This window comes from Streptomyces sp. NPDC057702 (assembly GCF_042799315.1).
GTDB lineage: Bacteria > Actinomycetota > Actinomycetes > Streptomycetales > Streptomycetaceae > Streptomyces.
Window position 1 is genome coordinate 21,963 of sequence record NZ_JBHVJC010000031.1, and the last position, 54,461, is coordinate 76,423.

The following is a 54,461-nucleotide window of genomic DNA, read 5'->3' on the forward strand; positions in this document are numbered from 1 at the left end:
GGGGGGGGGGGGGCGGGGGGGGGGGGGGGGGGGGGGGGGGGGGGGGGGGGGGGGGGGGGGGGGGGGGGGGGGGGGGGGGGGCGGCCGGCGCGGGGCGGCGGCGCCCAGCGCACGCCCGGGTCAGACCAGTTCGTCGGCGAGCAGGTCCATCAGCAGCGCGTCCTGCCACCGGCCCGTCTGGTGGTCGCGCGCGTACGCCCGCATGATGCCGACCGGCTGGAAGCCGACCTTTCCGTAACTGCGGATCGCGGCGGCGTTGCCCGCGGCCGGGTCGATGGTGAGCCGGTGGTGCCCGCGCTCGGCCACCAGCCACCGGGCCAGCGTGCGCACCACGTCCGTGCCCAGGCCCCGGCCGTGCACCCGGGCGGTCAGGAAGATGTCGATGCCGGCGTGCCGGAACTCCGGGTCGTCCTCCTCCTCGTACTGCACCGCCCCCACCACCTCCCCGTCCACGACCACGGCCAACATGTCCCCGTACTCCTCCGGCGGCGCCCACCACGCCGCGACCTCCGGCTCCCGGACGATCGCGTCGAGCACCGCGCCGTCGGCGTCGGTGGTGGGGCGCAACACGACGTTCTCTCCACGCAGTTCCATGCCGCGCATTGTGCCGAACGCGAGCGCGAGACGGTGGCGCGCCCTCCACACCGGAGCCACCCCCACGCGGCGGGCCGCCCTCCACCCGGGGGCCACCCTCCACGCGGCGGGCCGCTCACCACGTCGGGCGGGCCGAGATCCCCCCGTCGACGACCAGGTCGTGACCGGTGACGAACGAGGCCAGCGGTGAGGCCAGGAACACGCACGCGTCGCCCACGTCCTCGGCCCGCCCCAGGCGGCCCACCGGCACGGCCGCCTCCCACCGGCGTACGCCCTCGGGCCAGGCGTCGGCCAGGCCCGGGCGGCCGATCAGCCCGGGCGAGACGGAGTTGACCCGAATCCCGTACGGCCCCAGCTCCAGCGCGGCCGACCGGGCGTGCATCGCGACGGCGGCCTTGGACGCGGCGTAGTGCGCGTGGCCCGGCGCGGGCTGGCTCGCCTCGATGGAGGCGATGTGCGTGATCGTGCCGCCACCGTTCGCACGCAGGATCGGCGTCGCGGCCTGGGTGCAGGCGAAGGTCGAGCGCAGGTTGGTGTCCGCGACGGCGGACCAGTCGGCGAGCGTCATCCCGTCCAGCGGCTGTACGGGCTGCACGCCCGCGTTGTTGACCAGCGCGGTCAGCCGGCCCCCGCGCCACGCGGCGGCCTCGCGTACCAGCCGGTGGCACTCCGCCTCGTCGGCGAGGTCGGCGCCCAGCGCCAGCGCGTCCCCGCCCGCCTCGGCGATCTCCGCGACCAGCGCGCGGGCGGCGTCGCCGCTGGTCCGGTAGTGCGCGACGACGGCCGCGCCCGCGCGGGCCAGCCGCCGTGCGATGCCCTGCCCGATCCACCCGCCGGCGCCGGTGACCAGTGCCACCTGCCCGGTGAGGTCGGGCAGGCCGGTGGTGTGCGCGCGTGGTCCGCTCACGTCGGATACGCCTCTCGGTTCGCTCACGGGGTGTCCGGCCTCCTCGTCCCGGTCGGCGCCGGGCGGCCCCGCGTCTGGGCCGGCGCCGGGCGGCCCCACGTTTGGGCCGGCGCCGGGAGCCCCGCGCGCCCCGCGTGCGCGGCCCGCGTCACGGCCGGCACAGGGCGCGGACGCGGTCGGCGGCGTGCGGGTAGCGGGCGGCGAGGTCGTCGGCGACGCCGTGCTCGTACGTCGCGTCGGTGAACCCGGGCGCCATCGTGCAGCCCACGAGCGCCCACGCCCCGCCGCCCGCGACGCTCCCACCCATCCAGGTGCCGGCGACCACGGTGAACTGCGCGTACTGCCCGCCCAGCACGTCCGGCCCGAGCACCACCGTGCGGTGCGACCCGTCCGGCGCCAGGAGGAGCAGTTCGAGCGGGTCACCCAGGTAGAAGTGCCAGGTCTCGTCGGAGGCGAGCCGGTGCAGGGCGGAGAACCCGTCGGGCGCGTCCGTCAGCAACGCGACGATGGCCGACCCCTCCGGCCGCCCGTCCGCACGCTCGGCCCCGGCCCAGGTCCGCAGGAACCACCCGCCCTCGCGCGGAATCGGCTCCATCCCGTAGTGCGCGACGAGTTGGGCCGGGGTGGGGCGGGGCCGTTCGGCCCCGGCGGGGCCGGCCTCGCGGGGCGGGGCGGGCGGGGCCCTGTGGCCGACCCCGCGAGGGCCGGCGGGCCCGGTGGCCGGGGGCCCGGGCGGGCTGTCGGGGCTGTGGTCGCTGGTCATGGGGGCGGCCCTCCGCTGAGAGACCGTGTCCGGACCTCCGGAGCCACGGCCCAGTACGTCGGTGTAAGCCGGATCGTAGGCCGCTTCCGGGAGCGCGCGATGGCGGTTCCTCGGCCACGTCGCCCACCGACGGCTCAGGGCTTGTTCACGGGACGCCGGCTCCCTGGGCGCGTACTGCCGAAAACGACAATGGCGGCCGAAGTGGCCCTATCCATATGCTCATCGGGCTCTCTTCGCATCCCCACCTGAATCTGATCCGAGGGGAAGACATGCCCACGACGCGACACACGCTCGCCGCTACTGCCCTTGCCGTCACCATCGGGGGGACCGGCGCCGCAGCCCCCGGGACGGCCCACGTCTCAGGCCGCACCGAACCGGAAGCTGCCGCACGGGCCGCGAAGGACCCGTGCGCCCACGCCGCCGAGTCCAAGATCGTCCGCACCTACGGACGGGGGCCGCAGGTCGGCCCGAAACTCTTCGTCGTCCTGCGCTGCGGCTCCTCCACGTGGGGTTACCGGCACCTCGGGAAGAAGGGCCGCTGGTCCACCGCGTTCGACCGCAAGATAGCGAACACCATCCGCTCCGGGACGGTCACCGTCGACGCGCCAGGGCGGAGAATCTACGACGACATCGTCAGGCAGTGCCCTGTGAAAAGCCGGTTCAAGGTCGTCGAGAACCCCGGCAAGATGAACCGGAAGCCCCACATAAAGCCGCAGGGTATCGTCACCGCCTATACCAACCCCGACAAGATCCGCACGACTCAGAAGAAGTGCTGACACCTCATGGAGACCACGCGCATCACGGACCTCCTCACTCCTTTCCTCATGGGAATGCACGACTTCGGCTCCGAGCTGCTCGACCGGCACGACTGGGTGGAGGTCGTCTGCCTGGAGGCGTTCCCGTACAAGGGCTCGTACGTCCTGGAGGTGGAGCTGTACGAGCACGGGCGCACTCGTGGTGTCACGGACATCGGCCCCCGCGCGCAGCACTGGCGAGTACGCCTGGAGTGCAGGGATCACCTGTCGCACGGCTTCTTCCGTGACCCACCGCTGTGGGAGGACGTCCGAGGCGCGGGCTACGGGCTTACCCGCGACCTCTCCATCTGGTACGACACCCACCCGCCCGGTGGCGGCCGGTCCTCCGACAAGCTGCCCTGAGCACCGTGTGGCGGGTCCGTGGCGCCGAGGCCGGCGCCAGGGCCCACCACACCGAAGCCACGGCCGGGCGGCCGGTCGGCGAGAGCCCGCTCGGGTCGGTCGTGCTGGCGGCCCCGGCCGACCAGCGGTGCGGTGCTCGGGTGCTGGCGACAGTTTGTCGTGTTTGAACACGCCGACAGCGGTCAGACGGTGGTTGTACCTGATGTCCAGCAACGCAAGGTGTGAGTGACATGGCTGCCGACAAGAAGACCGAGGCGAAGATCGACCAGGCCAAGGGCAAGGTCAAGGAAGCCGCCGGGCGCGCCGTGGGCAACGAGCGCCTCACCGCCGAGGGCCGGGCCGACCAGGCGAAGGGCGACGCCCGCCAGGCCAAGGAAAAGCTCAAGGACGCCCTGGACGACTGACGGCACCCACTTCCGGGCCCTCGCGAACCACTGGTCCGCGAGGGCCCAGCCGTTTCCCGGCACGGTCGTGCGGCAGCGAGCGGGGGCAGGGGTGCGCGCGCCCGCCGTCGGCCAGGGTCAGCGTGCGGAGGCCGGGCGACCCGGTGGGCCACCCGGTCGGGTCGCGGGACGGGTGGGAGCCGCCGCCCCTACCCCGTACGAGGCCCGCCAGCCCCCGCGCGCGAAGTGGACCACCCCGTCGGGGGTGATGTGGACGCGGCTGCCGTAGATGGGGAGCGCCCCGCTCACGTTGAGGCGGTTGCGGATGCGTTCGAGCGTTGTCCACAGGCGTTGTGGACCGCTCTGGTGGACCTCGGGTGGCTGGAGGCGGTGCGCGGTCGCACGCGCCCAGGAGCCGTCGGGGTGGACGAGCCACGCGGTGCGGTCATCACCGCGTTCCCTGTAGCACGAGACCGCACCTGGAACTTCGAGTTGCAGCATGGCCTGCAACTCCCAGGATTCGCTCACGTCAACCACCGGATAGCGGCCGGTGGTCACCTGCTCGCCTTCGTGGTGACGCGCATCGTCCGAAAGATCCGCCTGATTCGACGGGTAGTCCGCCCCGGACCGGGTGACCATGAACCCGGCCCGGTCCCATTCGACCTGCCCGCGCGCACTGCCGTCCGCTTGTGTGTCGGCCGTGACGATGAGGTTCATCCGGGCGAGGGTGGTGACGAGTCGCCCGCCCGGTCGGAGCGCGGCCACGGCACTGGCGAGATTGGGTAGCGCCACCAGCGACACGACGCGGTCGAAGTCGCCGGGCAACGGCCCGGTCGCGTCGCAGGTGACGACCCTGGGTGAGAGCCCGATCGAGCCGAGCCGCTGGGACGCGGCCTCCGTCAGGTACGGGTCCACGTCCACCGACGTCACCCGGCCCGCCCCGAAGCGCCGCGCGACGAGGGCGGTGCTCAGCCCCGTCCCCGTACCGATCACCCCGATGTCAGCGCCGTCGTACAGCAACCCGTGCCGCAGCATCCGTACGACGAGGCTGGGGAGCGTGCTGGACGAGGTGGCGCGACCGGAGGGGTGGTCGCCGGGGCCGGCGGCGTCAGCGTGCAGGGCGCCAACGCGGGTGACGAGAGTGTCGTCCGCGTAGACCGTACGCAGCCAGGCGGACTCGTCCGCCTGGCCGTCACGCAGCACCCACTGCCCGCCGTCCCGCTCCCACCAGCGCGGCACGAAGACGTGCCGAGGCGTCAACGTGAGTGGCTCGCGCCAGCGTGAGGTGGGAGCGGCGACGGAGGTCGCCAAACGCTGGGCGTGTGGTTGCCAGTCCAAGCGGTGCCCCGCGCTTTCGTACGTCAGCCGAACTCGCCCCGCCGCACGGCCCCGACGAACGCGGACCACGCCGCCGCGTCGAAGACGAGTGCCGGGCCCTGCGGGTCCTTGCTGTCACGGACAGGGACCACACTGGGGTAGGCATCGCTGACCTCAAGGCAATTGCCGTTGCTGGCACCGCTGTAGCTCGACTTCCGCCAGGCGCGCACAGTGGACGCGTCAGCGATGCCGTTACCGACCTGCATGCTCGTACTCCTCTTCAACTCCCCTGATAAAAAACAGGGATTCGCGGTGCGACAGGGCGTCGCCCAAGGCGAGATCGTAGGACACGAGGCACCTCTCGACTACCGCCGGAGAGTCCAGCACAGTGCCAGTGTTCAGCCCTTCAACGTAGGCGAGCGGCGCCATGTCGTCGAAGCGCATCAGTGTCACTGAGCCTTCCAGCAACGCGTGGGCACCAACGCCAAACGGCAGTACATGCACACGAATACGCTGGCGAGCTCCTAGTTCACGGATGTGTCGGAGTTGCGCCGCCATGACCGATGGTCCGCCAATGGTGCGCCGTAGCACCGTCTCGTCCAGGAGGGCCCACAGCTCGGGGCGCATCGGATTGTCCAGGATGTCGGCACGCGCACGACGTGTGCGAATGCTGTCCGCACACTGCTCTTCACTCAGGCGAGGGAATCCGGCGGCAAACACAGCTGCCGTGTATTCCGGTGTTTGCAGCAAGCCTGGCACCAAAGACTGGGCGAACTCGCGGATCATCACCGCCTGCGGTTCCATTTGGGCGACGCCCGCGAAGAAGGATGCGAGTTTGCTGTCGGGGAGAAAACGTCGGAAGACGCCACCGGTCTCAAGTACCTGGTCAAGACGGACGGCGTCCTCCGCTGTCGGGAATCGGCGGCCGGCTTCGATGTGGGCGATGTGGGAGCGCGACATCACGGCGCGCGTTCCGAGTTCCTCCTGTGTCCAGCCGCGCGCTTCCCGTCGTTGCCGCAGTTCGTCGCCGTACGCGTTGCGGTGTGCGAGTCCACCTGTCAGGGCCATGCGTTGACTCCATCTGTGCTCAGTGCTTTGGCACGCCGATCCCCCTGGCGACGGTACTCCGCCGAACCTCACTCTGTAATCAGTCCAGTGCGGTACGTGAGAAAGGGGTTCATCGCCGTGAGCGGTAGTGCACACGTAGGGAACGATTCGACGGGGCACGAGCAGTGCCAGTCGGTAAATGACACAAGCGGTCACCTGGTGGCGGAATCGGGCTCGGCTGCCAGCACGGCGCAAGGCCGCGAGCACATTCAACTCGCCATGAGCCACGAGCTGTTGGCGCACGCCAAAGACGTGTTGTCCATCCCCCGGCAGCCCGCCCACGTGCTGCGTTACACCTGCGCGCGGCTGACCGAGAGCCTGGGCGACGTGCTGCGGGTGGCCGAGGAGCGCGGGCTGCGGCTGGGGGGTGACGGGGCGGGCGCGGGCGCGCCGGTCGTGTTCTGGGGCAACCCGGCCCGGCTGGACGGCGGCGGCGGTGCCGGGCGGGGGTTCGGCCCCGCATGACGTACGCCGTGTACCGCTTCGTTCAGCACACGATTCGCCGAGCGCCGGAGGGTGGCGTGACCTTCGAGGCGTTCTGCATGACCGCTGGTTGCCGGGCCGAGTCGGGCGGGTGCGAGAGCCAGGACGACGCGCAGGACTGGAGTCTGCGGCACGCCGGGCGACATCCGGGGCACGACCTGTTCCGCCGGGTGGTCACCGACTTCGCCCGCGTCGTACGCGAGGAGGAGTGAGGCAGGGGCGCGGGGGCACCAAGCGGCGTACGCGGTAGGCGAAGGCGCTGTCCTCGCACGGAAGTTCGCGCCGGGGCGGGCCGCCCCGGCGCGTACATGAAGCGACCAGCGCCACGCCGCCCAAAGCACGCCGGAGCGCGGCCCGGACCCCGCTCCAGGAGGTCTTCTGACCACTTCGGGATTCGCATGAGAAAAGGGTTCGGGAAGGGAATCATGACGCCCATCCTTAGGAGAGGGGACCGGCATCGTGAAGGACAGCCGACTGGGCCTCGTGATGATCCACGGGTTCATGTCCGGGCCGAAGGCATGGGAGCCGCTACGCCGACTGATCGTCGCGGAACGGAGTCTCGGCTTCGTCCAACCGCTGGCGTTCGAGTACGCGACCGGGCTGCTGCCCCTCAGTCCACTGCGGGTCTTCCCGTCGATCGACACGGTCGCCGACAGCCTGCGGGAGTACCTGGCGACGGAAGCCGGCGCGTTCGACCAACTACTGCTGCTCACCCACAGCCAGGGCGGACTGGTCGCCCAGCGCTATCTGGCTCGTATGCTCCAGGACGGCAGAGGCGGTGAACTGGCCCGTATCCAACGGCTGGTCATGCTCGCCTGCCCGACCAACGGCTCCGAACTGCTGCTCTCTCTCCGACGGCGCGCACTGGGCGCGCGCCACCCGCAGGAGAAGGACCTGCGCCCACTGAACGACCAGGTCAGCGCCACCCTGCGGACAGTCGTGCGCGACGTCGTCCACGCCACCGCCGTCACCGACCGCACCTGCCCCATTCCGGTCTCGGTCTACGCGGGCGAGAGCGACGGCGTGGTGTCCCGGGTCTCGGCGCAGTCCGTCTTCCCGGACAGCTCCGCCCTGCCAGGTGACCACTCCAGCATCCTTCGGGCCGACTCACCCCAGCACCGGACGTTCACCACGCTCCGCCGCCTCGCCCTCGCCACCCGCAGCGAACCGTACGTGCCCGAGCCCGTACCGGCGGAGCACTTCGTCCTCACCCCGAACCCGGCGTCGGCCTCCGGCACACCCACGGGAGAGCACTCCGGGAAGCGGCGCCGGGTCATCACGGTGGGCGTACCCCTCGCCGTGGTGGTCGTGGCCTCGGTCCTGTACCTCGCCCCGACGCCGTGGAAGCCGAGCGACGACGCACCCACCGTGGCCCCCGAACCGTCTGCCGGGGCGACCGGTTCGATCGCGCCGGGGCCGCCGCGTACGGACAGCGAGGGCAGCGAGGACAAGGGCGTCATCCCGCCCGAGAAGTTCCCGTCATCGAACACGTTCTGGCTCGTCGACATCAACAAGGACAAGAAGGCCGAATACCTCACTGTCGACAAGGCCCAGAACTTCGCCTTCTGGTGGAACGGAGGCGTCCAGAAACAGCGCTTGCGGAGCGACGGGAAGGGCCAGAACTCGTACGTCCCCGCACCCGGCGCGGACGGCGCCGCGCTGCGCTTTGGTGACATCGACGAGGACGGCAGGCCCGACTGCATGGTGGTCTCTCCGACTGGCGGGGTGGCCGTCCACACCTGGGGGGCGGAGAGTCCGTCCGACTCCGCCATGTGCGCGAAGAGGTATGACGGTGCCGCCAACGTGCCGTTGATGAGTACCGCCGATCGTGTGCCGAGCCTCAAGGAGATCCAGTTCGCCGACATCGACGGGGACGGGCGCGTCGACTACCTGTGGATCGAACCGAGCAGCAGGACGACCGTCTGGTTCAATCGCAGCGAGATCGAGGGCGGCCGGTGGCATCTGCGATGGTCCTCTCCCACGAGGATCAGTGGCACCGAGTTCAACCGTGAGTTCAGGTACGCCGATCTCACCGGAGACGGGCGTGCCGACCCGATCCTCATCACCCCCCTGGGCGGCGCGCGGGGCTGGATCAACCTAGGCGGCGCGGAGTCCGGCGTCCCTACCCGGGACATCTGCAAGATCGTGCCGGATACCCAGGCCCCGCCGACGGAGATCCAGTTCGCCGACGTCGACGGGGACAGCAAGGCCGAGTTCCTGCATATCGACGGGACGGGCGCGGTCCACGTCCGGAAGCCCGACTTGGCCACGGGCTGCCCGGGAAGGTAGGGGCCACGCCTCCACGCGGGCCGGCGCCCGGGGGGTGGGGCCGGCGTGCGCGGGCGCCCTCCGTAGACTCCGGCAACCATGAGGGTGTTGATATCCGTGGACATGGAGGGCATCTCGGGGATCGTGCACTCCACCGAGACCAACCCGACCGGCTACGACTACGCGCGCGGCCGGGAGTTGATGACGGCCGAGGCGAACGCCGTGGTCAGCGGCGTGCTGGACGCCGAGCCCGGCGCGAGCGTGCTGGTGGCCGACGCGCACGGCACGTTCCGCAACCTGCTGCCGGAGGCGCTGGACCGGCGTGCGCGGCTGGTGCGCGGGAAGCCGCGCCCGCTGGGCATGCTGGGCGGGCTCGACGCGGACACGGACGCGGTGCTGTTCGTCGGCTACCACGGGCGGGCCGGCGCCGGTCCGGCCGTCCTCGCGCACTCGATGAGCGACGCGGTCCTGGACGTACGCGTGGACGGCCGCCCGATGGGCGAGCTGGGGCTGAACGCGGCGATGGCCGGCCACCTGGGCGTACCGGTGCTGCTGGTCAGCGGCGACGACGTGGCCTGCGCCGAGCTCGCCGAACTGGTGCCGGACGTGCGGACCGTGCCGGTCAAGGAGGCCGTCGGGCAGGCCGCCGCGATCACCCTCCACCCGGCGGAGGCCCGGCAGCGGCTGCGGGAGGCGTCCGCCGAGGCCATCGCGTGGCGCGGCCAGGTGTCACCGCTGACGCTCCCCGGCCCGGTCACCGTCGAGGCCGACCTGGCCAGCCCGACCACCGTGGACCTGGCCACCCTCGTCCCCGGCGTACGCCGACAGGCCGGGGGCCGCACGGTCGCCTTCACCGCGACGGACTTCGCCGAGGCGTACCGACTGGTCCTCCTCCTGGTCCAGCTCGGCAACATCAAGCCGGGGTAGCCGACTCGGCGGGCGCGACGACGGCCACGGGCCGGGTGACATCGGCGTGAGGGAGTACGCGAGTCCGTCGGCGCGCCCGGCGCCCTGTCGCTCGCGGCGCGGGCGGGGGCGCTGGACGGGGCCGGGCGTCAAGTACGCCGAAGCGGTCTGTGTCTCGCTGACTATCGGACAGTCCGCACCGAATTGCACCGGAACCGAACTGTCCGGCAGTCACGATATGCGTGCCCAATCAACCTCATCGACAACAAAGGGCACACATGTCAGCACGTTTGGCGCAGCCCGTCAGGGTGGCGGCAGCCGCGTTGTTCGTGTTCGCGGCGGGCTCCACGACGACCGCCGCCGCTGTGCAGGGTGACCGGGCGGACAGTCGGCTGGGCACGTGGACCTGGTCCAACCACAACTCGGGCAAGTGCCTGGAGATCCACGGCGGCGGCACCGCCGACGGCGCCGGCGCCGTCCAGTGGGGCTGCAACGGCAGCGACTGGCAGAAGTGGACCAACACCAACGGTGGCGTCCTCACCGAGATCAGGAACGGGAACACGGGCAAGTGCCTTGAGGTGCACGGCAGGGGCACCGCCGACGGCGCCGGCGTCGTCCAGTGGAGCTGCAACGGCGCCAACTGGCAGAAGTGGAAGTAGCGCCCCCGGCTGACCGGCCGCCCCGCCCCACGGCCCCAACCGTCGGCAACCAGCGGCCGGGGCGGTGACCGGGCCGGTGACCGGACTCCCCGCGACCAGCGCGCGCCGCCGAAGCCACCGGGCGGCGCGCGCATGGCCGCCGGGGCCCGACCAGCGCCGGACACGCTCGCCCATGAGCGGCCCTTCCGGGCCCCTCTCATCCACCGCGCCCCGGGCCCGGCTCTCCGTACCGCGTCCTCGCACCGAACACCCCGCCCCCGGGTCCGCCCACGCGGAGGCGCTGACCAGCGCTTCCCGCGCCGGCGCGCTCAGCGGGGTGGCGCCGGCGCCGCCCTGCGGCTCGTACCCGGCCCCGGCTGGCATGCGCGTGCGTGGCCGGCCATGCGCGTCACCTGTCGCCTGAGTCACCGGTCGTCTCGGAGCGTGGGCGGGTAGCCGGGTGTGGGCGCGTGGGGCCGAGCGTGGGCGGGTGTGGGCGCGTGGGGCCGGGTGGGCGTGCGCCGGCGCTTCCCCGTCGGCGGAGCCGGGCCGTATGGGACAGTTCGACCGTGCCGGGCGGCGGGCGTACCGGGCGTGGCGCCTGTCCGCCGCAGGTCCGCCGCGTGTTCGCGGTCAGGGCGTCGGGTCCGGTGTGTCGTGCGACGTGCACGGGTCGAGTCTCCTGCGGCCGCGCTCCAGGCAGTCCGCGACCGCCGGTCGCGGGGCCTGGGTCTGGGCGATGTGGCGGTCGAGTACGGGGAGTGCGCGCGTGGCCATCTCCCGCCACTGGCACGTGGCATGGTGTCGTCGGGCCAGCAGCCGCGCGATCTCGGCGAGGGGGAACCCGGCCCGCTGCGCCATCCCGATCAGGGCGACCCGGCGGAGCGCGGCGGCGGGCCGGACCCGGCGCCCGCCCTCGCGACGCGCGCCGGGCAGCAGACCACGCTCCTCCCCGTGGCGCGGCGCTGACCTCCGCACGCCGGCGCTGTCCACGAGCTCGCCGACGGCCACGTACCGCACACCCGCCCCCCGGCTCCCCAACCCCAGCCCGTCCTTGACTTCAAGCGTGCCGGAACCGCGACCGTGACCTGCACGTTCTCAGGAGATGCGGGCCGTCCGACACCTGGCTCCTACCGCGCTCTGTTCGCCAACCGCGCCTTCGGCGACTGACGCCCGTCCTCGCGTTGTCCGACCTGGGCGGCGGCATGACGGTGGTCGCGGTCGCGTGGCTCGCGCTCGGCCTCGGCCCCGACGGCGGCCGGGGCGCGTTGGCCGGTATCGCCGTCGCCGCCTACGTCCTGCCCGGCGCACTGGGCGCGCTGGTCCTGGGCAGGTGGCGGCGCCGGCTGCCCGCGCGGCGGCTCCAGGTCACCGACGCCGCGATACGGGCCGTGCCGCTGGGGGCCGTGCCGCTCGCGCGCGTGGCGGGCGTACTCACTCCGACCGGCTACGTCGGGCTCCTGGGCGCCTCCTCCTTGTTCCACGCCTGGGGCAAGGCCGGAAAGCGCGCCTCGTTCGCCCCGCTGCTCCCCCGACGGCCAGCGGTGACGGCCAACAGCCCGCTCAGCACCAACCTGTGGATCGCGACCACGCGGCCCTCCGCCGCGCCCCGCCCGCACCGTGGCCGGGGGGCGCCCGCCCCACCCCGCCAGCCCTGCTACCGTCCCGCCATGTTCTTCGTGCTCACGGTGCAGCTCTCCCGTACGCGCTCCGCACGCTGACCGGGCGCCCTCGCGCGGCCCGGTGCGCCGACCCATCCCCCGCGGCCGGTAGCCGCACGATCCGGAGCGTACGCATGTCTTCCACCTCCTCACCCACCTTCGTCCTCATCCCCGGCGGCTCCAGCAACGCCCTGGCCTTCGGACCGCTGAGCAACGAACTCGCGCTGCTCGGCCACCGTTCGTACGCCGTGGACCTGCCGGGGCACGGGCTGGCCGCCGGGCAGCCGGCCGCGTACCACCGCGCGCCGGCCGACGGTTCCGCACTCGCCTCGGCCCCCTCCGCGTTGGCCGGACTGACGTTGGCCGACAACGTGCGGCACGTCGCCGGCGTCGTGCGCCGGCTGGCCGCGCACGGGCCCGTCACCGTCGTCGCCAACAGCTTCGGCGGACTCACCCTCAGCGCCCTGGGCAACGCCGTACCCGAACTCGTCGACCGGCTCGTCTACCTCTCCGCCCTCGTCTTCGCCGACGTCCCCACGCTGCTGGGCGAAGTGGACCTGCCCGAGCGCGCCGACAACCTGCTCGACCCCGCCACCACGAAGATCGCCGTGGGCAACCCCGTCGAGCAGGGCTACGCCCGTCTCAACTGGCGTGCCGCGCACAGCGATCCGACGCTCTTCGCCGAGCTGAAGGCGGCCATCATGGGAGAGGCGGACGACCGGTTGTTCCGCTCCTTCCTGGACACCCTGGACGTCGACGAGAACCTGAACCCGCTGGAGCCGGGCGCCGTCATAGACCCCGCCACCTGGGGCCGCGTGCCACACACCTTCGTCCGGCTCTCCCGGGACCGCTGCGTCCCGCTCGCCTTCCAGAACCGCATGATCGCCGACGCCGACGCCGCCACCCCCGACAACCCCTTCGACGTCCACACCCTCCCGCTGTCCCACGTCGGCTACGTCAGCCGCCCGCGCGAGGTGGCCGAGTTGCTGGCGGGGCTGGTGTAGGGGCGGGAACCGTGGGTGGGTGCCGGCGGGCGGCCGGATGGCGAGGCCATTCGGGCGCACCGTCGGCGGGGGCGCGCGCCGTGGCCGCGCCGGCGCCGAGGCGAGAGCTTTCGGCCTTTCGCCGGCCGGGCGTGGAGGGTGCGTGATCGCTGACCAGTCGCAGAGGGCGCCTGGTCCCCGGCCGGGGCGGGGGCCCCGGCCGGGGGCGCGGGAGGGGGCCGGGTCGATGGCTGCCCGGTGGGCGTCAGGCCACGGGGGAACCCGGCGGGGCGTCAGCCCACGAGAGTGCCCGGTGGGGGTGAGGCCGCGAGGAGGGGGGCGAGGTCGGCGGCCCAGTCGGGGTAACGGGCGGCCTTCTCCTCGTGGAGGGCCAGGAGCTCGCTGTGCAGTGTCGGGGTCATGTCGTCGGAGAGGTCCGGGCCGATGGCGATCCGGGCCAGGTGGGGCATGATCTCCGGGTCGCCGGCCAGGTGCACCGGGTCGTACATGTAGCGCCGCAGGGCCGGCAGGTCCGCGATGGCCACGCAGTACGCGTGGGTGAAGCCGTCGGGACCACCCAGGTTCTGGCCCACCGTCGCGAACGACACCGACTCGATGGCGGCCGTACGCCGCAGCACCGCCAGCACGTGCGCGCGGTCCTCCTCGGTCGCGGTCTCCTTGAACGCGAACCGCAGCATGTGAACGATCACGCCTGTCCCACCCTTCCGTCAGCCTGCGCTTTCCCATACGACCTGAACCAGTCCGTTCAGAAAACTTGCCTCGCTGGTTCACCCTTAGACTGAACCCATGGGTTCAGAAGTGTCAACCGGCAGCGGGCGGGCGGCCCGTGGGCGCGACGAGCGACGACAGGCGATCCTGGACGGCGCGTTCGCCGTCTTCGCCCGGCACGGCTACGCGCGAACGTGCGTGATGGACATCGCGCGGGAGGCGGGCGTCGCCAAACCGACGGTCTACAACCACCTGCACGACAAGGAGAGCCTCTACCGCGAGGCCGTTGAGGGCATGGCCGACCGGGTCGGCGCCCAGGGTGTCGCCGCCGTCGACCCGTTGCGCGAGGCCGCCACGGCGGGCGACCCGCGCGCCTCGCTCACCACTGCGGGCCACGCCCTGTTGGCCGTGCTGACCAGCCAGGACGCGCGCGCCGTACGGCAGTTGGCGGGCACCCAGGCCACCCAGTTCCCGGGCCTGGCGGCCAGCGTCCACGCCCGTACCGCGCCCCGCGTACGCGCCGCCCTCGCCGACCGGCTGGCCCGCCTGAGCCTCGCCGGCCACCTGCGCCCGTGCGATCCGGACCTGGCCGCCGCGCACTTCCTCGCGCTGCTCACCGGACCCCTGGAGTACCAGCCCGAACCTGCCGACGGCGCCGCCGGCGCGGGGGACGCGGCCGGGGACTCAGACGGGGGGACAGTCGGGGGTGGCGCCGTGGATGCCACCGGGAATGTTGTCGGGGGCGCGGCCGTTGACGCCGCCGTGGATGTCTTCCTGCGCGCGTACGGCGGGTGAGGCGGACCCACCCGCGTGTGGGTGGTCGGCGGTTGGCGACGGGCCCTGGGCGACCGGTGGTTGGCGGCTGGGGGTTGGCGGTGAGCCTACGGCAGCTGGAGGTTGGCGGCTGGCGGCTGGCGGCTGGCGGCTGGCGGGCGGATCGTGTGCCGGGGCAGCGCCAACCCGGTTGGCTGCCGACGGGCCCCGGTTGGCTACCGACGGGCGAGGACGCCGCTGGTGTGCGCTGTCAGCAGCCGCGTACCGGATGGAGCCGCGTACCGTCGGAAGTCGCGTACCGGTCACCGCCTCGTGCCGACCTCAGCCACGGACCGGCGTCAGCCTCGTACCGGCCGCAACCGCGTGCCGGCGACAGCCACCTGCCCCTGACGGCCGTGTACCCGCGACGGCCGCGTACCGGCGGCAGCCGCGTAGTGGTCGTCACGCGGCTGGTTCGGGCCGGTGAGGACGCGGTACGGGAGGTGATCCACCGGTGCGAGTGGATCGGCCTGGCCTGCCTGGACCTCGGTGGACGGAAGGCCGTCCCCGCCTGTCGGGTGACGACGGTGGGGCCTCGCCGCCCAGGCAGCCACCGCCCACACGCGGCAGGGAGTTACGCCTGTCCCCGCGTCCGGTGCCGCTGTGCGTACGACCAGGTCACGGCGGTCATCAGGGCAGGGACGGCGAGCAGCGGGGCGAAGGCGACGCCCCAGACGGTCTGTGCCGTGCCGCTCGACATGTACGTCTGGCTCTCGACGGTGAAAGCGACCACGAGTTGCCACAGCGCCACCAGGATCAGGACGCCCGAGGCGGTCCAGGCGAGCGCGGCGAGGGTCCCGGGACGCAGCGGCCGCCACCGGTCGCTGACGAGCAGCAGCGGAAACAGCGCCGCCAACTCGGCCAGAACGGACAGGCCGACGACGTAGGCGATGCCCCAGCCCGGGATGTTGAAGACGTCACGCAGCACCCGGTCGCTGTAGCCCACGTAGACACCGGACGCCATGGCGATGCGCCACAGACCCGACGGGATCACGCACAACGCGATGGCATGCGCGGCGCGGCGCGCCCAGACGGGCGCGGGACCAGCGGCGAGGAGGGGAGCGTTCGCTGTCGTCATGACGTACATGCTGGCTTTGGACACGGCAGCCGCGCGTCGTCCAGCACGGCGAACCACGTCCGCCCAGCGGAGGAGCGCGGAGACCCCAGGATGAGACCTGAGGATGCCCGACCGCCGAGCGGGCCAGCCTGTCCAACCCCCGCCCCCGGGCACACCCTCGGCGAGGGCGGGCACCCCCCTGGCGACGGGCGCGCCCTTATCTACGGTGCGCGGCTTCTTGGCGACGGGCATCTCCTCGGCGGGGGCGGGCGCCCCTCGGCATCGGCCACCTCCTCGGCGATGAGCAGCTCATGGGCGACGGGCACACCTCCTTGGCGAGGGCGGGCGCCTCCCTTGGCGCCGAGCACCCCCTCTGCGGGTGAGCAGCTTCTTGGCGACGGGCGCGCCTCCTTGGCCGTGGGCGCCCCCTTGGCGAGGGGCACCCCTCTCGGCGATGAGCAGCTCATGGGCGACGTGGCATCCCCTTGACGAGGGCGGGCGCCTCCCCGGCGATGGGCGCCCTGTGGCGGTGGGTGGGCCTCTCTTCGGCAGCGGGCACCCCGTGGCCGCGGGCCACCCCTCGGCGGTGGGCACCCCGCAGCCACGGGCCACCCCTCGGCAGCGGGCACCCCGCAGCCACGGCCCACCCCTCGGCGGTAGGCACCCCGCAGCGACGGGCCACTCCTCGGTGGGGGTGGGCGTCGCGCGACCAACCCGGCCCACCTGCGCGGGTACGGCACTATCCGCCAGTCCATGGGCCGGGCGCCGGCGGGGGGAGCCGCGCGCGCCACTCCTCCTCAAGGACGCCGAACACCTCGGAGTCCCGCCAACCGTCCCGGATCAGCGTGGTGTGGCGGTGGCGGCCCTCCCACGTCATGCCGAGCTTGGCGAGCACCCGGGCCGAACCGGTGTTGCGTGGGTCGCAGGTGGCGTAGACGCGGTGGAGGCCCAGTTCACCGAAGCCACGCGCGAGGAGGGCCGCGCCGATCGCCGTACCCACGCCCCGGCCCCAGACCGCCGGATGCACCACGTAGGTGATCTCCCCCTGACGTTGGCGCTGGCTACGGACGTGCAGTTCACCCATGCCCACCGCCTCCCCCGCGCGCCGCGCCACGTACGCGTACCGCCGTCGCGGCGTGTCCGACCACGCCTCGACGGCCGCTGCCACGAAGGCTTGCGTCTCCTCCTCGGTGTTCGGCCCCCACGCCTGGAAGCGGCACACCTGGGCGAGGGACGCCCAGGTGTGGACCGCGCGCCAGTCCGCGAGTTCTGTGCGGTGCAGGGTCACCCCGTGTTCGGTCACGGACCGACCCTGCCAGACGCCCCGCCCCGCGCGACCGGCCCACGGCGCCACCCCACGTACCGCCAACGGCCGGCCGGCCCACGTGTCATCCCCAGCCGACCGGCCCCCCGCGTGTCCCCGCGCCGGCCAGCCACCCACACGTCACCCCCCAGGCGGTCGCCGTCCCACGAACCCACCCGCGCCCCGGCGTCCCGCGCGGTGCCCGCCGCGCGCCTCTCGCGCAGCGACCCGATGTCGCGCGCGAGGCCGCCCAACGCAGCACCCCCAGGTGAGTAGGTCGGCGAACACCGACCGGAGCGGCCCCGGCACCTCATGGACGCACCCACGCCCAACTCGCCGCCAGAAGGGGACCCGGGCCACCCACGGCGATGTCCACCTGGGACGTCTCCGTCCGGTACGCGCCGGCGCCGCCCCTCGCCGCGCGGCCCGGCAACGCGCCGGCAACATCCCGCGCCCAGCGCACCAGCGCCACGTCGAGGTGCACCACCGCGCTCCCGTACGCGTCAGCCGGCGACGCCAGCCCCGTCGACGTCGGCCGGTGCCACCGCGTCGAAGAAACCCGCGAACATGTCGTACGCGCCAACGCGGGCCGCTGCGACACAACCAACCCTCTCCTGTGACCACGCGCCGGTGAACGTGACCCCGCCGAGTGCGCGCCGCTCGCGACGCCCACGCCCGCCACAGGCGATCCGCTGTGGAAGGCGAACGCTCGGCCCGCCGCTGGTCTGCGGCGCCATGCACACCTGCCACCCAGGACCGACGGGCCTGAACACGGCACCCCCGGTTCCACCGACCCCCCGCACGACATCACCACCTCAGCCACCCCACCAGCACACTCCCCCTTCCCCGCCGTTTCGGCGCCACCTTGCGCAGCCCCCACAGCCCCCTTCACCATCCCGATCCCGCCCGCCCGTGCTCACCCTCGCCCCCTCACCGCGACAACACCGCACTCGACAACCGCTCGCCCCCGTCGCGCCCCAAGCCCCGGTCCGACCGCGCCAGCCCGGCCAACCCGCAGCTCCACGTCCCCCTCCCCGGGCCACTCCCAGCCCGACGCCACCGACCGAACCGGTTCGGCACCCCCGCCGCCCCGCCTCCCAACCACCGAACCCGCCCGCCTCGGCCCGGCGCCACACATCGCGAGTGGCGTCACCGGCAACCGCACGCCCCCCCGGCCCGCGTCTCCGTCCTCGCCCACAACACCCCGTACGCCATGCCCCCGCCCACCCGCCGGAGCACCGCCGACACCCGCGCGACAGGATGATCCACCGAAGACACCACGACCAACAGGCGCCACTGCCACACCAAGAACAGCGCGTGGACGACACGCGAGCGACGAGAACGACACCTGGGGGACCGGTGAACGAAGTCAGTTACGCCGAGAAGTCTTGGAATCCGCTGGCGAGCACCGTCGAGCTCACCGACACGACACTCCGCGTGGGTGGCGCCCGCACACCGCTGTCCCATCTCAACACGGTGGCGATGGCCGACGCGTTCCTGCGCGGCCAGTGGCTCGGCGGGGGCGGCGGCGAACGGGTACTCGGCGCACTCTCCGCAGACAGCGGCATCGTCCCGGTGGTCCGCGCCTCCGGCTCGGTGAAGCCGGTGAAGGCGCGGCGGGCACGCGAACTCGCCGAGGCGCTCGGCCAGGCGGCCGTACGGCTGAGCGGAGGCGCCGAAGCGGTGGCCGCCGCCGCGGCCCAGGCGCACCGCGACGGCGTACCGCTGTGGATAGCCCGCCGCCAGTCGTCCGGGCCCACCGGCCCGATCACCGTCACCGTGGACCGCCGGCTGGTACGCGCCGACGTCTGGGCCACGGGCACACCGGCCGTCCGGCTACGCGGCCCGTACGGCATGCCCTCCGGCCACCGCGACGCCGCCACCATGCTCACCGTGACCGTCGGCGAACGGCCGGCCTCGCTCGATGTCACCCACAGCTGGCGCAAGTCCCAGCGCGCCGTCACCCTGCGCACCGAGCAGGGGCGGTGGGAACTGCGCCGCCGCAACTCCCGCAGCTCCGAACTGCACCGCGACGGCCGGCTCGTGGCCCGCCTGCACCGCGCTGGTCCCGTCCGCACTCGTGATCTCCCCCTTCTCCCCCTCGCCAACGTGCAGTACGAGAGCGCCGACCCACTCGACGCCGTACTCGCCCAGTTCTTCGCGATCGCCTTCGCCCTCGGCGACGGCACCGGCTCCATCCGCTTCGGCACCCGCCGCCCCGCCCCCGACCCAGGCGAACCCCTTGCCTGGGAGCAACCCTGGTTCACCCACCTCGGTGGCGGAAGCGACGACTCGGGCGGCGGCTCCGACAGCGCGGGCGGCGACGGCTGGGGTGACGGCGGCGGAAGCGACAGCGGCGGCGGAAGCGATGGCGGAGGGGGCGACGGTGGTGGGGGCGGCGACGGAGGCGGCGGGGGCGACTAACCAGGCCCCGAGCGCACCCCCACCCCAGTCCCCCACCCGGCCAACTCCACACCCTCCTGGTGAGGGCCACCCCACTGGCCTTCACCGGGGCCCCGGCTGCCCCTTTCCGTCGAGGCAGCCCGCCGGGGCCAGGCCACGCTCCACCCACTCCGCGTGTGCACCGCTCCCAAGCGAGCCGGCCGCATCGGCGGGCCTACGCCCCGCTCACCAAGCGAACCCGCCGCCCTGGCCAGGCCCGGCCGGAACCCCGTGCCGGCGTCAGGCCACTCCCGCCCCGCCCGCTATCTGGTTGATCTCCCGACTCCTCAGCACCCGTTCGCCGTTGCCGCGCCGCTCGACGACGGTGATCATCGCCTGTCCCAACCGCTCCGTAGAGGTCACCTGCCCGGGCGCGACACGGCTGAGCACCGGGTAGGCCCAGGAGGTGGCCGCGTACGCCGCCCGGTACAGCGGTGTCTTGGAACGTTCGCCGTGCACGGGGTGGATGTAGTTCGGCCGGAACAGGTACGCGTACACGCCGTCCAGGGCCAGCAGCGCGTTCTCCGTCTCCCCCTTGACCCGCGCCCACATGGCCCGAGCCCGGCCGCTGCCGTCGGTGCCCTCCCCCGAGACGTAGGTGAAGGTCAGCCCGGGGCTACGGGCGGCGAGCTCACGCGCACCAGCCATCGTGTAGTCGTACGTCACCCGCCGGTACTCCGTCTCCCGCTTGCCGCCAGCCGAGATACCCAGGCACCAGAAGCAGGCGTCCAGGCCGGTCAGCTCGGGTCCGATGGGCGAGAAGTCGGTGAAGTCTCCGTGGATGACCTCACGAAGCTTGGGGTGTCGTCGCCCGAGCGAGGTCCGACCGACCACCAGCACGCTCTCCACGCACGTGTCGAGCAGGCACTGGCGCAGTACGCCCTGGCCGACCATTCCCGTCGCGCCGAAGATCACTACCTTCACAGCAAGCCGTCCCCTCCGCCGAGTCGGGCGCACGCCGTCCCGATCGCCCGCCAAACCGATCTTGCCCGGCCCGCAGCCGGTCCGCCATGTCTCCCCGATCATCCCTCCCTCACCCCGAACTCACCCGTGCCTCGCTCCCCCGCTCCCAACACCGCGTGTAACCGCGCCCCGCCCACCCCACCCCAGCACCAGCCACCCGATCGCCCCCGTACCCGCCCACCCCACGGTTGCCGCACTCGCCCGCCGGCTCCGCACCTCCCCACGCCTGCCACTCCCCGCGCCCACGCCCCGCCGCAAGCAGCGCCCCACCTTCGCGCCCCTTCTCGGTGGCCCACCTCCTCCCGGTCGCCTGCCTCGTGCCGTCCCCGCGCCCCACTCGCGGGTCCGCTCACGGGCCGGTGCGGTGGTCGAACAGCGACTCAGCGCACCCGGTCGTAGACCAGCGCCACCGTGCCGTACTCGCCCGTGGTCTGACTGCTGAGGGCCCACCGTCCTGTGGGCAGGCCGTCATCGAAGAGGCGCGGCCCGCCGCCAAGGAAGATCGGGAAGATCGTTATGGCCAGTCGGTCCACCCCGTCGGCCTTCAGCAGCGCCTTGATCACGCTGGCGCTGGAGAGCACGAGGATGTCACCCCCTTCGGTCGCCTTGAGGTCGTCGACCACCTCTGCCGTCGGCTTGTCGACGACCGTCGTCCGCTCCCATGGCGCCTCACCGAGAGTGCTGGAGAGCACCACCTTGTCGGTGTTGACGAGCCACCGCGCGAACCCCTCGTCTCGCGGATCGACGCCCTCGGAGCCGATGACGGCGGGCCAGTACCCGAGGAAGCCTTCCGCGTTGACCCGTCCGAGCAGGGCCGTCGTCGCTGACTGCCACAGACGGGTGACGTGGTCGCGAGCGACGTCGGTGTGGGCGTACGGCATCACCCAGCTCATATCCAGCGGGTCGCTCGGGCCGGCGTACCGGCCGTCGAGGGAGAGGTTCATGTTGGTGACGACCCTGCGGCCGTCGGTCTGCCCGGTCATGTCGCACTCCTCGTCTTGGGGGCCTTGGGGTCCCGCTTGGTCGCCACGGCCTCGTCTGCGTCGTGGCCGGCGCGCTCGTCGTCCTGGCCGAGGCCGTATTCACCCTCGGCCTCGCGCGTGATGACTTGGCCGGCGCTGTCGCCGAGGTGCTCGGCGACAGGGCCGGACTCGTCGGCGGCGGGCGGCGGCGCCTGCGCGGCGACGGTCGCCGCGAGCTTGTCGAGGCTCTGCCCGAAGCCGATCTCGATGCCCGCGACGAAGTCCGCGGAGTCGACCGTGCTGTCGGTGATGCGGTAGTGGACGTCGAGGTTGGTGCCGCCGTCGGTGGGGCGGAGGTCGAGGTCGACATGGGCGGTGAAGGCGAGGGCTCCGTCGGGAAGCAGTGGGGACAGCCGGTAGGCGAGACGCTCACCGGGGCGTACGTCCTCCACGACACCCTCCGCTCGCCCGGCGACCACGTCGGAGCCGTCGACGTCCTCGACGTCGCGGTACTCCTGGACGATCCGCCCGCCCGGGCGCGCCTCGAAGACGAGCTCGGACAACCGCAGGTCGTCGGGCGCCCACCAGCCAGCGATCAGCGGAGCCTCCGTCAGGTGGTGCCACACCGCCTCGGGGCGCCCCGTCAGAGAGCGGAGGAACCTGAAGGAACGGTCGTCGGCCCACCCCGTCGCCACCGCGGCGTGCCGCTCGGCCCGCAGGCTGAGCCCGTACCGGTCGTAGGTCACGCGCGGACCGTCGACCTGGTCCGACGTGTCGGCGAGCAAGTTGAGCGCAGCCGCCAGGTCCCGCAGGGGGGCTGACCGCAGCGCGTATATCCGACGCTGGCCGGAGCGGTGGGAGGTGACGACACCCGCGCGCTCAAGGGTCTGCAAGTGCTTGGTCGTCTGCGGTTGGCGCGCCTCGGCGAGCTGGGCGAGAACGCCGACCGGCCGGGGCCGCTCGGCCAACAGGCTCACGAGCCGCCAACGGGCCGGGTCCGCCAGTGCGATGAGGAGTGCGTCCATGTTTCGAGTATTCTCCATCGGGAATATTCGTGTCAAGGAATACTTTGGAATCGACGAAAGCCCGGCCCGACGGCCCGCCGCGACCACCCCACTCCGGCGACCACCCACCAACCGGGACGGGCTCCCACCAGGCGTGAGGCGCCACGACGCGAAATGAGGACGATAAGGCCAAGATGGACATACGCCACGACGATCCACGACCACTCACACGAGAGCACGGTCACGAGAGCCCCCGAACAGGAGAGGAGGACGGGGCGAGCCCGGCCCCCGCCCGCCCGCCGGGACCAGCGCCCCGACCACCATGAAGCCCAGCATCCGACTCGCCCAGGAACCCGCCGCCGACGCACTGCTCAGCCGCAGCCCCCTGGCCGCCATGATCGGCATGCTGCTCGATCAGCAGGTGCCCATGGAGTGGGCCTTCGCGGGCCCGTACACGATCGCCAGCCGCCTGGGCACCGACGACCTCGACGCACACGCCATCGCCGCCCACGACCCGGAGGCGTTCGCCGAGCTCCTGTCCACCAAGCCGGCCGTGCACCGCTACCCGGGTTCGATGGCCAAGCGGGTTCAACAGCTCTGCGCGTATCTCGTCGAGCACTACGACGGCGACCCGACCGCCGTGTGGCGCGACCGCGACGACGGCGAGGAGGTGCTGCGGCGCCTGGTCGACCTGCCGGGCTTCGGCAAGCAGAAGTCCCAGATCTTCCTGGCCCTGCTCGGCAAGCAGTTCGGCGTGCGACCGGCGGGCTGGCGGGAGGCCGCCGGGGCGTACGGCGAGGAGGGCGCGTACCGCTCGGCGGCCGACATCACCGGCCCCGAAACGCTGGCCAAGGTCCGGGCCTACAAGCAGAGCGCCAAGCAGGCGGCCCGCGCGGCGGCCCCACGGGACACGAGCGGCGGGACGAAGCCGCGCACCAGCAAGGGGGCGACGAAGCGAGGCAGCTAGCCGATCCACCGAACCGGACCGGATCGGATCGGGAAACACCAGGCCGGTGAAGCGGGCGGGCGAGCCCGGGACGACTCACCGCAGTGGTCAGAACGCCGAAGCGCCGACCCGACCCAGGCGCCGAGGACACCACCCCGAAGGGAGGGAGCCACACGAAAGGGGCCTGCGATACGAGCCGTGACGAGCCCCGTCGATGGCGCGTGACTAGGCCCAACGAGAGACGAGGAGGGTGCGGAAGGACGGACGTTCAGCGAGCCCCGGAGACGGTCAGCCGGCCTCACGAGGCCGCCGGCCCCAGACGGCGGCGGGGATCGCGGGACACCAGACGGCACACAGGCGCGGTCCGGGGCACGGCGCCAGCGTCGGCAGGAGGGCGACCCGAAGCCCGAGGGGCGGCGCGAGGCCCGAGGGCAGGCACACAGGGGCGCGGGGACAACGGCGGGGTTGCGCGCCAGGGAAATGTGGAGCCGACGGCGCACGGCGAACCTGGTCGGAGGAGGCGAGAGGTAGGGGGACAGCGGTCGCGGACAGGGAGGGGGGCGCCCGGCGAGACCGGGGCGGAGGGGGAGGCGAGCCCGCCCGCGTAGAGGCGATTGACACGGGGGGCGAGGGAGGCCGTGGAGGCATTCGGAGCGAGCGCGGAGCCGAGGGAGCGCGTGCGGGGCGGAATGCGCTCGGAGTCGGGGAAGCGGTGAGCCGCGAACGAAGGCGGCGGGAACGACGGCACGCGGGGCGAACCCAAGTGTGGGGGCAGGCCGGCACCAGAGCATGGGACGCACGCAGGGCGTGGGGCGAAGGCAGGGCGTGGGGGAGGCCCGCGCGGGAGCCGAGGCGAGACCGGGGTCGGACTCGGGGGCGAAGCCCGTCGCGGGGGGCGGAGAGCGGCCGGGGCGCGGGACGAGGAGGGGGCGCGGGACGGGGAGGGGGACGGGGAGGGGGAGGGGGAGTTCGTAAGGGTTCGACGTCGACCAGGGGCGGGGAGATGAGGGGGCGGAGTGGGGCCGGGAAGGGGCGCTGGAGCGGAGTGAGGAGCCGTCTCGGGTCGGTGGGCGGGGGTGGCGGGGCCCGTCACGCGCGTAGCCACTCCCGATATGCGGCCCTATGTCGGCTCCGTACTCTCGCCTCATGGCTGCGCCGGGTGCCGCTGGCCCGGTAGGCTTTCCGTGTGATCTTCAAGCGCATCGGAAACGGGCGGCCGTACCCCGACCACGGCCGGGAAAGCACCCGCCAGTGGGCGGATGTGGCCCCACGCCCGGTACGTCTTGACCAGCTCGTCACCACCAAGCAGCAGCTCGATCTCGAGACGCTGCTGGCGGAGGACTCGACGTTCTACGGCGACCTGTTCGCGCACGTCGTGAAGTGGCAGGGCGACCTCTATCTGGAGGACGGTCTGCACCGCGCGGTGCGAGCGGCGTTGCAGCAGCGCCAGGTGCTGCACGCGCGCGTGCTGGAACTGGGCTGACGCACGCTGGTGTCCGGCGGCGCCAACGGCGTTGTGGGCTGCGCCGATCGGGTTGGGCCGGGCTCGAACGGTTGATCATTTAGTAGGCATGAGCGGCGGACCGCACTACGCTGCCGCCATGAGCATGCTGACGCCCCCCGGCATGGGCGGAAAGTACCGCATCACGGGTGACCGTTACCCGCGTATGCGCCGTCCCAAGAACCGCCATCGGATCGTGTTCGCCGCTATCGGCTCAGCCCTCGTTCTCGGCCTTGTCGGCTGGGGAACGCTCCAGCTCATCGACGTGTTCACCGGTGGCGGTGGCAGCACGGCGCACGCGTCGGAGGACAGCCGCGCGTGCCGTTCGAAGGGTGCGCCGTCCCCCTCGGTCAGGCCGCTGCCGAAGCCGACGGCGATCACGGTCAACGTCTACAACGCCACGACCCGCAGCGGTCTGGCCAAGGACACCGCCGACGAGCTGCGGAAGCGGGGCTTCAAGGTCGGCAAGGTGGGCAACGCCCCGGCGGCGTACGACAAGAAGGTCAAGGGCACCGGGTTGCTGCTTGGGCCCAAGGTCGCCAGCGACGGCCGTGTCGACGTACTCGCCACGCAGCTCACCGGCGCCCAGGCCAGGACCGACGCCCGTAAGGGCGGGGACCTCGATCTGATCATCGGCGACGGTTACCGGAACCTGACGGCCAAGCGGGACGCCGACCGGGCGCTCACAGCCCTGGCGAGCCCGGCCACGCGCCCCGACCCGACCTGCTGACCCGCCCCGCCACGCGGCGGCCCCCGGGACCTCCCGCGACGGCTCCCCGACCTCCCGCGGCGGGAAGCGCGACGCCATCGACCTCGGCGACCGACGGCTGACCATCACCGGACGCGCCCGCCCGCCCGACCGCCTCACCTCGAACCTCCCGCCGGACCGGTCACAGCGCCGGCGAAGCCGGTGGCCGACACCGCGTACCGCCACCCGCCGATCACCAGTGGGACCGCGACGGAGACCAGCCGCGCCAGCGACCACCGGGCCAGCGCGGCCCGCCCCCTCGTCCAGCTGGCACGCGATCGGTACGCAAGCTCTCGGCGCACGGGGAGCCCGGCGCGATTGATCTCGCCGGGCTCCCGCTGGGGCAACAACCACCCGCGCCACGCGGGCCGAGTGACAACCACCCACCCCGGACAGGCCCGAGCGATAGCCGCCCGCGCCGGGCGGACCCGAGCGACAGCCACCCACCTCGGGGGACCGACGGTCGCCAGTGCCCGAGGCGGCCACATCCGAGTCGCACGGGCCCCGGCGGACGCCGCCTCCGGGCCGCACGGGCCGGCGGGCACCGGTCGCGCGTGGCGGGCCGTACGGGGCGGGGAGCGGCGAGGGGGCGGCGGACGCCTCGGGGGCGCGTGCCGGGGGGGGGTGGGTTCAGCCCGCCGTGCCGTACATGCGGTCGCCCGCGTCGCCGAGGCCGGGCACGATGTAGCCGTGCTCGTCCAGTCGCTCGTCGATGGACGCGGTGACCACGGTCACGGGGGTCCCCGCCAGTTCGCGCTCCATCACCTCGACGCCCTCCGGCGCCGCCAGCAGGCACAACGCCGTCACGTCGTCGACGCCGCGCGCGATCAGTTCCCTGATGGCCGCGACGAGCGTGCCGCCGGTGGCCAGCATCGGGTCCAGGACGTAGACCTGGCGCCCGGAGAGGTCGTCGGGCATGCGCGAGGCGTACGTCGAGGCCTGGAGCGTCTCCTCGTTGCGGACCATGCCCAGGAAGCCGACCTCGGCGGTGGGCAGCAGCCGCACCATGCCGTCGAGCATGCCGAGCCCGGCGCGCAGGATCGGCACCACCAGCGGGCGCGGGTGGGAGAGCCGCACCCCCGTCGTGGGCGTGACCGGGGTCTCGATGTCCACCTGCTCGGTGCGCACGTCGCGCGTCGCCTCGTACGCGAGCAGGGTGACCAGCTCGTCGGCGAGGCGCCGGAAGGTCGGACTGTCGGTGCGCCGATCGCGCAACGTGGTGAGCTTGTGCGCGACCAGCGGGTGGTCGACGACGTGGATACGCATGGCACCGACATTAACCGAGTGCACGTGCGATGACCTCGTCGTGCACGGCCGCTGGCGGGCTGTGGCCTCGGTGGCATCAAACCACCGTTTCGGGGGAAAGTGGGCACGTACGCCCGGCACACCACTCCGGAGCCGGGCCCGCGCCCGAGGTGGTGTCCATGTCCGACCCAGACGAACGCGGCGACGAGGCGACGCCGGAGGACGACGCCGACCGGCGCCGGCGGCGCGCGCAGTTCCTGCGCGAGCTGAACGAGGCCCGCGAGCTCCGCGACCGCGTCCAACCGCGCCGCGCCCGCGCGGCACGCATGCGGCAGGCGATGCGCATGCGCACCTTTCGCTGGTAGCGCCGCCCGGGCCACGACGCTGCCGCCACCCGGGCCACACGGCGCCCGCCCCAAGGGCCCGCGACACACCGTCCGCGCGGGTCGCGTTGAGGCGGCGCCCCGCACGGGGAGCGGGCGCGCGGGCCGGCGGCCGAAACACCACCGACCGCCCTCGCCCGGCACGCCCGGGGTGCGACCGACGTCACCTCGGCCCACCCCGGTTGAGCAGCGGGCACACCCTCGCACAGCGCGCGTTAAGTGATCGTCGGACTACCAAACGTACGTACGGATCACCGAGCGCTTCCAGGGGTGATCCGTCAGTGACAACACTTCGGACAGCCGCACGACGCAGTCCAGAAGACCTCTCGCGGCGCGCTGGTTTCTGCCACGATTCCGAGTGGCGGGGCGCTGCCCCGTCGGTCCCGGCACGCCTATGACCAGTGGGAGAGTCACGGTGTACTTCGCCGCACTGCTCGCGCGCACCGAAGACGGGTGGGAAGCGAGCGACACAGAGCTCGATGACGTGGAGACCCTGTCCGACCTGACCGAACTGGCCCGAGGGGCCGCGGTCGAGGAGGACACGGTGCTCGCCTACATCGAGCAGGAAGACGCGTGGTTCGGCCTCGTCCGGGTGGACGGCGAGGAAGACCCGCGCATCTACGTCTCGGACGCGGCAGCAGCCGCCCGCAGCTCGTACGGCGCGATGCTCACCGACGAGCTGACCGAACACGACGCGGAAACCGACCTCGACCGCCTGGTCGACCTGGACGGCACCGAGGACGGTGAACCCGAGCCGGACGACGACGACGCGTCCGAGACCTCGGGCGAAGCCGTGCCCACGGGCCCGCTCGGCGACCCGGAGGTACTCGCCGACCTCGGCATCAGCGCCAAGGAGCTGCGCGCGCTCAGCGACGACGCGCTCAGCGAGATCGCGGAGGTCCTCGGATGTGGGGAGGTACTGGAGGCGGTGCGCTGACGACACGAAGGGCCCGCCTCCCCGCCGTCGGGCCGGCGGCGGGAGGGGCCGCACACTGGTGCCATGACTGATCCCCTGCGCGCCCCCTGGCACGGGCCGATGCGGCACGCCCTGGAGGAGGCCGTACGGGCCCCGGAGACCGGCGACGTCCCGGTCGGCGCGCTCGTCCTCGGCCCGGACGGCTCCGTACTCGGCCGGGGGCGCAACGAACGCGAAGCGACCGGCGACCCGACGGCCCACGCCGAGGTGCTCGCCATCCGCGAGGCGGCGGCCCAGCTCGGCGCGTGGCGACTGACGGACTGCACCCTGGTGGTCACCCTGGAGCCCTGCACGATGTGCGCCGGGGCGATCGTCCTGGCCCGCCTCGACCGCGTCGTCTACGGGGCGGTGGACGAGAAGGCGGGCGCCGTCGGCTCCCTGTGGGACGTCGTACGCGACCGCCGCCTCAACCACCGCCCCGAGGTCATCCACGGCGTCCTCGCGGACGAGTGCGCCGCCCTCCTGACCCACTTCTTCCGCGACACCGACCACCCCCGCTGACGCTGCCGCGCGCCACCGCCGCCGCACCCCGCGCACGCCCCGCCCCGCCCCGCCCCGCCGGCCAGCGTTATCCGTACGCCCTCCGCGCGCGTACGCCCCCCGCCGCACGCCCCCTCCCCGCCGTACGCCTCGCTCTCGTACGCCCCGAGCGCTGAACTGCTGGCTCGACGCGCACGACCTGCGCATATCACCCATACCACCCCATACCTCCCTCACCTCGGAACCGATTTCGGCGCACGGCCTCCCGTCCGCTAAGCTCTCTCTCGGTAGCGTGTCCGAGCGGCCGAAGGAGCACGCCTCGAAAGCGTGTGAGGGGGCAACTCCTCCGTGGGTTCAAATCCCACCGCTACCGCTTCAGGGAACCGCCCTTGATCTGGGAGACCAGGTCAAGGGCGGTTTTTCGTTGCCGCGCCACGCGACCCCGGTACGGTGGGGCCGCCTCGTCCGATGCTTCGCACGGCCTCCGGGTGACGCCGCGCACCAGGGACAGCGGTCAGCTCTCCCGCGTTCCCCGACGACACGGAGGCGGGCGCGACGGCCTTGCCGGCCGCCGTCGCGGGGGGGGACCGGTAGGGCGGGCATCGCGATGCCGCCGCCTCGGCCGAACGCCCCTCGGGCGTTGGCCAGCGGCCAGGCGCGGTGGCGGGCACGGGCCCAGGGCGTCGGCCCCGGACTCATCCGGTACTCCACCCGTACGCCTTCGTACGCCCGGTACTTCCCCGGGCTCCAGCGCTCCCCGTACGCCCCGGGCCTCCGGGTACTCCTGCGGGCGAGGGACGACCGGCGCTGCCAGCCCCGTCAGGCCGCGCGGGGTCCGGGAGACGCGGGGCCGCGAGCCTGGCCCGGGGGCGTGCGGTGGCCGCGAACGCGGGCCGCGCCGTGGCGGTAACGCCCCACTGCTGGGCGTTACCCGCTGGTGTGTGGCGTGGCTGTGGGACGTGAGTGAGGTGTTGTCGGGACGTCAGCGGCTCCGGGAACAGTGGTGAGCACACCGCGGGAACGACCACGAGGAAGTCCCGCACCGGAGATGACCACACGTTGGGGGAACCGATCATGCGTACTTCTCGTATTCGTAGCGCCGCTCTGGCCACCGTCACCGCCGCGCTGGCGCTGGGGCTGACCGCTTGCGGCAGTTCCGACGACGGCTCGAAGGCGGCGGGCGAGGGCAAGACCTCCGGCACCACGCAGAACCAGTCCACGCCCACCGAGGGCCAGGAGAACGGGGGCGAGGGCAAGGGCGGCGCGGAGCAGCGGGGCGGTGCCGACACGAGTGGTACGGAGCGGGCCGGCGGCGGCGACACGAAGCAGGCCGCGCGTTCCAAGACCGCGACGAGCGGGTCGGACGAGGTCGCGAACAAGGGCGGGGACACGACGGCCGAGGTCCAGCAGTGCGTCGGCGACGAGCTCATGGTCGCCGCGGAGCACCGCCTGGCCGGCGAGCAGGGCGACCACCTGCGGATCACCGCGTCGAACACGGGTGACAAGCCGTGCTGGGTCACCTCGTACCCCTCCGTGAAGCTCGGCGACGACTTCGACCACCCCGCCCCGCTGCCGCACTCGAAGAAGGACCGTCCGGGCGGCGGCGAGCGGATCACCCTCACGCCCGGCGTCCCCGTCTACAGCGCGGTCAACCTCTTCGACTACGGCACGGACCACCGCAGCGCCACCTCGTTCGCGATGGCGCTGCGTGACACGAACGGCCAGACCCAGCCCTACTACTCCGTCGACGCCAAGGGCGAGCAGCCGGAGTTCTCCTGGAACGAGGCCGACGTGCTCAACTGGAGCACCGAGAAGCCGTACGACTTCTGAGCCCGCGTGGGCCACTCCGGCAGCGCCCGGACGCCGGTTTCCCGCAGGGCGTCACCCGGCGGCGCGCGGGGCGGACCGCCCTCGCGGCCAGCGTTCCGCTCCGCCGAGCAGAGCGGCGCCCGCCACCGGAGCCCACCACGGTCGACGCCCACCATGGTCGACGCCCACCACGGTCCGGGGCGCCCCACCGGCCCCCGCTCCCCCGACCTGAGCGACCACTCCACCGATCGTCGCTCCCCCTCTGCGACGAAGGTGGAGTCGCCGGGCCAGCGCGGTCCGTACGCCACCACGACCGCCACCACGACCGTTGCCGCTACCGCTCTCGGAGAACCGCCCCCGACCTGGGAGAACAGGTCGGGGGCGGTGCGCTTGCGCGGCTACCGGGAGCGCGGGGCCCGCGTCGACACCCCGCCGTGGCCCCGCCGTACGGGTCGGCAGCCCGGGGCGACCCTCGTCGTACGAGAAGCCGGCGCCTCCTCACGGCCCCAGCCGCCCCGCCGCGTCCCGCCGCGTCATCGGAAGACCGCGCGACGCGCCTTCGGGTACGGCGGGGCCCGCCACGTCCTCGGCCGCCTCGGGCCCGTCCGCGTCAGGGCCCCGGGTCCGTTGCCGGGCGGAGCGCCATCGGCGCCGCCGCCCGGGAAGGAGCCGTGGGCCCGGCGTCACCACCGCTCAGGTGCCCACGGCCGGGGGCGTGGTGGGGGCCGTCAGGTGTGGGGGCGTGGGCTGGAGTTCGGCCAGGACCAGGGCGCTGGAGGGGATGGTGGCACGTAGTTCCAGGAGGCCGATCAGGGCGGCGTACAGGCGCTCGACGCCCTCGTACGCCTCGTGGGCCAGGACGAGGCGCGCGCGGGTTTCCAGGTTCTGCCAGGCATAGCGGCGGCGGAGGTTGGCCATCTGCCGGGCGTCCGCGCGCAGGAAGCTCGAACCGGCGGACAGCAGGGCCAGCACGGCCGCCGGTACCCGGGCGCCGGCCGAGGCGAGGCCGGCGGCGCCGGCGATGCCGGCCAGGACGGCGGCGGGGAAGCCGAGGAGGAAGGTGGCGTTCCACAGCTTGCCGCGACGCTGGGCGCGGCGGGCGCCGACGCTGGCCTCGCTGACGATCTTCTCCACCTCGCCGCAGAGGTGGCGTCGACGCGCTTCGGTGGTGTCGGCGGGGGCCGCGGGCGCGGGATCGTCGGGCGCGGGCGGCTGGGTGGCGTCTGACACGGTTCCCCCACGGGCTGGTGGCAGTGCGCGTCCGCCGGAGTGTAGGGGAGCCGTGCCGGGCGTCGGGCGGTATCCGGCGAAGCGCCGCACCCGGTCGCGTCGAGCGCGCCGTACGCGCGCCCCGTACGCCCCACGCGGCCGTGACCCCACCACCCGGTGGCCGCCGGCTGGTGGACGTCGACAGCGGCCCGCGCCGGCGCGCGCCTGCTCGCCCCCTCTGCCAGCTTGCCCACCACCCCGCCGGCGCCCGAACGCTCCCCCGCTCGCCGCGAACGCCCCCCCCCGGCACTGGCCTGGCAGCCCGGCCCGGCACGGCACGGCGAACGCCGGCCCGTTGGCCCGCTGGCCGGCCCACGACGAACGCCGGCCGCACGGCGCGGGGGGTGCGCGCGCCGTGCGGCCGGACGTGGGTGGGGCGGAAGGGGGCGGGAAGGGGCGGGGATCAGCCGTAGTTGACGGCGTCGTTCACGTTGTTCTGCCAGTACGTCACGTGCGGGTCGTTCACGTAGGTCTTGCCGCCCGGGAGCTTCAGGACGACGCCACGGCCGACGCTGCCCTGGTCGTTGGCGGTGTTGAAGTACACGCCGAGCTTGGAGGTGTAGTAGCCCTTCCTGCCGTTGTCCGCGGCCGAGGAGGTCATCGCGGAGGCGTACGCGGACTGGCCGGGCTTCAGGGTGACGACGGCCTGCGGCTTGGAGCTCTTCCACGGCTGCGCCGGCGACTGCGCCTCGCCGAACTGGAGGTACGCGTAGTTGTAGGCGTAGCAGGTCTTCTTGGAGGTGTTCTTCGCGGTGATCAGCACGTGGTTGATCGGGCGCTGGAGCTTCTGCACGGTCACCTTGGCCTCCGCCTCCGTGCACGCGGCCGGCTTGGCGGCCTTCGTGCCCTGCGAGCCGAGGGCCGAGGCGGAGCCGGCGCCGAAGGCGGTGGCGGTCACGGCCGCGACGGCGGCGAGCGCGGCGGTGCGCAGAACACGGGTGGAAGCGGCGGAAAGAGACATGGCGTCACTCCTGTGGCGATGGGTGCGGGCTGTTCCCGACATCAACGAGCTTGCCCGGGTGCCCTAACAGGCCCCTAACGGTTGGTTGGTGAACGGATTTCGCATCTGACGGGAGGGTCGTGATTGCGCCGTTGGTGACGCGATCGCGCCGACCGTCGCACCGACGGAGGGTTGGCGCTGTCGTGACGTACGGGGTTGTTTCGAGGTCGAGTTGGGACGCGGGGGCGGCGGTCCGGATCGACGGGTTACCGCTCAACTCTGCTTATTCTTCTTAGGAGTTGGTGTCACCCGTACGATGGCGGTACGCACCCCGGCCCGGTCGCGGGTCGGGCACCTTCGCTCACGGGGAGAAAGGTGCGTGCCCGATGTGGATCGGGCTGCTGTCGGCGATCGGCATCGCCTCGTACGGAGGGACCGTCTCACTCCTGGCCCTCACCGCCACCTTCGCGCCCTCGGCGGCGCGACGACACGAGGCCCGGGCCACCCTGGCCGTGCTGACGCCGGGCACGGGGGGCTCAACGGCTGCGGCGGACACGGCGGGGCCGGCAGGTGCGACACCACCGGCCGCGCCCGGCGGTGACGGTCCGGCCTGACGGTCCCGGGCCGGGCCCTCGCGGGTGTCGCCCGGACGGATGGGCGGCGGCGGGCGTACGGGCGGCGTCCCGCGCGAGCGGGGCGCCGCCCGATGGCGTGTGTGGCCGCCCCGCGTCCAGCCGGGCGGGCGTCGGCGGCCCTGGCCTCGGCGCTGCGCGGGTCGCCCTTCTCGGACGGCGCCGTGGCGACGGCGGCGCGGTCGAGGGGCCTGACTGTCGGCGGCGAGGCCACTGGCCAGGCACCATGAAGGGGTCGGCCCGTCATGGTCGACACGGGCCCGAGCGCGCGCCGCGAGCGGGCCCCGCGTCCGAGTTCCCTCACGAAGCGGAAGAGCATGACCACGAGCTGGACCACCCGTCCCGAGACCGCCGCCGACGTCGCCGCCATCCGCGAGATCACCCTCGCCGCCTTCCCCACCCCGCTGGAGGCCGACATCGTCGACGGGCTGCGCGCCGACCCCGACGCATGGATCGACGGCCTGTCACTGGTCGCCGAGGCACCCGACGGCACCCTGGCCGGGTACGCCCTGCTCACCCGTTGCCGGGTCGACGGGGCGCCCGCGCTGGCGCTGGCGCCGTGCGCCGTACGGCCCGACGCCCAGCGCGCGGGCGCCGGCTCGGCCGCCATCCGGGCCGCGCTCGACGCCGCCCGCGCGCTGGGCGAGAACCTCGTCCTCGTCCTCGGGCACCCCGAGTACTACCCGCGCTTCGGCTTCGTCCCGGCCTCCCGGCTCGGCGTCCGCGCGCCGTTCGAGGTGCCGGACGAGGCGATGATGGCCCTCACCCTGGACCCCGCCCGCCCGGCCCCCACCGGCACCATCCGCTACCCGGCCGCCTTCGGCGTCTGACCGCGTACGCCCGCCGCGCCGGGGCGCCGGTCTCACCCGCCACCGCCGACGCGCCCCAGAACGCACGCCACGTGACGCGAGGCGGCGGCTTTCACCGGCCGTCGCCAACTCGCGAAAAGCGCAACGCGAGTTCAGCTTTCGGCAATTTCACCGGCACGCGCGCCGGCTCCTCAAAAATGTACGAAGTTAACTATTTAATAGGGTCTTTATCTCTATAGCACTGCGCTTCGCCACTTATTAGCCTGGCAACAGGGACGTCGAACGCGGGGGGCGGCGTCGCCTGGAAGGAGTGCGGGATCATGACTGATCATTCCGCGAAAGACAGCAGAGAAGACCCGACTTCGGGTGTGCGCCCCGAGCAGCTCGCCGCCGCGGCGGCGGGCGAGGCGATCAGCGCGCCACCGCCCGAGGACACCGCATCGCACGCCGACGCCGAGGAGACCCGGTCCGGGTACGCCGAGGCGCCTGGTGAAGCGGCGGCGGAGGGCACGTACAGCGGTCCGGCGGTGCGCCGGCGGCCGCGGCCGAGCGGGAACTGAGGGGTGAGGAACATGCTGAAGTTCCTGAACGGATACTCCGTCACCGTCAACGTCATGTACGAGCGGCTCGACAACGGCTGCCGCCCCGAGCCGTGGCGCAGAAAGGGCTGGTGGGTCATTCAGCCGGGCGGCTCCGCCGTCGTGTACGGCGGAGACCTCGCCGACGTGAACCGCTACTGGTACTGGTTCGCGTTCGCCGTCGACAACCGACAGTGGAACGGCCCGTTCCAGGAGAACGTGCCGCATTCGGTATTCGACTGGTGCCCCGACGTGGCCAGCAGCCCGTCCATGAACATCGGAATGCGCGAACTGGATGTGAACGGCGCGGACGACAAGATCCTCCGCCTGGTCCTGTGACCACGTCCCGTAACCGAGTCCGGTAACCGAATCCCGTAACCGACGGCCCGCTCCCACGGCGAGCCCACCCCGACGCGGAACCCCGGCCGCCCCGTCGCGTCGTCCCCGACCCACTCCCCCGGGCCGGGGACGATCGGCTGGGGGGAACTCAGGCCGAGTAGCCCTTGGGTGGGACCAGGCTGGCCAGTTGGTCGAAGGAGAGCCAGTAGATCTGGTTGCCGCCGAAGGAGGCGGGGTCGGCTATGAGGACGGTGCGGTTCGCGTCGTCGTAGCCGATGACCGTGAAGTAGTGGTAGATCGTCTGGTCGGAGGGGTAGCCGGGGGGCTGGTTGCCGGGTGGGGCGACGATGTTGGCGACCAGGGGGTAGTTGTTGTCGATGTCCAGGACGATGTCGCGCCAGAGCAGGTCCTTCTGTGCGGGCGTGGGCGGGTCGTCGGGCATCTCCTTGGTCTCGTACCAGCCGGTGCCGAGGTGGGCGTTGAGGACCGTGGTGACCTGGCTGATGTGGTCCGTACCGGATTCGGTGGTGCCGAGCTGGGCGGCCAGCTCGGCCTGGCCGGGCGGGGTGAGGCGGGCGGAGAGGGCGATGCGGGTGGCGGCGGGGCCGCACCAGTAGCCGGTCTCCTGGACCTGGTAGTCGACCGGGAGGGTGTGGGCGCTGGCGGTGTGGACGCCGTCGACGCGTAGCCGGGTGCCCGGTGCGTTCCGGCCGCTGACCACGGCGGTTCCGGCCCGCGAGCCGTGGTCGAGCACGTCGGGCGCGTCGGATACGCCGGGTGCGGAGGGGCCGGAAGCGGGGCGTCCCTGGGCCGTGGCCGGGGCGAGGAGGGCGCCGGTCGCGGCGGCGGCTACGGCGGCGGCGACAAGTCTCGTACGCATGCGGGCTCCTGGTGAGCGTGAGGGTGAGGGGTGCGCGAGGCAGCGGGTGCGCGAGGGAGCGCGGGGTGGGGGCGTGCGGGGTGGGGGCGTGCGGGCGCGCGCCGGTGGGTGGTGCGGACGCGGGTCAGGGGATCGGCAGGACCGTGGGGCCCTCCTGGGCCAGCAGGTCGCGGGCGAACGGCTCCCACCGCGCGTACCGCTCCGGGTACGCGGAGACCTGCACGGCCTGGCACACGTCGCCGGGCGGCATGGTCGGCCAGCCGTCGATCTGAAGCAGCCCGGGGTTGTCGCCGAAGGGGGCCACGCCGTAGAAGGACCTGGCCGAGGTGGCGACGTCGGTGATCTGTTCGGGCGTTCCCCAGCCCATGCTGGGGCGCTGTTGGAAGACGCCCAGCGAGTCGTGGTCGACGGGCTCCAGGTAGTTGACGAACTTCGACTCCTGCATGGCCGTCATCAGGGCGATGACCTGGCTCTGTTCGGGGATGTCGGCGCCCTTGCCGACGCCGATGACGGTGCGCGCGTTGGCCCGTTCCTCGGGGCCGAGGTCGGCGGCGGTACGGAACGTCTGGCGCAGGTCGGCGGCGGGGGCGTACCGCAGGGCGCTGGCGGTCGCCGGGTCGATCGCGCCGGTTGGGGGCAGCCCGTGCCGCGCCTGGAACCACGCCACGCCCTGCCCGGGGGCCGCGGCCGTCGCGGGGCGGGGCGTTGCCTGGGGGTCGGGCTCGGTCGGGTGGGGCGGCGTCCGACGGGGCGGGGTCGGCTGGGCCGCCGCCCCGGGGGCGGCGAGCAGGGCACCGGCGACGAACAGCGCGGCGGCCACGGCGGCGGGGCGGATGGGGAACGTAGGCAACGCCACTCCTCGAACGGTCGTCGTGGCGTCCCCTCACCCCGCACCCGGGCGGTGTCGCGCACCGTGCCGACCGCCGCCGTGGCAGCGCGGGCCGCGCGATGCCACGGCATCGCCCGGACGACACGTCGACGCTGCACGCACGGCACGTTGTGCGGACACGACGCGGTGGGGGGACGCGTGTGCAACGGTCCACGCCAGCTTGCTTGCATGGGCATGTCAGGCGCAACCGTTCCGGCACAGCGGGCGATGCGTTCGCCTGCCGGCGCACGCCGGCTGTGCCCCGCTTCGCGCGGGCGGCTCCGGCCATCCGGCACCCGGACCCGGCGCCGGTTCGGTCCGTGGCCCCCTCGGACCGGTGGACGACCGGTGGACGACCGTGCACAGGCGGCGCGGGCCTCCACCCCCGGCGCCCCGTCGTACGCCCCCGGGTCCGGCCACCTCCCGCACGGCCCCCCGACCCCGGCCCCGCCACCGGCACCCCGCCGCACCGCACCCGCCAGCCCGGCGCCCCGTCGTACGAACCCCCCGGGTCCGGCCACCTCGGGCCCAGCGACCTCCCGCACAGACTCCCCGGCCCCGGCGCCACGCCGTACGAACTCCCCGGGCCCAGCGACCTCCCACACGTATCCACCCACCCCCGGCGCCCCGCCGTGCTCACTCCTCGGGCGCGCCCCCCACAGCGGCGGGCGCCCCCGTCACCCGCGCCTCGACCGCCGCGCCCCGGTCCCGTCGCGCGGGAGCCACGGACCCGCCGCTTCGTTGTACCACCCCGCGTACCGCCGGCCGCGCCGCGTCGCCGACGGTGGTGGGCCGCACGTTCGGGTCGTCGGTGCGGGCGGAGCCGCGTCGGCTCGGGGACGGGAACTGGGCGGCGAGCATGGCGGCCAGGGCCAGGACGAAGCCGAGGGACTGGAGGGGGCTCAGGGACTCGCCGATGAACAGGCCGATCACGGTCGCGACCAGTGGGGACAGCAGCACCAGGGGTGCGGACGCGCCGACCGGGAGGCGGCCGATGCCACGGAACCAGAGCGTGTACGCGATCAGCCCGCCCATGCTGCCGAGCCACACGTAGCCGCCGACGGCGCCGGCGTCGATCCGCTCGGGCACGCCCTCGACGGTGAGGGTGAGCGGCAGCAACAGGAGGCCACCGACGGTCAGTTGCCAGCCGGCCAGGGCCATGGGGCCGACGCCGGCGGGGCGGCCCCACCGCTTGGTGAGGACGACGCCGCAGGCCATGGCGGCCGTGCCGGCGAGCCCGGCGAGCACGCCGACGGTGTCCAGGCCGGCGTGCGGCCCGAGCACGACGAGCCCGACACCGAGCACGCCGACCACGCCCCAGGCCAGCCGCCAGCCGTTCGGTCGGTCACCGAGTACGGCGGCGGCCAGCCCGGCGACCAGCAGCGGTTGGGCCGCGCCCAGGGTGGCGGCGACGCCGCCGGGCAGGCGTTCGGCCGACAGGAACAGCAGCGGGAACAGCGCGCCGATGTTGAGCACGCCCAGGATCGCGGCCTTCCACCACCAGTCCCCGCGCGGCAGCACGCGGGTGAGGGCCAGCGCGAGCAGCCCGGCGGGCAGGGCGCGCGTCAGGCCGGCGAACAGCGGGTGGCCGGGCGGCAGGAGTTCGGTGGTCACGGCGTAGGTGGTGCCCCAGGACGCGGGGGCGAGCGCGGTCAGTGCGACGGTCGCCGCCCGCTGGGCGGACGACGTCCGCCACGGGCTCGGCGACCGCTCGTGCGAGGCGGTCATGGGGGAAGCCTCGCCCCGAACCAACCATGCGACCAAAGCATGGTTGAGATGACACCCATGAACGAGCATCATGATCGAGTGGACCTTCAGCAGATGCGTTACGTCGTCGCCGTGGCCGAGACCCGTAACTTCACCCGGGCCGCCGAGCGCTGTGCGGTGGTGCAGTCCTCGCTCAGTCACCGGATCGCCAGCCTGGAGCGGGAGCTGGGCGTCAGGCTGTTCGCCCGGTCCAGTCGGCGTACGGAGCTGACCAGCGCGGGGGCGGCGTTCCTGGTGCGGGCGCGGGAGTGCCTGGCCGCCGCCGACCGGTCGGTGGCCGACGCGGCGGCGGCCGCCGGGGTGGTGCGGGGGCGGCTGGCGGTCGGCGTGATCATGACGACGGCGGCCATCGACGTGGCCGAGCTGTTGCAGCGCTTCCGCGCCCGGCACCCGGACGTACGCGTGGTGCTGCGGGCCGGCGAGAGTACCGATCTGGTGGACTCGGTACGCCGGGGCGAGCTGGACATCGCCTTCCTCGGGCTGCCCAGGGACCAGCGGCCGGCGGGTGTGGAGTCCCTCGTGGTGGACCACGACGAGCACGTGTTGGTGGTGCCGGCCGGGCACCGGCTCGCGGGCGCCGACCGGGTCGTGCTGCGGGACCTGGCCGACGAGACGTTCGTGGACTTCGTGGCCGGGACGGCCGCGCGGGCCCAGTCCGACCAGGCGTTCGCCGCCGCCGGGCTGGCCCGTGACGTGGCGTACGAGGCGGGCGTCGTCGAACTCATCGTGCGGCTGATCGCGCGCGGGCTCGGCGTCGCGCTGCTGCCGTCGGCGTTCATCCGGCCGCTGGCGGCCGACGATCCGGCGCTCGCGCTGGTCCCCGTGGTCGACGGCCCACGCCGCACGGAGTACCTGGCCTGGAGCCGGTTCAACCCGAGCCCCGCCACCCGCGCCCTGCTCGACGTGCTCGGCGTGGGACGCGGGACCCGCGCGGAGAGCCACCCCGAGCGACCGGCGGAGGAGTGAGGCTCCGCGCCAACCGCCCGCGGACGCGCGTCATCTGACGCCCCGCCCGTCGCCGGCCGCCCCCGGCCTCGTCGCCGACGTGGCGTACGGCCTACCCCCGGGGCCCGGCGTCGCACGCGGTCCGGCCCCAGGGGGGCGTCCACGGGGGGCGGCCCGACCCCGGCGCCCAGCCCAGCGGCGTACGCCCCGCGCCGGCTTCCGCGCCGGCGCTGGGCACGGGGCGCCCCTGGCGGAGTGGAGCGCGGCGAGGTGGCGTGGGGCGGCGGTGCGGGCGGGCGTGGCTATCCTGCGCGGATGCTGATCACGAACACGGAGACGGACGCCCGGTTGGCCGTGCGGGCGGCGCGGGCCGGCGCGGCGGTGGTCCGCGCGCTGTACGGGGGGCCACTGGAGCGGTACGACAAGGGCGCCGGTGACTTCGCGACGGCCGCCGACCTGGCCGCGGAACGGGCCATCCTCGACGTCCTGCGCGCCGCCCGCCCCGACGACGCCGTGACGGGCGAGGAGAGCGGGCGCACCGGGGCGGAGCACGCGCGGCGCCAGTGGTGGGTCGACCCGCTGTGCGGGACGCTGAACTACGCCGTCCGCACCCCGCTGGTCGCGGTGAACGTCGCGCTGCGGGACGGGGACGAGGTCACGGCGGCGGCCGTGGCCGACCCGTTGACCGGCGAGGTCTTCTGGACCGAGGGAAAGCGGGCGTGGTCGCGGGGCGACGCCGATGCCGGTGCCGGTGGTGGCGCCGGTGCCGCTGTTGGCACCGGTCTGGGTGATGGCGCCGGTCTGGGTGATGGCGGTGATGGCGGTGACGCCGATGGCGATACGGAGTTGGTGCCGTCGGCCGCGTCAGGGCTGGTGGACCTGAACCTCGATCCGCCGTTTCCCAACGCGCCCCGGTTCCGGGCCGCGCACCTGCTGACCGACCCCGCGTTCGGCGAGCGCTTCCGGCCCCGCGTCGTCTCCACCTCGCTGGCCGTGGCCTGGGTGGCCGCCGGCCGCCGAGCCGCCTACGTCACCGACGGCCACCTGCGCGACAGCGTGCACTTCACCGCCGGCATCGCCCTGTGTCAGGCCGCGGGCTGCGTGGTGACCGACCTCGACGGCCGCCCACCACACACCGGCGCGGGCGGACTGATCGTCGCGGCCGACGAACCCACCCACGCCATCCTGCGCGACCTCGTCCGCCGACAGGGCCAGCCCCCCACCACCGAGCGGTAGCGCTCGGCGCTGGCCCACCCGAGAGGAGCCAGCCCCTTACGCCGGAGGCCGGCCCTTACGCCGGGGGGGGGGGAACCAGTGCCCTACGCCGGGGCAGGCAAGCCCTGACGTCTGAGGGAACCAAGGCTCTTACGCCGGGAGCAGCGCCCCTGACGCCGGGGGAGGCAAGCCCTGAAGCCGACGGGACCAGGCCCGCACGCCGGGAGAGGCCGACCCTTACGCCGGAGGGGCCAGGTCCGTGCACCAGGAGCAGCGTCCCCCGCCGCCGAAGGAGGCAGACCCTGACGCCGAGGGGATCAGGTCCGTACGCCAGGAGGAGCGGACCCTGACGTCAGGGGAGGCCGACCCTGACGCCGAGGGGACCAGGGTCGTACGCCATCAGCCCCGGGCCGCTGCTACGGGGGGATCAGGTCCGTACGACGGGGGTGCCGGTCAGGGTGATGCCGGCGGCGCGTAGGTCGGCGGTGGCCCGTTCGGTGGTGTCGGGGGCGACGCCCGCCGTGTAGTCGAGCAGGACGCGGGTGGTGAAGCCGGCGCCGACCGCGTCCAGGGCGGTGGCGCGGACGCAGTGGTCGGTGGCGATGCCGACGACGTCCACGTCGTCGATGTCGTGCGCCCGCAGCCACTCCGCCAGTGGCGTGCCGTCGGCCGTGGCGCCCTCGAAGCCGCTCTTCGACGCGGAGTGCGCGCCCTTGAGGAAGACCTCGTCCACAGCGTCGGAGGCGGCCACCGGAGCGAAGCCGGGGTGGAACTCGCTGCCGTCGCTGCCGGCCAGGCAGTGCACGGGGAACGAGTCGCGGTAGTCGGGGTGTTCGGAGAAGTGGGCGCCGGGGTCGATGTGGTGGTCGCGGGTGGCGACGACCCGCGCGTACTCCACGTCCCGGGTCCGTTCGACCAGCCGGGCCACGGCCCGCGCGGTGTCGGCGCCGCCGCCCACGGGCACGGCTCCGCCCTCGCAGAAGTCGTTCTGCACGTCGACCACGATCAGGGCTCGCCCCATCACGCACACCTCTCCTCGCCGCCGGCCCTCGCGACCGGGCGGAACAGTTCGTCGAGGCGGCGTGCCGTACGCGCCGGCGCCGCGCCCGTCGGCAACGTAACCGGCGGCACTCCCCCGCGCACGCGTCCTCACCCACACGAGGCGAGCCGAGGAGCACGGGCGCACTCCGCGTCACGGACGCCGGGCCGGGCCCTCGGTGGAGCGCGCTACGCGAAGACGCGTTCGCGTCGCCCGCCGCGCGGGTAGGGTCGCGGCAATGACTGGACGTCGGCTCCAGCCGGAGACTCCACGCGCCTGAGCGCGTGGGCTGCCCCGTTCGCGTCGCCGTTCAGACGGGTCCCCTCACGGGGAGACAACTCGGAGGTCGGCGCATGTCCGCGTGGCTGATTCGTCCCTTTCTCGTCATGCTCTTCGTCCTGCCGCTGCTGACCGTGGTGTTGCTGTCCACGCCGGCGTGGCTCAGCTGGCCGTTCCTGCCCGTCGCGCGTCAGCGGATCGTGCTGGAGGTCATCGACCGGCTCGTCCAGTGGACGCGGGCGGTCATGGGGCAGCAGGTCGCGGCCACGGACCCGGGGCAGACGCGTACGTCGGCGGGCTGAGCCGGGCCGGGTGTCCCGAACGGCGGCCCGCCGACCAGCCCGCCCCTCGGGCCGACCGCCCCGAGGCCCTCGGACCGACCGACCCGAGGCCAGCCCCGTCCGTGGGCCGGCCGGAAGCACGGGCCGCCCCGGAACGCGGCGCGGCCCGGAACGCGGTCCAGCCCGGAACGCGAACCGGCTTGGAACGCGGCGCGGCCCCACCGCCCCACGCTCAGCCCTCCCCGCGCTCACCCCGCCCCGAGGCGCTTCTCCAGCAGAGTGACCCCGTACGACCGGCCCCCGTCACCGTGCTTCGCGGCGCGCTCGCCGACGACGGCGTACCCCGCGTCCTCGTAGTAGCGGCGCAGTCGGGGGTTGTTGGACAGGCAGTCCAGGCGGCACCGGGTGCGTCCGGTGGCGGCGATCCGGTGCTCGGCGGCCGTGAGGAGGTGGCGGCCCGCGCCGGGTGGGGCCGTGCGGCGGTCGGTCATCAGGCGGTGGACGTAGCCGGCGACCGGGGGCTGTTCGCCCCACGCCGGGAGGTCCTCCCAGCACAGTTCCCAGGCCCCGGCGACCGGGCCACCCGGCCCGAGGGTGGCCAGCCACAGTTCGCCGTCGCGCAGGCGGTCCCGGAAGTGGTCCGGGCCCAGGTCGCCGGGCTGCCACTGCTGGATGCCGCGTGCGATCTGCCAGCGCGCCGCCGCGTCCCGCAGGCGTACGAACTCGGTCACATCGCTCGCGTCGGCCCGTCGACAGGACAGGGCCGTGGGTGGGTCGGTCGTGTTCGGCATGGGGCTCATCGTCCCCGGCCCCGCCGCCGCGTCCCGCGCCGGCCACCCTCGGCCCGGCCCCGACACGGAGCCGACCCACACTCGGTGCGGAGCCGACCCGTACTCGGTGCGGGGCCGACCGGTACTCGGTGCGGAGCCGACCGGCACCCGGTGCGGGGCCGACCCGCACTCGGTGCGGGCCGGCGGCTCCGGGCCCACGGCCCCCGGCGCGGCCCCAACACCCGCCCGTAACCAGCACATCGCGTGCCCCGCCGACCAGCCCACCCGTGCCGCCCCTGTGGCAAAGTCAGCCCCGGTGTCGGCGCGGGCCGCCGCGTACCAGCGGACGGCACGAGGGGTGAGGGGGAGCCCGTGGGGCGTGTGATCGACGACCGGTTCGAGCTGGTGGAGCGGCTCGGCGGCGGGGGGATGGGCACGGTGTGGCGCGCCCGCGATCTGGCGCTGGGCCGCGATGTCGCGCTCAAGGAGGTGCGCCCGCCGGACCCCTCGCTGGCCGAACACGACCCCGAGGAGGCCCGGCAGCTCCGCGCCCGCGTCCTGCGCGAGGCCCAGGCGCTGGCCCGGATCAGCCACCCCAACGTCGCGACGATCTACCACATCGTGGACAGCGCCGAACACCCCTACCCGTGGCTGGTCATGGAGCTCGTCCCGGGCGAGAACGTCGCGGCCCGACTGGCTCGCGGGCCGCTCTCGCCGACCGAGGCGGCGAGCCTGGGACGCGGGGTGCTGGCCGGCCTCGTCGCCGTGCACGCGGCCGACATCCAGCACCGGGACGTGAAGCCCGCCAACGTCCTCGTCCGGCCCGACGGCCGCCCGGTGCTGACCGACTTCGGCATCGCGGCCATCCAGGGCTCCACCGCACTGACCGCCGCCGGCTCGATGATCGGCACGCCCGACTACATGGCGCCCGAGCGCGCCCAGGGGCTGGACGGCGACGCGGCGGCCGACCTGTGGTCGCTGGGCATGATGCTGTACGTCGCCGTCGAGGGCCGCCACCCCATGCGGCGCGCCAACACGCTGGCCACCCTCGCGGCCATCGTCGGCGAGGACGTTCCCCCGCCACGCCGAGCCGGCGCGCTCGCCGAACCCCTACGGGCCCTGCTCTCCCGTACGCCGACGGCCCGCCCCGACGCGGCGGCGCTGGATGGCCTGTTGGCGGCGGTGGCCACGGGGTCGACGTCCTCCACCCCAGCGGGCCCGGCCCCCGCCGCACCCGCCGAGTCCGTCACGCCGTCGCCCGCCGCGCTCGCCGGCTCCGCCACCCCGCCACCCCCGGCCGCCCGCACACCCGCCACCGACGCCTCTCCCACCACCGACCCCGGGCACCCCGCCGACCAGCCCGCCTCGACACCGCCCGCCAGGCAGGCGGCCACCCCGCCCCCCGTGGCCACGCCAGCGGCGGCGGCCACACCCGCGCCAACCGACGCCGACAGCGACTACCCGCTGGCCCCGCCCGCCGCGAAGACCCCGCCACCGGGCCCCGCCGCGTCCACCCCGCCACCGGGTTCCGCCACCCCACCGGGCCCCGGCGCGACGCCCCGCCCCGCGCCCGTCGCCCCGGCCGGGTCGCCGCCCGCGTCCACCCCGGCGCCTCCCGCGTACGGCCCGCCGACCCCCGTGCCGTCGGGCCCGCACGTCACGTCCCCGCAGTCCCCGCCGCCCTCGCGCACCCCCCGCCGTGCCGCGCTCTACGCCGCCGGGGCCGGCGCCCTGGCGCTGGCCGGCCTCCTCGGCTACGTCCTGCTGCCCGACAGCGGTTCCGACAAGACGGCCGGCGACCGGCCCACGCAGAGCCGTAAGCCGACCACCGAGCCCACCTCGCCGACCGGCGAGTCACCCGCCCAGGCCGGCGACGACAACGAGCGCGACAGGAAGGGCACCGGCAAGAAGATCAGCATCGGCGTCAAGTCCGACCAGCCCGGACTCGGCTTCCGCGCGCCGGACGGCAGCTACGCGGGGCTCGACGTGGACGTGGCGAAGTACGTCGCCAAGGCGCTCGGCTACGCCCCGGCCGACATCACATGGAAGGAAGTACGCAGCAGCGACCGCGAGTTGTCGCTGGCCAGCGGGGAGGTGGAATTCGTCGTGGCGACGTACACGATGAACGCGGCACGTGAGCAGCGGGTCGACTTCGCCGGCCCCTACCTCACCGCGCACCAGGACGTGCTGCTGCCCGCCGGCGACACCACGGTCAACGACGCGTCCAACCTCAACGGCAAGAAGGTCTGCACGGTCACCGGCTCCAGTCCCGCCCTCAATCTCCAGACCGTCGCACCACAGGCGGAACTCGTGCTGTACGAGTCGTACGCGCGCTGCGTCGACGCGCTGGCCCAAGGCCGGGTGGAGGCGGTCACGACCGACAACGCGATCCTGGCCGGGTACGCCGCCAGCCAACCCGGCGCGTTCCGCCTCGGGGGACTCAACCTCTCCAACGAGCCGTACGGCGTGGGCCTGGCCAAGCGCAGCCCGCTGACCGAGAAGGTCGAGAAGGCGCTGAAGCGGATGAAGGTCGACGGCGCGTGGGACAGGGCCGTCCGCGACAACGTGCCCCTGCTTCAGCCGTGACACCGGCACCGGACGCGCCACCCGTGGCGGCACGCGACAGACGGCGTTCCAGGCCCTGTTGACGCCCCCGCTACCCCAACGCCCGGGTCGCTGCTGGCATCCGGCCAGCCGTGCCCGTCCCACACCCCGGCGCGGAACGGCGAAATCACCGTGCGTAGCCCGACGGTCGCGTAGGCGTGCGTACGCTGAGAAGCGGCTCGCGTCCCACCACCGTTGACGGGAAAAGGGGTTGCACATGTCCGCCCGCCCACGCCACCTGACACCCGACAAGTCCGCCCGCCACCTCTTCGGCGCGGAGATGCGCCGACTGCGCGAGACGGCCGGCATGACACTCGACGCGCTGGCCGAGATCGTCCGGTACAGCAAGAGCTCCCTCCACCGCTTCGAGACGGCCGAGTCCGTCCTGCCACCCGACCTGCCCGCCAAACTGGACGCCGCCTTCGGCACCGACGGCCTCTTCGGCCGCCTCTACGGCCTCGCCCGCAAGGAGGTCCACCCGGACAGGTACCGCCGCCGCATGGAGCTTGAGGCACAGGCGACGGCGATCAGTGAGTACGCGGGGCACGTGGTGCCCGGACTGGTGCAGACCGGGGGGTACTCGCGAGCTCTGTTCCGCGTCAGCAACCCACAGGCGTCACCGGAGGACATCGAGGACAAGGTGACGACTCGGCTGGGCCGGCAGGCGCTACTGCGCTCCGACCCCGCGCCGGAGTTGTCCGTCATTCTCGACGAGACGGTGCTCCACCGCTCGGTCGGCGGGCCGGCGGTCATGCGCGAACAACTCGCTTACCTGCTGCCGCTGGTGGACGGCCCGGCAACGGTCATCCAGGTCATGCCGTTCTCCCACGGAGAGCACGCCCTGCTCGGCGGCTCGCTGACGCTGATGACTCTGGGAAAGGGAACCCTCGTCGCGTACGAGGAAAGCATTGATACGGGGAGCCTGCTGGAGGACCCGTTGGACGCCGCCACCCGACGCCGGGCCTACGATCGGATGAGGGCACATGCTCTGTCGCCCAAGGAGTCCGCGGTTCTCATCCGCTCGACGATGGAGGCACTACCCACATGAACACCACGCCCGCGACACCCGCGCCCCTGACCTGGCTGAAGTCCAGCCACAGCAACGGCGGTGGCGGCAACTGCGTCGAATGGGCACCGACCGCCGCCACCAGCGGCACCGTCCCCGTCCGCGACAGCAAGGACCCCCACGGCCCCACCCTCGCCTTCGACACAGCCGCCTGGACCGCGTTCGTCGGCGCCGTCCAACGGGGAGAGTTCGGCTAGTACTCCCGTTACTCCCGTGTGATTTCGCGATCTTGTAGGGGCCCTGGTCGGGAACGGGTGTGGTCACCGTGCGGCGGGGCGTGTGGGCTCCGTTCGCCTGACCGAGCCAGCGTGGTGATCACAGGACGAGCACGAGCTTGCCGCCGGGGCGGCGGGACTGGCTGAGCTTGGCCGCTTCCTGGATCTGGTCGAGGGTGTAGGTGCGGGCGACGGGTACGACCAGGACGCCTTCGCCGGCGAGCCTGGCGAACTCACTCATCTGGTCGTAGCGGATCCCGGTGGTGATCCGGACGCCCAGTTCGGCCGCGGCGGCGAAGTCCGAGACGGTGAGGACACGGTCGGGATTCCCGGTCAGCTCGATCAGGGTCGGTAGCGAGCCGCCGGCCGGACTGGGCTGGTCGACGCGGTCGATCCGGCCCCCGGTCGGCGTGGTGTCCAGAGCGCGGTCCACGAGGCCCGGGGCCAGTGCGCTGACGCGTTCGGCCATGCCCTCGCCGTAGGCGGTCACCTGTGCGCCGACCTCCTCCAGGGCGGCGGCCCGCGTCGGCCCGGCTGTGGCGATCACCCGGATGCCCCGGTGCAGCGCGAAGCGCACCGCCGCCTCACCCACGGTGGTGCCCGCGCCGTGGACGAGCAGCAGCTCACCCGGTTGAACACCGAGGTCGTCGAGCGCGCGCCACGCCGTCTCGGCCGCCATCGGCAGCGCGGCGGCCCGCTCGACGGTCACGCCCTCGGGAAGGCGTGCCCAGGCCGGCATCAGCGCGTACTCGGCGGCGCCGGCCGTCGGGCCGTCGAAGGTGGCCGGGCCGAAGACGCGGTCGCCGATCCGGACGCCGTCGACGCCCTCGCCGAGCGCGTCGACGGTACCCGCGACCTCCAGGCCGAGCCCGCGCGGCAGCGGCGGCAGCCGGTCGGCGAGAAGGCCGTCGACGAGGTGCCAGTCGGCCGGTGTCAGGCCACACGCCCGCACAGCGATCCGGATCTGTCCGGGCCCCGGCTCCGGCTGTGGGACGTCGCGGAGCACGATCACCTCCGGGGAGCCGAACCGGTCGAACTGCAGAGCCCTCACGATGACCTCCAGCCGATGACAGCATCTGTCGTCATCGACCGTACCAGCTGATAACAGCTCCTGTTGTCGTACGCTGGTGCGCATGCCGCGATGGGAATCCGACGCACAGGGCCGGCTTGAACGCGCGGCGCTCCAGCTGTTCGAGACGCAGGGGTTCGAGCGCACCTCGGTCGCGCAGATCGCGGACGCCGCCGGCCTGAAGGAGCGCTCCTTCTACCGCTACTTCCCCGACAAACGGGAAGTCCTCTTCGCCGGCGACGCGCTTGAGGCGCACCTCGTCGCCCAGGTCGAGGCGGCCGATCCGGGCCTCACGCCGATCGAGGCACTGCTGGCCGCGCTGGGGACCGCGGAGGAGGTCTTCCGCCCACGCGAGTTCCTACGGCGCCGGGCGAGAGTGATCGCCGCCAACCCGGCGCTCGCCGAGCGCGATCTGATCAAGCTCGCCGACATCGCCGACGCGCTGGCACCGGCGCTCGAACACCGCGGCGTCGAGCCCGGAAGGGCACGCTTCATCATCGACGTGGTGCTGGCGATCCACCGGCGCGCCATGCCCCGCTGGCTGGCCGAGCCGGACACCACCCTGGCTCAACTCATGGCTCAGGCCGCCGCCGAGCTGCGCGAGGTGGTCGCGCCACCAGCTCCAACGATCCACTGAGTCGGCCGCGACCATGCTCGCGGGTCAGCGTGGAACCGGCTGTCCGGGAAGCGGCCTCACCTCAGTGCGGCTTCCTGGTCCATCCGGTGGGTTCCCTGAGAGATCGTCGCCGGTGGTGACTGTGTGTCGAGTCGCCGACTGACGCTGTCGGCGCCAACCGGACCGGCGCGGCGGTTTGGCCGTGGTGATGGCCGACGGGGTGGGGACGGCGGCCAGCAGGCGACGGATCTCCCGTGCCAGTCGAGTGGGGTCGCTTCGGGAAACCGATTACCCACACGCGTTCTCCCACAGGGTTCCGCCGACGGAATTCCTTCGTCACGCGCCCAGCGCTCCCTCATGTCTGACGCGTCCCGCATTCCATGCGACGCTCCCGCTGTTGCGTATCGGGGAGCGGGAGTCGCAGTCCGCGCATGGCCCACTCACGGGTGTACGGAAAGGCCGGGGCGGCCCTGAAGCGGGTGCCCCGGCCTTTCGTGCGGGGTTGCCGACCTCGCCGTCGTCGACGGATTCCCGGAGGATGTGGCGGGTGGTCGGCAGACTATTCCGCTAGCCGGCGTTTAGCAGGCTTTCCAGGACGAGATGCGGTCGTTGGCGTGCGATCCGATGTTGGGTCGCGACTCGCCCGGCCCCACATTCGCGAGTAATTCCCCGCCGTAGTTCGAGTGCTGGTAGAAGCAGATCCGCGACCCGCTGCGGTTCCACAGGGAGGTCGTACGGTCGTTCATCGCCTTGCCGACGTTAGGGACGTTGACGCCGCCGGCCAGGAACCCGCCGTCGTAGTTGCTGTTGTCCCATACGCACACGGAGTTGCCGGTGCAGTCGCGGTAGTCGGGGGGCGTGGCGCTCGCCGGCGTCGCGCCGGTCATGGCCAGGGCGCCCGTCAGACAGACTCCGGCTACAGCGCCCACCACGGTGGTCCTCTTCGAATTCACTGGATTTACCTTTCCCTCGCTGGTCGGCGTCCCGCGGCGGGGTGGGGAGGATTCCGCACCACGTCGCGGGCGCACTAGACCCGTACCGACATGTGATCAGACGGGTTCGCGTACTGCTCTGATAGCGAGGGGATTCGGGCACAATCCCTTACAAGGGTCGTGCCCGTCCCCCGTCAACTCTCACGTGCCCTGATGGTGATGTGGCACGCATGATTCGGCCTGACGCCGAGCCACCTGAATAGTGGTCGAATATTCAGGCAGTACACGAGGGACAGTACGGGGGCCCGGAGATCGATGTCCAGCGCCGAGTACGTGGGCTGGCCAATAGCTGCCAGCGCCCGGTTTAGCCCAACCTCGCGCCGGGTTACGGCGTCGCCCCGGAAAAGCGTCCAGGCCCTCCCGGAAGGCGGTACCGCTATTTCCCCGTCAGCGCACGACACGGCTGCTTCCCGAGCGGGCGGCGGATGCCACACCCCGCTTTCCCGGGGTACGCGGCCCGGGGCGAACCGACCGTCCACCTCCCGCCCGGCCACCACTCCACCGCCGACGCCGCCACGCCGCGCACGGCGCCCCCACCCTCGCGTCGCGCACGGCGACTTGAGGGCCGTGAGACGTGCCGCGCCCGGTGCCGTGGCGACCCGAGCGGGGCGACAGCCTGGCGTACGCGTCGTCCAGCGGGCGGAGTTCGACCAACGGCCCGCCTTCCGGGTGCTGCCTCCTCGCTGGTCAGGGGGGTGTGGCCGGGGGAAATTCGGTTGCCGGGGGCGGGGCGCGTTCCTACCGTGACGCGGTGACGACTCAGGTGATCGTGCTCAATGGTGGTTCCAGTTCCGGCAAGACGCAGATCGCGCGCTGTCTCCAGGCGGTCCTGCCCGAGCCGTGGTTGCTGATGTCCGTGGACGCGCTGATCGAGGCGATGCCCGTGGCGCTGCGGGACTCGGACGACGGGATCGAGTTCGCGAGCGATGGCGGGGTGCGCCCCGGGCCACGGTTCCGGGCGGCGGAGGCCGCCTGGCGCGTGGGGGTGGGCGCGATGGCGCGGGCGGGGGCGCGGGTCATCGTGGACGATGTGTTTCTCGGTGGGCCTGCCTCGCAGGAGCCCTGGCAGCGGGTGTTGGAGGGGTTGGACGTGCTGTGGGTGGGCGTGCGGTGCGCGCCCGAGGTCGCCGCCGGGCGCGAACTGGCGCGCGGCGACCGCGTGCCGGGCATGGCCGCCGCACAGGCCGACCTCGCGCACCGGGGCGTGGCCTACGACCTGGAGGTCGACACGACGCGTACCGAGTCCCTGGCCTGCGCGCGCACCATCGCGACCCGCCTCGACTGAGGCGCCGCCCCGGCTCCCTGGACAGCCGGCCCCGGCCACTCCCCAGGGGCCACCCCCGCCCCCCGGCAGTCGGCCCCGGCCGCCCTCGGGCCAACCCCCAAGGACCGGCCCCCGGCCACCCCTAAGGGGCCACCGCCCGGCCTCCGCGCGCCTCGCCGGCCGTCACCCGATCCCGCTACCCGCCCGTCGAGGCCCCGACCACGCGCGGGCGGAATCCGATGACGGTCTCGGCGACCTGGTCGAGATGGCTTTCCAGCAGGAAGTGGCCGCCGTCGAGGAGGGCGACCCGCGCGTCGGGCACGTCGCGGCGGAACGCCTCCGCGCCGGCGGGAGCGAAGATCTCGTCGTTGCGGCCCCAGATCGCGAGGACGGGAACGCGCCGGGTGCGCAGCCACTCCTGGACCGCCGGGTACAGCGCGCGGTTGCTGGCGTAGTCGGCGAACAGGGCGAGTTGGGCGCGGTCCACGCCGGGGCGGGCGAGCAGCGCGAGGTCGTGTTCCCACGCGTCGGGGGCGATCAGGCTGGGGTCGGGGACGCCGTGCGTGTACTGCCACTCGACGGCCTCCCGGCTCAGCGCGGGGCGTACCGCCGCCTCCCGCTCCGGGCCACGGTCGGTCGCGTACGCCCAGACGGGCGCCCAGAAGTCCGGGACGAACCCTTCCTCGTACGCGTTGCCGTTCTGCGAGACGACGGCGAGCACCGCGTCCGGGTCCGCCAACGCCAGCCGCCAGCCGATGGGCGCGCCGTAGTCCTGGACGTAGATCGCGTAGCGCCGCACCCCGATGGTGGCCAGGAAACCGCGCGTGACCTGGGCGAGGGCGTCGAAGGTGTAGTCGAAGTCGGCCACGCCGGGCGCCGAGGAGCGGCCGAAGCCGATGTGGTCGGGCGCGATGACCCGGTACGGGCCGGCCAGCGCCGGAATCAGGTGGCGGAACATGTGCGAGCTCGTCGGATAGCCGTGCAGCAGCAGGAGGACGGGGGCGTCGGCGGGGCCCGCCTCCCGGTAGAAGACGGTCAGGCCGTCGACGTCCACGGTCCGGTGGTGAACAGCGACCACGTTAACCCCTTAACTAGTTTTAACTGGTTAGGTTAGAGTGATCATGCACAGCGCGACAGAGCGTGTCAAGGAGGGTGGAGCCGTGGTCGAGGACGAGGAACTGCTGCTCGCCGTGCTCAACAGCGCGCCGGTGCTCGACGGGCGCGCCACCGACGCGCTGACCGGCCCGGACGCCGCGCGCTGGGTACGGGCACGGGGCGGGCGGGGCACCCGGGCGGAGTGCGAGCGGCTGCGCCGCGTACGCGACGCGCTGCACCGGCTCGTGCGGCAGACCTCCACCGACGTCGGGGAGTTGGCGGGCGCGCTGGACGGGGCGCGGCTGCGCCCGACCGTCTCGGCCACGGGCGTGACATGGGCGCTGGAGACGGCGGCCGGGGACGAGCTGGCCGCCCGCACCGTCCTCGCCTGGTCGCGGGTGACCACGGAGCTGCCGCACCGGTTGCGGGCCTGCGCCAACGCGGAGTGCAACCTGTTCCTCGTCGACCACAGCCGCCCCGGGACCGCCCGCTGGTGCTCCATGGCGACCTGCGGCAACCGCATGAAGGCACGCGCCCACGCCCGCCGGCAGCGCCTCGACTAGCGCCGTGACCGGGGTGAGGCACCGCGCTCGGAAGGCGGCTCACGGGGCGGGCGCACGCGACACGGCTGGTATGAATGGGGCATGGAGGAAGAGACCGCACGCTCCGCGATCGACACGTTCATCTCCGCGTTCAACGCCTCGGACGACAGCCGTGTGACCACCCTGCTCGCCCAGGCCCTGACCTCGGACGTGGTCTTCTGGGGGCCGCTGGGTCGCAGCGACGGCATCGCGGCGGTCGAGCGGTTCGTGCTGGACATCCGGCGCCACCCGGCGGGGGCCGGCACGATGGTGCGCTGCTCGGCGGTGGACATGCCGGACGAGTGGGCCCGGTACCAGTGGGTCTTCACCACGCCTGACGGCGGCCCGCGCCTGGCGGGAACGGACGTCGTCCACCTGCGACGGAGCCTCATCGACCAGGTCATCGTCTTCGCGGGGGAGATCGAGCCGGCCGCCTCCTGAGTCGCCTCCCCGGCGCCGCCCGCCTCCCCCGAACCCGCCCCTTCGGCACTCGGGGGCCGGGGTTCACGGTGGGTCGGGCCGCGTCCACGGACAGGCCCGACCACCGCGCCTCCAGCGGTCGGACCGGAGGTGACCGCACGTCCGACCGTCGCGACCACCCCACCCGGCGAACCCTCCCGGTCAGCGCGCCAGCGGTCGGCACCCCTCCCGGCCGGCGCACCAGCGGTCGCCGCCCCCTCCCGGCCGGCGGAGCCGACCGGGGCGCCGGGCGGGGCGGGTTCGGGCCGCGCGACGGCCGGTCAGGCGGCGGGCAGCGGCGGATCGACCTCGCCGCCGACGCCGGAGCGCCCGGCCGGCACGCCGACGAGCTGTACGGCCACCCGCTCCCGGTCGGCGCCGCAGGCGTCGACGACCGCGTCGGTGATCGCCCGGATCAACCGTCCGGACACGTCCTCGACCCCCGGCAGGCGCAGCGCGGCCTCGCGCACGTGCAAGGTGACCGCCGGCGCGTGCGCGCCACCCGGCACACCGCCGACGCCCCACCGGTGGCGCGGGACACCGAAGATCTCGACCACGGCCAGGGCGCGCGCCCGCTCGCCGTACACCTGGACCAACGCCCGCGTGAGCGAGCGGACCAGACGGCCCTCGACCTGCCCGTCGAGCTCCTCCTCGTGCATCCGTACCTGGAAGTGCGGCATGGAACCTCCCGTCGCTGAGCGGCCAGCCCAGCCGCCCCCACCGACCACGCGGCACCCCGCTACGGGGCACCTCGCCACGGGGCACACCCACGCGCGGCGGCGGCCCGCGCGGAGCGCACGCCCCGGCTCGCCTACCCTGGGGGCAGCTTTGCTTTGCAAGCAAAATACCTTTGGCAGCAAAAGTAAATTCGGGAGGGCGCAGTGTCAACCGAGGAGCCCCGGACCACGGGGGCTGGCTTGGACCACGGCCCGGCGCACGACGTCGACGACGCGGTCCGGGCGCTGCTGGTCCTCATGCCGCGCATGGTGGGCGCGGCCAAGCGGATTCCGGTGCCCGAGGAGCTCCGTTCGCTCGATCTGGCGCCCCGCCACCTGTCCCTGCTCTCCCACCTGCTCTTCGACGGGCCCATGACCGTCAACGACCTGGCGGCCCGGCTGGAGGTCGCCCCGACGACCGTGAGCCTGCTGGTCGGCGAGCTGAGCCGGAAGGAGGTCCTCGAACGCCGCGAGGACCCGGCCGACCGCCGCCGGCGCATCGTGAGCCTCACCGACGCGAAGCGGCCCGCGATCGAGGGCTGGTTGGCCCGGGGCGCCGCCGCCTGGCGCCGGGCGCTGGCGCCGCTGACCCCCGCCGAGCGGACGCTGTTCGTCCACACCCTGCGCGCGTACGAGACGGCCATG

At 73.5% G+C, this 54,461-nt stretch carries 58 protein-coding genes, 1 tRNA gene and 1 pseudogene (1 of these 60 only partly in view); 35 read left to right on the plus strand and 25 right to left on the minus strand.

The window, feature by feature from the left end; genetic code table 11:
* Positions 1-120: 120 nt before the first annotated feature.
* From aac(6') to ACFVFR_RS23225, 3 genes are all read right to left on the minus strand, one after another.
* Positions 121-594 carry an aminoglycoside 6'-N-acetyltransferase gene (gene aac(6'), locus ACFVFR_RS23215; protein ID WP_383704727.1) on the minus strand — a complete coding sequence of 158 codons (474 nt, stop codon included), beginning with the start codon at positions 592-594 and terminating at the stop codon, positions 121-123.
* 115 nt (positions 595-709) lie between these two features.
* Positions 710-1,501, minus strand: coding sequence for an SDR family NAD(P)-dependent oxidoreductase (locus ACFVFR_RS23220; protein ID WP_383704903.1), 792 nt, complete (start codon positions 1,499-1,501; stop codon positions 710-712).
* Positions 1,502-1,649: 148 nt separating this feature from the next.
* Positions 1,650-2,264, minus strand: a complete 615-nt coding sequence (locus tag ACFVFR_RS23225) for a cupin domain-containing protein (protein WP_383704730.1) — start codon at positions 2,262-2,264, stop codon at positions 1,650-1,652.
* Between the two features lie 269 nt (positions 2,265-2,533).
* Between ACFVFR_RS23225 and ACFVFR_RS23230 the strand changes: the two genes are divergently transcribed.
* The 3 genes from ACFVFR_RS23230 to ACFVFR_RS23240 all read left to right on the plus strand — a co-directional run bounded on the left by ACFVFR_RS23230 (position 2,534) and on the right by ACFVFR_RS23240 (position 3,825).
* On the plus strand, positions 2,534-3,040 hold the full coding sequence (locus tag ACFVFR_RS23230) for a hypothetical protein (protein WP_383704733.1): 507 nt from the start codon (positions 2,534-2,536) through the stop codon (positions 3,038-3,040).
* A gap of 6 nt (positions 3,041-3,046) precedes the next feature.
* Complete coding sequence (locus ACFVFR_RS23235; protein WP_383704736.1) at positions 3,047-3,421, plus strand: hypothetical protein; 375 nt, start codon at positions 3,047-3,049, stop codon at positions 3,419-3,421.
* Between the two features lie 230 nt (positions 3,422-3,651).
* The gene (locus tag ACFVFR_RS23240; protein ID WP_383704739.1) at positions 3,652-3,825 is read left to right on the plus strand and encodes a CsbD family protein; all 174 of its coding nucleotides are present in this window, start codon (positions 3,652-3,654) and stop codon (positions 3,823-3,825) included.
* Positions 3,826-3,942: 117 nt separating this feature from the next.
* Here the strand turns inward: ACFVFR_RS23240 and ACFVFR_RS23245 are convergent, their stop codons facing one another.
* The 3 genes from ACFVFR_RS23245 to ACFVFR_RS23255 all read right to left on the minus strand — a co-directional run bounded on the left by ACFVFR_RS23245 (position 3,943) and on the right by ACFVFR_RS23255 (position 6,189).
* On the minus strand, positions 3,943-5,064 hold the full coding sequence (locus ACFVFR_RS23245) for a methyltransferase domain-containing protein (protein ID WP_383704742.1): 1,122 nt from the start codon (positions 5,062-5,064) through the stop codon (positions 3,943-3,945).
* A 101-nt stretch (positions 5,065-5,165) separates the two neighbouring features.
* Complete coding sequence (locus tag ACFVFR_RS23250; protein WP_383704744.1) at positions 5,166-5,387, minus strand: DUF397 domain-containing protein; 222 nt, start codon at positions 5,385-5,387, stop codon at positions 5,166-5,168.
* Entirely contained in the window at positions 5,374-6,189 is an 816-nt protein-coding gene (locus tag ACFVFR_RS23255; protein WP_383704746.1) for a Scr1 family TA system antitoxin-like transcriptional regulator, read from the minus strand. Before ACFVFR_RS23255 ends, ACFVFR_RS23250 begins: the two co-directional genes overlap by 14 nt.
* Positions 6,190-6,447: 258 nt before the next feature.
* Here ACFVFR_RS23255 and ACFVFR_RS23260 point away from each other — a divergent pair, with 258 nt between their 5' ends.
* The 5 genes from ACFVFR_RS23260 to ACFVFR_RS23280 all read left to right on the plus strand — a co-directional run bounded on the left by ACFVFR_RS23260 (position 6,448) and on the right by ACFVFR_RS23280 (position 10,544).
* A complete protein-coding gene (locus tag ACFVFR_RS23260) occupies positions 6,448-6,693 on the plus strand; it encodes a hypothetical protein (protein WP_383704748.1) in 246 nt (81 codons plus the stop codon).
* A complete protein-coding gene (locus ACFVFR_RS23265; RefSeq protein ID WP_383704750.1) occupies positions 6,690-6,923 on the plus strand; it encodes a hypothetical protein in 234 nt (77 codons plus the stop codon). The genes ACFVFR_RS23260 and ACFVFR_RS23265 overlap by 4 nt, the downstream gene beginning before the upstream one ends.
* Positions 6,924-7,170: 247 nt before the next feature.
* Complete coding sequence (locus tag ACFVFR_RS23270) at positions 7,171-9,000, plus strand: FG-GAP-like repeat-containing protein (protein ID WP_383704752.1); 1,830 nt, start codon at positions 7,171-7,173, stop codon at positions 8,998-9,000.
* A 78-nt stretch (positions 9,001-9,078) separates the two neighbouring features.
* Positions 9,079-9,906 carry a M55 family metallopeptidase gene (locus ACFVFR_RS23275; protein WP_383704754.1) on the plus strand — a complete coding sequence of 276 codons (828 nt, stop codon included), beginning with the start codon at positions 9,079-9,081 and terminating at the stop codon, positions 9,904-9,906.
* 257 nt (positions 9,907-10,163) lie between these two features.
* Positions 10,164-10,544 (plus strand): RICIN domain-containing protein, encoded by a 381-nt coding sequence (locus ACFVFR_RS23280; RefSeq protein WP_383704756.1) that lies wholly within the window; start codon positions 10,164-10,166, stop codon positions 10,542-10,544.
* A gap of 612 nt (positions 10,545-11,156) precedes the next feature.
* Here the strand turns inward: ACFVFR_RS23280 and ACFVFR_RS23285 are convergent.
* A complete protein-coding gene (locus ACFVFR_RS23285; RefSeq protein WP_383704906.1) occupies positions 11,157-11,543 on the minus strand; it encodes a MerR family DNA-binding protein in 387 nt (128 codons plus the stop codon).
* A gap of 164 nt (positions 11,544-11,707) precedes the next feature.
* On the opposite strand from ACFVFR_RS23285, the gene ACFVFR_RS23290 reads away from it, so the two are divergent.
* Together ACFVFR_RS23290 and ACFVFR_RS23295 are read left to right on the plus strand one after the other, a co-directional pair.
* A complete protein-coding gene (locus tag ACFVFR_RS23290) occupies positions 11,708-12,244 on the plus strand; it encodes a hypothetical protein (RefSeq protein WP_383704758.1) in 537 nt (178 codons plus the stop codon).
* A 74-nt stretch (positions 12,245-12,318) separates the two neighbouring features.
* A complete protein-coding gene (locus ACFVFR_RS23295; RefSeq protein ID WP_383704760.1) occupies positions 12,319-13,188 on the plus strand; it encodes an alpha/beta hydrolase in 870 nt (289 codons plus the stop codon).
* A gap of 272 nt (positions 13,189-13,460) precedes the next feature.
* On the opposite strand, the gene ACFVFR_RS23300 is transcribed toward ACFVFR_RS23295, so the two are convergent.
* A complete protein-coding gene (locus ACFVFR_RS23300) occupies positions 13,461-13,877 on the minus strand; it encodes a Dabb family protein (protein ID WP_383704762.1) in 417 nt (138 codons plus the stop codon).
* A 97-nt stretch (positions 13,878-13,974) separates the two neighbouring features.
* Between ACFVFR_RS23300 and ACFVFR_RS23305 the strand changes: the two genes are divergently transcribed.
* Positions 13,975-14,691 (plus strand): TetR/AcrR family transcriptional regulator, encoded by a 717-nt coding sequence (locus tag ACFVFR_RS23305; RefSeq protein ID WP_383704764.1) that lies wholly within the window; start codon positions 13,975-13,977, stop codon positions 14,689-14,691.
* Positions 14,692-15,283: 592 nt separating this feature from the next.
* On the opposite strand, the gene ACFVFR_RS23310 is transcribed toward ACFVFR_RS23305, so the two are convergent.
* A complete protein-coding gene (locus ACFVFR_RS23310) occupies positions 15,284-15,796 on the minus strand; it encodes a hypothetical protein (RefSeq protein WP_383704908.1) in 513 nt (170 codons plus the stop codon).
* A 709-nt stretch (positions 15,797-16,505) separates the two neighbouring features.
* Positions 16,506-17,069, minus strand: a complete 564-nt coding sequence (locus tag ACFVFR_RS23315) for a GNAT family N-acetyltransferase (RefSeq protein ID WP_383704766.1) — start codon at positions 17,067-17,069, stop codon at positions 16,506-16,508.
* 1,359 nt (positions 17,070-18,428) lie between these two features.
* Between ACFVFR_RS23315 and ACFVFR_RS23320 the strand changes: the two genes are divergently transcribed.
* Positions 18,429-19,493, plus strand: a complete 1,065-nt coding sequence (locus ACFVFR_RS23320) for a hypothetical protein (protein ID WP_383704768.1) — start codon at positions 18,429-18,431, stop codon at positions 19,491-19,493.
* Between the two features lie 258 nt (positions 19,494-19,751).
* Here ACFVFR_RS23320 and ACFVFR_RS23325 read toward each other — a convergent pair whose 3' ends face one another.
* The 3 genes and pseudogenes from ACFVFR_RS23325 to ACFVFR_RS23335 all read right to left on the minus strand — a co-directional run.
* Positions 19,752-20,435 (minus strand): epimerase, encoded by a 684-nt coding sequence (locus tag ACFVFR_RS23325; protein ID WP_383704770.1) that lies wholly within the window; start codon positions 20,433-20,435, stop codon positions 19,752-19,754.
* Positions 20,436-20,854: 419 nt separating this feature from the next.
* A complete protein-coding gene (locus ACFVFR_RS23330; protein WP_383704772.1) occupies positions 20,855-21,457 on the minus strand; it encodes a dihydrofolate reductase family protein in 603 nt (200 codons plus the stop codon).
* A gap of 164 nt (positions 21,458-21,621) precedes the next feature.
* Positions 21,622-22,461 (minus strand): annotated as a pseudogene (locus tag ACFVFR_RS23335) (metalloregulator ArsR/SmtB family transcription factor); the annotation flags it as partial.
* Positions 22,462-22,762: 301 nt separating this feature from the next.
* Here ACFVFR_RS23335 and ACFVFR_RS23340 point away from each other — a divergent pair.
* The 3 genes from ACFVFR_RS23340 (at position 22,763) to ACFVFR_RS23350 (ending at position 25,617) form a co-directional block, all read left to right on the plus strand.
* Positions 22,763-23,407 carry an HhH-GPD-type base excision DNA repair protein gene (locus tag ACFVFR_RS23340; protein WP_383704774.1) on the plus strand — a complete coding sequence of 215 codons (645 nt, stop codon included), beginning with the start codon at positions 22,763-22,765 and terminating at the stop codon, positions 23,405-23,407.
* Between the two features lie 1,165 nt (positions 23,408-24,572).
* On the plus strand, positions 24,573-24,869 hold the full coding sequence (locus ACFVFR_RS23345) for a type II toxin-antitoxin system VapB family antitoxin (protein WP_003986294.1): 297 nt from the start codon (positions 24,573-24,575) through the stop codon (positions 24,867-24,869).
* Positions 24,870-24,987: 118 nt separating this feature from the next.
* The gene (locus tag ACFVFR_RS23350) at positions 24,988-25,617 is read left to right on the plus strand and encodes a LytR C-terminal domain-containing protein (RefSeq protein WP_383704776.1); all 630 of its coding nucleotides are present in this window, start codon (positions 24,988-24,990) and stop codon (positions 25,615-25,617) included.
* Positions 25,618-26,265: 648 nt separating this feature from the next.
* On the opposite strand, the gene upp is transcribed toward ACFVFR_RS23350, so the two are convergent.
* A complete protein-coding gene (gene upp / locus ACFVFR_RS23355) occupies positions 26,266-26,901 on the minus strand; it encodes a uracil phosphoribosyltransferase (RefSeq protein WP_383704778.1) in 636 nt (211 codons plus the stop codon).
* A gap of 158 nt (positions 26,902-27,059) precedes the next feature.
* On the opposite strand from upp, the gene ACFVFR_RS23360 reads away from it, so the two are divergent.
* The 5 genes from ACFVFR_RS23360 to ACFVFR_RS23380 all read left to right on the plus strand — a co-directional run bounded on the left by ACFVFR_RS23360 (position 27,060) and on the right by ACFVFR_RS23380 (position 30,549).
* Entirely contained in the window at positions 27,060-27,245 is a 186-nt protein-coding gene (locus ACFVFR_RS23360; protein ID WP_383704780.1) for a hypothetical protein, read from the plus strand.
* A gap of 412 nt (positions 27,246-27,657) precedes the next feature.
* Positions 27,658-28,200: a hypothetical protein gene (locus ACFVFR_RS23365; RefSeq protein WP_383704782.1), complete on the plus strand. Its 543-nt coding sequence runs from the start codon at positions 27,658-27,660 to the stop codon at positions 28,198-28,200.
* Positions 28,201-28,263: 63 nt separating this feature from the next.
* Positions 28,264-28,740, plus strand: coding sequence for a tRNA adenosine(34) deaminase TadA (tadA, locus tag ACFVFR_RS23370; protein ID WP_383704784.1), 477 nt, complete (start codon positions 28,264-28,266; stop codon positions 28,738-28,740).
* 265 nt (positions 28,741-29,005) lie between these two features.
* Positions 29,006-29,092 (plus strand) — tRNA-Ser (locus ACFVFR_RS23375).
* A 701-nt stretch (positions 29,093-29,793) separates the two neighbouring features.
* Positions 29,794-30,549: a DUF4232 domain-containing protein gene (locus ACFVFR_RS23380; protein ID WP_383704786.1), complete on the plus strand. Its 756-nt coding sequence runs from the start codon at positions 29,794-29,796 to the stop codon at positions 30,547-30,549.
* A gap of 672 nt (positions 30,550-31,221) precedes the next feature.
* On the opposite strand, the gene ACFVFR_RS23385 is transcribed toward ACFVFR_RS23380, so the two are convergent.
* Positions 31,222-31,758 (minus strand): hypothetical protein, encoded by a 537-nt coding sequence (locus tag ACFVFR_RS23385; RefSeq protein ID WP_383704788.1) that lies wholly within the window; start codon positions 31,756-31,758, stop codon positions 31,222-31,224.
* A gap of 442 nt (positions 31,759-32,200) precedes the next feature.
* Positions 32,201-32,758, minus strand: coding sequence for a DUF4232 domain-containing protein (locus ACFVFR_RS23390; protein WP_383704790.1), 558 nt, complete (start codon positions 32,756-32,758; stop codon positions 32,201-32,203).
* 365 nt (positions 32,759-33,123) lie between these two features.
* Between ACFVFR_RS23390 and ACFVFR_RS23395 the strand changes: the two genes are divergently transcribed.
* From ACFVFR_RS23395 to ACFVFR_RS23410, 4 genes are all read left to right on the plus strand, one after another.
* A complete protein-coding gene (locus tag ACFVFR_RS23395) occupies positions 33,124-33,351 on the plus strand; it encodes a hypothetical protein (RefSeq protein ID WP_383704792.1) in 228 nt (75 codons plus the stop codon).
* Positions 33,352-33,686: 335 nt separating this feature from the next.
* Entirely contained in the window at positions 33,687-34,199 is a 513-nt protein-coding gene (locus ACFVFR_RS23400; protein WP_383704795.1) for a GNAT family N-acetyltransferase, read from the plus strand.
* Positions 34,200-34,498: 299 nt separating this feature from the next.
* Positions 34,499-34,738 carry a hypothetical protein gene (locus ACFVFR_RS23405; protein WP_383704797.1) on the plus strand — a complete coding sequence of 80 codons (240 nt, stop codon included), beginning with the start codon at positions 34,499-34,501 and terminating at the stop codon, positions 34,736-34,738.
* 12 nt (positions 34,739-34,750) lie between these two features.
* The gene (locus ACFVFR_RS23410) at positions 34,751-35,095 is read left to right on the plus strand and encodes a hypothetical protein (RefSeq protein ID WP_383704799.1); all 345 of its coding nucleotides are present in this window, start codon (positions 34,751-34,753) and stop codon (positions 35,093-35,095) included.
* A gap of 148 nt (positions 35,096-35,243) precedes the next feature.
* On the opposite strand, the gene ACFVFR_RS23415 is transcribed toward ACFVFR_RS23410, so the two are convergent.
* From ACFVFR_RS23415 to ACFVFR_RS23425, 3 genes are all read right to left on the minus strand, one after another.
* Positions 35,244-35,975 carry a C39 family peptidase gene (locus ACFVFR_RS23415; RefSeq protein WP_383704801.1) on the minus strand — a complete coding sequence of 244 codons (732 nt, stop codon included), beginning with the start codon at positions 35,973-35,975 and terminating at the stop codon, positions 35,244-35,246.
* Positions 35,976-36,099: 124 nt separating this feature from the next.
* Positions 36,100-36,825, minus strand: a complete 726-nt coding sequence (locus ACFVFR_RS23420) for a peptidoglycan-binding protein (RefSeq protein ID WP_383704803.1) — start codon at positions 36,823-36,825, stop codon at positions 36,100-36,102.
* 654 nt (positions 36,826-37,479) lie between these two features.
* Positions 37,480-38,571: an EamA family transporter gene (locus tag ACFVFR_RS23425; protein ID WP_383704806.1), complete on the minus strand. Its 1,092-nt coding sequence runs from the start codon at positions 38,569-38,571 to the stop codon at positions 37,480-37,482.
* A 78-nt stretch (positions 38,572-38,649) separates the two neighbouring features.
* Between ACFVFR_RS23425 and ACFVFR_RS23430 the strand changes: the two genes are divergently transcribed.
* Both ACFVFR_RS23430 and ACFVFR_RS23435 read left to right on the plus strand, forming a co-directional pair.
* The gene (locus ACFVFR_RS23430; protein WP_383704910.1) at positions 38,650-39,576 is read left to right on the plus strand and encodes a LysR family transcriptional regulator; all 927 of its coding nucleotides are present in this window, start codon (positions 38,650-38,652) and stop codon (positions 39,574-39,576) included.
* Between the two features lie 294 nt (positions 39,577-39,870).
* Entirely contained in the window at positions 39,871-40,791 is a 921-nt protein-coding gene (locus ACFVFR_RS23435) for an inositol monophosphatase family protein (protein WP_383704808.1), read from the plus strand.
* A 406-nt stretch (positions 40,792-41,197) separates the two neighbouring features.
* On the opposite strand, the gene ACFVFR_RS23440 is transcribed toward ACFVFR_RS23435, so the two are convergent.
* Positions 41,198-41,791, minus strand: coding sequence for an isochorismatase family protein (locus ACFVFR_RS23440; protein ID WP_383704810.1), 594 nt, complete (start codon positions 41,789-41,791; stop codon positions 41,198-41,200).
* Between the two features lie 371 nt (positions 41,792-42,162).
* On the opposite strand from ACFVFR_RS23440, the gene ACFVFR_RS23445 reads away from it, so the two are divergent.
* Positions 42,163-42,390, plus strand: a complete 228-nt coding sequence (locus ACFVFR_RS23445) for a hypothetical protein (protein ID WP_383704813.1) — start codon at positions 42,163-42,165, stop codon at positions 42,388-42,390.
* 227 nt (positions 42,391-42,617) lie between these two features.
* On the opposite strand, the gene ACFVFR_RS23450 is transcribed toward ACFVFR_RS23445, so the two are convergent.
* The gene (locus ACFVFR_RS23450; protein ID WP_383704815.1) at positions 42,618-43,160 is read right to left on the minus strand and encodes a GNAT family N-acetyltransferase; all 543 of its coding nucleotides are present in this window, start codon (positions 43,158-43,160) and stop codon (positions 42,618-42,620) included.
* A gap of 351 nt (positions 43,161-43,511) precedes the next feature.
* On the opposite strand from ACFVFR_RS23450, the gene ACFVFR_RS23455 reads away from it, so the two are divergent.
* From ACFVFR_RS23455 to ACFVFR_RS23465, 3 genes are all read left to right on the plus strand, one after another.
* Positions 43,512-45,725 (plus strand): transporter substrate-binding domain-containing protein, encoded by a 2,214-nt coding sequence (locus ACFVFR_RS23455; protein ID WP_383704817.1) that lies wholly within the window; start codon positions 43,512-43,514, stop codon positions 45,723-45,725.
* A 235-nt stretch (positions 45,726-45,960) separates the two neighbouring features.
* Positions 45,961-46,791: a helix-turn-helix domain-containing protein gene (locus ACFVFR_RS23460; protein WP_383704819.1), complete on the plus strand. Its 831-nt coding sequence runs from the start codon at positions 45,961-45,963 to the stop codon at positions 46,789-46,791.
* Complete coding sequence (locus ACFVFR_RS23465; RefSeq protein ID WP_383704821.1) at positions 46,788-47,006, plus strand: DUF397 domain-containing protein; 219 nt, start codon at positions 46,788-46,790, stop codon at positions 47,004-47,006. The genes ACFVFR_RS23460 and ACFVFR_RS23465 overlap by 4 nt, the downstream gene beginning before the upstream one ends.
* Positions 47,007-47,124: 118 nt before the next feature.
* Here the strand turns inward: ACFVFR_RS23465 and ACFVFR_RS23470 are convergent, their stop codons facing one another.
* Positions 47,125-48,075 carry an NADP-dependent oxidoreductase gene (locus ACFVFR_RS23470; protein ID WP_383704912.1) on the minus strand — a complete coding sequence of 317 codons (951 nt, stop codon included), beginning with the start codon at positions 48,073-48,075 and terminating at the stop codon, positions 47,125-47,127.
* 82 nt (positions 48,076-48,157) lie between these two features.
* Between ACFVFR_RS23470 and ACFVFR_RS23475 the strand changes: the two genes are divergently transcribed.
* Entirely contained in the window at positions 48,158-48,730 is a 573-nt protein-coding gene (locus ACFVFR_RS23475; RefSeq protein ID WP_383704823.1) for a TetR/AcrR family transcriptional regulator, read from the plus strand.
* A gap of 557 nt (positions 48,731-49,287) precedes the next feature.
* Here ACFVFR_RS23475 and ACFVFR_RS23480 read toward each other — a convergent pair.
* Positions 49,288-49,662, minus strand: coding sequence for a peptidase inhibitor family I36 protein (locus ACFVFR_RS23480; protein ID WP_383704825.1), 375 nt, complete (start codon positions 49,660-49,662; stop codon positions 49,288-49,290).
* Positions 49,663-50,452: 790 nt separating this feature from the next.
* Here ACFVFR_RS23480 and cpt point away from each other — a divergent pair.
* On the plus strand, positions 50,453-50,986 hold the full coding sequence (gene cpt, locus ACFVFR_RS23485; RefSeq protein ID WP_383704827.1) for a chloramphenicol phosphotransferase CPT: 534 nt from the start codon (positions 50,453-50,455) through the stop codon (positions 50,984-50,986).
* A gap of 175 nt (positions 50,987-51,161) precedes the next feature.
* Here the strand turns inward: cpt and ACFVFR_RS23490 are convergent, their stop codons facing one another.
* Positions 51,162-52,043, minus strand: coding sequence for an alpha/beta fold hydrolase (locus ACFVFR_RS23490; RefSeq protein WP_383704830.1), 882 nt, complete (start codon positions 52,041-52,043; stop codon positions 51,162-51,164).
* Positions 52,044-52,086: 43 nt separating this feature from the next.
* Here ACFVFR_RS23490 and ACFVFR_RS23495 point away from each other — a divergent pair, with 43 nt between their 5' ends.
* Together ACFVFR_RS23495 and ACFVFR_RS23500 are read left to right on the plus strand one after the other, a co-directional pair.
* Entirely contained in the window at positions 52,087-52,623 is a 537-nt protein-coding gene (locus tag ACFVFR_RS23495; protein ID WP_383704832.1) for a CGNR zinc finger domain-containing protein, read from the plus strand.
* A gap of 81 nt (positions 52,624-52,704) precedes the next feature.
* Positions 52,705-53,082, plus strand: a complete 378-nt coding sequence (locus ACFVFR_RS23500) for a nuclear transport factor 2 family protein (RefSeq protein ID WP_383704834.1) — start codon at positions 52,705-52,707, stop codon at positions 53,080-53,082.
* A 299-nt stretch (positions 53,083-53,381) separates the two neighbouring features.
* On the opposite strand, the gene ACFVFR_RS23505 is transcribed toward ACFVFR_RS23500, so the two are convergent.
* Entirely contained in the window at positions 53,382-53,780 is a 399-nt protein-coding gene (locus ACFVFR_RS23505; protein ID WP_383704836.1) for a 4-oxalocrotonate tautomerase family protein, read from the minus strand.
* Between the two features lie 294 nt (positions 53,781-54,074).
* Between ACFVFR_RS23505 and ACFVFR_RS23510 the strand changes: the two genes are divergently transcribed.
* Positions 54,075-54,461, plus strand: the 5' portion of a protein-coding gene (locus ACFVFR_RS23510; RefSeq protein WP_383704914.1) for a MarR family winged helix-turn-helix transcriptional regulator. 24 nt of this gene lie beyond the right edge of the window; only the first 387 of its 411 coding nucleotides appear in the window; the start codon lies at positions 54,075-54,077; its stop codon lies off the right edge, out of view.

Bases quoted from the DNA above. Each gene is read 5' to 3' on its own strand.
- ACFVFR_RS23225 (WP_383704730.1), bottom strand. From the start codon at position 2,264: ATGACCAGCGACCACAGCCCCGACAGCCCGCCCGGGCCCCCGGCCACC.
- ACFVFR_RS23230 (WP_383704733.1), top strand. From the start codon at position 2,534: ATGCCCACGACGCGACACACGCTCGCCGCTACTGCCCTTGCCGTCACC.
- ACFVFR_RS23235 (WP_383704736.1), top strand. From the start codon at position 3,047: ATGGAGACCACGCGCATCACGGACCTCCTCACTCCTTTCCTCATGGGA.
- ACFVFR_RS23240 (WP_383704739.1), top strand. From the start codon at position 3,652: ATGGCTGCCGACAAGAAGACCGAGGCGAAGATCGACCAGGCCAAGGGC.
- ACFVFR_RS23250 (WP_383704744.1), bottom strand. From the start codon at position 5,387: ATGCAGGTCGGTAACGGCATCGCTGACGCGTCCACTGTGCGCGCCTGG.
- ACFVFR_RS23255 (WP_383704746.1), bottom strand. From the start codon at position 6,189: ATGGCCCTGACAGGTGGACTCGCACACCGCAACGCGTACGGCGACGAA.
- ACFVFR_RS23260 (WP_383704748.1), top strand. From the start codon at position 6,448: ATGAGCCACGAGCTGTTGGCGCACGCCAAAGACGTGTTGTCCATCCCC.
- ACFVFR_RS23265 (WP_383704750.1), top strand. From the start codon at position 6,690: ATGACGTACGCCGTGTACCGCTTCGTTCAGCACACGATTCGCCGAGCG.
- ACFVFR_RS23275 (WP_383704754.1), top strand. From the start codon at position 9,079: ATGAGGGTGTTGATATCCGTGGACATGGAGGGCATCTCGGGGATCGTG.
- ACFVFR_RS23280 (WP_383704756.1), top strand. From the start codon at position 10,164: ATGTCAGCACGTTTGGCGCAGCCCGTCAGGGTGGCGGCAGCCGCGTTG.
- ACFVFR_RS23295 (WP_383704760.1), top strand. From the start codon at position 12,319: ATGTCTTCCACCTCCTCACCCACCTTCGTCCTCATCCCCGGCGGCTCC.
- ACFVFR_RS23305 (WP_383704764.1), top strand. From the start codon at position 13,975: ATGGGTTCAGAAGTGTCAACCGGCAGCGGGCGGGCGGCCCGTGGGCGC.
- ACFVFR_RS23310 (WP_383704908.1), bottom strand. From the start codon at position 15,796: ATGTACGTCATGACGACAGCGAACGCTCCCCTCCTCGCCGCTGGTCCC.
- ACFVFR_RS23330 (WP_383704772.1), bottom strand. From the start codon at position 21,457: ATGACCGGGCAGACCGACGGCCGCAGGGTCGTCACCAACATGAACCTC.
- ACFVFR_RS23340 (WP_383704774.1), top strand. From the start codon at position 22,763: ATGAAGCCCAGCATCCGACTCGCCCAGGAACCCGCCGCCGACGCACTG.
- ACFVFR_RS23350 (WP_383704776.1), top strand. From the start codon at position 24,988: ATGAGCATGCTGACGCCCCCCGGCATGGGCGGAAAGTACCGCATCACG.
- upp (WP_383704778.1), bottom strand. From the start codon at position 26,901: ATGCGTATCCACGTCGTCGACCACCCGCTGGTCGCGCACAAGCTCACC.
- ACFVFR_RS23360 (WP_383704780.1), top strand. From the start codon at position 27,060: ATGTCCGACCCAGACGAACGCGGCGACGAGGCGACGCCGGAGGACGAC.
- ACFVFR_RS23365 (WP_383704782.1), top strand. From the start codon at position 27,658: ATGACCAGTGGGAGAGTCACGGTGTACTTCGCCGCACTGCTCGCGCGC.
- tadA (WP_383704784.1), top strand. From the start codon at position 28,264: ATGACTGATCCCCTGCGCGCCCCCTGGCACGGGCCGATGCGGCACGCC.
- ACFVFR_RS23380 (WP_383704786.1), top strand. From the start codon at position 29,794: ATGCGTACTTCTCGTATTCGTAGCGCCGCTCTGGCCACCGTCACCGCC.
- ACFVFR_RS23390 (WP_383704790.1), bottom strand. From the start codon at position 32,758: ATGTCTCTTTCCGCCGCTTCCACCCGTGTTCTGCGCACCGCCGCGCTC.
- ACFVFR_RS23395 (WP_383704792.1), top strand. From the start codon at position 33,124: ATGTGGATCGGGCTGCTGTCGGCGATCGGCATCGCCTCGTACGGAGGG.
- ACFVFR_RS23400 (WP_383704795.1), top strand. From the start codon at position 33,687: ATGACCACGAGCTGGACCACCCGTCCCGAGACCGCCGCCGACGTCGCC.
- ACFVFR_RS23405 (WP_383704797.1), top strand. From the start codon at position 34,499: ATGACTGATCATTCCGCGAAAGACAGCAGAGAAGACCCGACTTCGGGT.
- ACFVFR_RS23410 (WP_383704799.1), top strand. From the start codon at position 34,751: ATGCTGAAGTTCCTGAACGGATACTCCGTCACCGTCAACGTCATGTAC.
- ACFVFR_RS23415 (WP_383704801.1), bottom strand. From the start codon at position 35,975: ATGCGTACGAGACTTGTCGCCGCCGCCGTAGCCGCCGCCGCGACCGGC.
- ACFVFR_RS23425 (WP_383704806.1), bottom strand. From the start codon at position 38,571: ATGACCGCCTCGCACGAGCGGTCGCCGAGCCCGTGGCGGACGTCGTCC.
- ACFVFR_RS23435 (WP_383704808.1), top strand. From the start codon at position 39,871: ATGCTGATCACGAACACGGAGACGGACGCCCGGTTGGCCGTGCGGGCG.
- ACFVFR_RS23440 (WP_383704810.1), bottom strand. From the start codon at position 41,791: ATGGGGCGAGCCCTGATCGTGGTCGACGTGCAGAACGACTTCTGCGAG.
- ACFVFR_RS23445 (WP_383704813.1), top strand. From the start codon at position 42,163: ATGTCCGCGTGGCTGATTCGTCCCTTTCTCGTCATGCTCTTCGTCCTG.
- ACFVFR_RS23450 (WP_383704815.1), bottom strand. From the start codon at position 43,160: ATGCCGAACACGACCGACCCACCCACGGCCCTGTCCTGTCGACGGGCC.
- ACFVFR_RS23460 (WP_383704819.1), top strand. From the start codon at position 45,961: ATGTCCGCCCGCCCACGCCACCTGACACCCGACAAGTCCGCCCGCCAC.
- ACFVFR_RS23465 (WP_383704821.1), top strand. From the start codon at position 46,788: ATGAACACCACGCCCGCGACACCCGCGCCCCTGACCTGGCTGAAGTCC.
- ACFVFR_RS23475 (WP_383704823.1), top strand. From the start codon at position 48,158: ATGCCGCGATGGGAATCCGACGCACAGGGCCGGCTTGAACGCGCGGCG.
- ACFVFR_RS23495 (WP_383704832.1), top strand. From the start codon at position 52,087: ATGCACAGCGCGACAGAGCGTGTCAAGGAGGGTGGAGCCGTGGTCGAG.
- ACFVFR_RS23500 (WP_383704834.1), top strand. From the start codon at position 52,705: ATGGAGGAAGAGACCGCACGCTCCGCGATCGACACGTTCATCTCCGCG.
- ACFVFR_RS23505 (WP_383704836.1), bottom strand. From the start codon at position 53,780: ATGCCGCACTTCCAGGTACGGATGCACGAGGAGGAGCTCGACGGGCAG.